The organism is Paenibacillus sp. FSL P4-0184 (assembly GCF_038004625.1).
Taxonomy (GTDB): Bacteria; Bacillota; Bacilli; order Paenibacillales; family Paenibacillaceae; genus Paenibacillus_AQ.
In genome coordinates, this window is the sequence record NZ_JBBORN010000001.1 from 2099556 (window position 1) to 2157226 (window position 57671).

The 57671-nt window shown below is 44.4% G+C and carries 46 protein-coding genes, 1 tRNA gene and 5 rRNA genes (2 of these 52 cut by a window edge); 30 read left to right on the forward strand and 22 right to left on the reverse strand.

Translation table 11 applies throughout. The features are described 5' to 3' along the window. The 14 genes from MKY52_RS09055 to gyrA all read right to left on the reverse strand — a co-directional run. Nucleotides 1–2284, reverse strand: a 23S ribosomal RNA gene (locus tag MKY52_RS09055) (it extends 645 nt beyond the left edge of the window). A gap of 233 nt (nt 2285–2517) precedes the next feature. Next, nucleotides 2518–4075 (reverse strand): 16S ribosomal RNA (locus MKY52_RS09060). The 16S and 23S rRNA genes sit together here, the layout of an rRNA operon. 468 nt (nt 4076–4543) lie before the next feature. Further along, on the reverse strand, nt 4544–5695 hold the full coding sequence (locus MKY52_RS09065) for an amidohydrolase family protein (RefSeq protein ID WP_341050985.1): 1152 nt from the start codon (nt 5693–5695) through the stop codon (nt 4544–4546). A gap of 2 nt (nt 5696–5697) precedes the next feature. Continuing rightward, a complete protein-coding gene (locus MKY52_RS09070; RefSeq protein ID WP_341050986.1) occupies nt 5698–6756 on the reverse strand; it encodes a pyridoxal-phosphate-dependent aminotransferase family protein in 1059 nt (352 codons plus the stop codon). Further along, complete coding sequence (locus MKY52_RS09075; protein ID WP_076287055.1) at nt 6753–7526, reverse strand: ABC transporter ATP-binding protein; 774 nt, start codon at nt 7524–7526, stop codon at nt 6753–6755. Before MKY52_RS09075 ends, MKY52_RS09070 begins: the two co-directional genes overlap by 4 nt. After that, nucleotides 7517–8284 carry an ABC transporter ATP-binding protein gene (locus tag MKY52_RS09080; RefSeq protein WP_256716449.1) on the reverse strand — a complete coding sequence of 256 codons (768 nt, stop codon included), beginning with the start codon at nt 8282–8284 and terminating at the stop codon, nt 7517–7519. The genes MKY52_RS09075 and MKY52_RS09080 overlap by 10 nt, the downstream gene beginning before the upstream one ends. Continuing rightward, complete coding sequence (locus MKY52_RS09085) at nt 8281–9147, reverse strand: ABC transporter permease (RefSeq protein WP_341050988.1); 867 nt, start codon at nt 9145–9147, stop codon at nt 8281–8283. The genes MKY52_RS09080 and MKY52_RS09085 overlap by 4 nt, the downstream gene beginning before the upstream one ends. Beyond that, nucleotides 9144–10133 (reverse strand): ABC transporter permease, encoded by a 990-nt coding sequence (locus tag MKY52_RS09090; protein ID WP_042183789.1) that lies wholly within the window; start codon nt 10131–10133, stop codon nt 9144–9146. The genes MKY52_RS09085 and MKY52_RS09090 overlap by 4 nt, the downstream gene beginning before the upstream one ends. Beyond that, nucleotides 10130–11752 (reverse strand): ABC transporter substrate-binding protein, encoded by a 1623-nt coding sequence (locus MKY52_RS09095; RefSeq protein ID WP_341050989.1) that lies wholly within the window; start codon nt 11750–11752, stop codon nt 10130–10132. Before MKY52_RS09095 ends, MKY52_RS09090 begins: the two co-directional genes overlap by 4 nt. A 154-nt stretch (nt 11753–11906) precedes the next feature. Further along, a 5S ribosomal RNA gene (gene rrf, locus MKY52_RS09100) occupies nt 11907–12023 on the reverse strand. 128 nt (nt 12024–12151) lie between these two features. After that, a 23S ribosomal RNA gene (locus MKY52_RS09105) occupies nt 12152–15080 on the reverse strand. A gap of 242 nt (nt 15081–15322) precedes the next feature. Continuing rightward, a 16S ribosomal RNA gene (locus tag MKY52_RS09110) occupies nt 15323–16880 on the reverse strand. Between the two features lie 429 nt (nt 16881–17309). Further along, the gene (locus tag MKY52_RS09115; RefSeq protein ID WP_341050990.1) at nt 17310–18407 is read right to left on the reverse strand and encodes an HD-GYP domain-containing protein; all 1098 of its coding nucleotides are present in this window, start codon (nt 18405–18407) and stop codon (nt 17310–17312) included. 268 nt (nt 18408–18675) lie between these two features. After that, the gene (gene gyrA, locus MKY52_RS09120; protein WP_042183783.1) at nt 18676–21216 is read right to left on the reverse strand and encodes a DNA gyrase subunit A; all 2541 of its coding nucleotides are present in this window, start codon (nt 21214–21216) and stop codon (nt 18676–18678) included. A 355-nt stretch (nt 21217–21571) separates the two neighbouring features. On the opposite strand from gyrA, the gene MKY52_RS09125 reads away from it, so the two are divergent. Beyond that, nucleotides 21572–22447: a YheC/YheD family protein gene (locus MKY52_RS09125; protein WP_341050991.1), complete on the forward strand. Its 876-nt coding sequence runs from the start codon at nt 21572–21574 to the stop codon at nt 22445–22447. Between the two features lie 180 nt (nt 22448–22627). Here the strand turns inward: MKY52_RS09125 and gyrB are convergent, their stop codons facing one another. From gyrB to dnaA, 6 genes are all read right to left on the reverse strand, one after another. Continuing rightward, on the reverse strand, nt 22628–24538 hold the full coding sequence (gyrB, locus tag MKY52_RS09130; protein WP_042183779.1) for a DNA topoisomerase (ATP-hydrolyzing) subunit B: 1911 nt from the start codon (nt 24536–24538) through the stop codon (nt 22628–22630). A 47-nt stretch (nt 24539–24585) separates the two neighbouring features. Next, nucleotides 24586–24834, reverse strand: a complete 249-nt coding sequence (remB, locus tag MKY52_RS09135; RefSeq protein ID WP_036677731.1) for an extracellular matrix regulator RemB — start codon at nt 24832–24834, stop codon at nt 24586–24588. Between the two features lie 16 nt (nt 24835–24850). After that, nucleotides 24851–25969, reverse strand: a complete 1119-nt coding sequence (gene recF / locus MKY52_RS09140) for a DNA replication/repair protein RecF (RefSeq protein ID WP_042123050.1) — start codon at nt 25967–25969, stop codon at nt 24851–24853. A gap of 20 nt (nt 25970–25989) precedes the next feature. Further along, nucleotides 25990–26220 (reverse strand): S4 domain-containing protein YaaA, encoded by a 231-nt coding sequence (gene yaaA, locus MKY52_RS09145; protein ID WP_042123047.1) that lies wholly within the window; start codon nt 26218–26220, stop codon nt 25990–25992. 48 nt (nt 26221–26268) lie between these two features. Continuing rightward, nucleotides 26269–27411, reverse strand: a complete 1143-nt coding sequence (gene dnaN, locus MKY52_RS09150) for a DNA polymerase III subunit beta (RefSeq protein WP_341050992.1) — start codon at nt 27409–27411, stop codon at nt 26269–26271. A gap of 197 nt (nt 27412–27608) precedes the next feature. Further along, on the reverse strand, nt 27609–28955 hold the full coding sequence (dnaA, locus tag MKY52_RS09155; RefSeq protein ID WP_042183777.1) for a chromosomal replication initiator protein DnaA: 1347 nt from the start codon (nt 28953–28955) through the stop codon (nt 27609–27611). Nucleotides 28956–29628: 673 nt separating this feature from the next. Here dnaA and rpmH point away from each other — a divergent pair. The 12 genes from rpmH to MKY52_RS09215 all read left to right on the forward strand — a co-directional run bounded on the left by rpmH (nt 29629) and on the right by MKY52_RS09215 (nt 41054). Next, nucleotides 29629–29763, forward strand: a complete 135-nt coding sequence (gene rpmH, locus MKY52_RS09160; protein WP_039295761.1) for a 50S ribosomal protein L34 — start codon at nt 29629–29631, stop codon at nt 29761–29763. A 291-nt stretch (nt 29764–30054) separates the two neighbouring features. Beyond that, entirely contained in the window at nt 30055–30405 is a 351-nt protein-coding gene (gene rnpA, locus MKY52_RS09165) for a ribonuclease P protein component (RefSeq protein WP_042193070.1), read from the forward strand. A gap of 86 nt (nt 30406–30491) precedes the next feature. After that, a complete protein-coding gene (locus MKY52_RS09170) occupies nt 30492–31358 on the forward strand; it encodes a YidC/Oxa1 family membrane protein insertase (RefSeq protein WP_042193068.1) in 867 nt (288 codons plus the stop codon). Further along, entirely contained in the window at nt 31355–32089 is a 735-nt protein-coding gene (gene jag, locus MKY52_RS09175; protein WP_042193066.1) for an RNA-binding cell elongation regulator Jag/EloR, read from the forward strand. The genes MKY52_RS09170 and jag overlap by 4 nt, the downstream gene beginning before the upstream one ends. Before the next feature lie 110 nt (nt 32090–32199). Then, nucleotides 32200–33576: a tRNA uridine-5-carboxymethylaminomethyl(34) synthesis GTPase MnmE gene (gene mnmE / locus MKY52_RS09180; RefSeq protein WP_341050993.1), complete on the forward strand. Its 1377-nt coding sequence runs from the start codon at nt 32200–32202 to the stop codon at nt 33574–33576. A gap of 38 nt (nt 33577–33614) precedes the next feature. Beyond that, nucleotides 33615–35501, forward strand: coding sequence for a tRNA uridine-5-carboxymethylaminomethyl(34) synthesis enzyme MnmG (gene mnmG, locus MKY52_RS09185; RefSeq protein WP_042193060.1), 1887 nt, complete (start codon nt 33615–33617; stop codon nt 35499–35501). A 3-nt stretch (nt 35502–35504) separates the two neighbouring features. Beyond that, a complete protein-coding gene (gene rsmG / locus MKY52_RS09190) occupies nt 35505–36230 on the forward strand; it encodes a 16S rRNA (guanine(527)-N(7))-methyltransferase RsmG (RefSeq protein ID WP_341050995.1) in 726 nt (241 codons plus the stop codon). A gap of 410 nt (nt 36231–36640) precedes the next feature. Further along, nucleotides 36641–37456 carry a nucleoid occlusion protein gene (gene noc / locus MKY52_RS09195; protein ID WP_076285062.1) on the forward strand — a complete coding sequence of 272 codons (816 nt, stop codon included), beginning with the start codon at nt 36641–36643 and terminating at the stop codon, nt 37454–37456. 209 nt (nt 37457–37665) lie between these two features. Continuing rightward, on the forward strand, nt 37666–38427 hold the full coding sequence (locus MKY52_RS09200; RefSeq protein ID WP_042131728.1) for a ParA family protein: 762 nt from the start codon (nt 37666–37668) through the stop codon (nt 38425–38427). Next, nucleotides 38420–39262, forward strand: a complete 843-nt coding sequence (locus MKY52_RS09205; protein WP_149644927.1) for a ParB/RepB/Spo0J family partition protein — start codon at nt 38420–38422, stop codon at nt 39260–39262. Before MKY52_RS09200 ends, MKY52_RS09205 begins: the two co-directional genes overlap by 8 nt. Before the next feature lie 110 nt (nt 39263–39372). Continuing rightward, nucleotides 39373–40533 (forward strand): aminotransferase class V-fold PLP-dependent enzyme, encoded by a 1161-nt coding sequence (locus MKY52_RS09210; RefSeq protein ID WP_341050997.1) that lies wholly within the window; start codon nt 39373–39375, stop codon nt 40531–40533. Nucleotides 40534–40553: 20 nt separating this feature from the next. Beyond that, nucleotides 40554–41054, forward strand: coding sequence for a DUF4446 family protein (locus tag MKY52_RS09215; RefSeq protein WP_341050999.1), 501 nt, complete (start codon nt 40554–40556; stop codon nt 41052–41054). Here MKY52_RS09215 and yyaC read toward each other — a convergent pair. Then, complete coding sequence (gene yyaC / locus MKY52_RS09220) at nt 41029–41634, reverse strand: spore protease YyaC (protein WP_042131724.1); 606 nt, start codon at nt 41632–41634, stop codon at nt 41029–41031. The two genes, MKY52_RS09215 and yyaC, sit on opposite strands and share 26 nt — an antisense overlap. A 118-nt stretch (nt 41635–41752) precedes the next feature. Here yyaC and MKY52_RS09225 point away from each other — a divergent pair, with 118 nt between their 5' ends. The 4 genes from MKY52_RS09225 to MKY52_RS09240 all read left to right on the forward strand — a co-directional run bounded on the left by MKY52_RS09225 (nt 41753) and on the right by MKY52_RS09240 (nt 43394). Beyond that, a complete protein-coding gene (locus MKY52_RS09225) occupies nt 41753–42004 on the forward strand; it encodes a DUF3343 domain-containing protein (protein WP_042193047.1) in 252 nt (83 codons plus the stop codon). A gap of 15 nt (nt 42005–42019) precedes the next feature. Continuing rightward, nucleotides 42020–43048 carry a mechanosensitive ion channel family protein gene (locus MKY52_RS09230; protein ID WP_341051000.1) on the forward strand — a complete coding sequence of 343 codons (1029 nt, stop codon included), beginning with the start codon at nt 42020–42022 and terminating at the stop codon, nt 43046–43048. Beyond that, nucleotides 43048–43260 carry a DUF951 domain-containing protein gene (locus MKY52_RS09235; RefSeq protein WP_042193044.1) on the forward strand — a complete coding sequence of 71 codons (213 nt, stop codon included), beginning with the start codon at nt 43048–43050 and terminating at the stop codon, nt 43258–43260. Before MKY52_RS09230 ends, MKY52_RS09235 begins: the two co-directional genes overlap by 1 nt. Nucleotides 43261–43303: 43 nt before the next feature. After that, nucleotides 43304–43394, forward strand: a tRNA-Ser gene (locus MKY52_RS09240). Between the two features lie 381 nt (nt 43395–43775). Here MKY52_RS09240 and MKY52_RS09245 read toward each other — a convergent pair. Next, the gene (locus tag MKY52_RS09245) at nt 43776–43973 is read right to left on the reverse strand and encodes a YjzC family protein (protein ID WP_042131720.1); all 198 of its coding nucleotides are present in this window, start codon (nt 43971–43973) and stop codon (nt 43776–43778) included. A gap of 215 nt (nt 43974–44188) precedes the next feature. On the opposite strand from MKY52_RS09245, the gene rpsF reads away from it, so the two are divergent. The 13 genes from rpsF to dnaB all read left to right on the forward strand — a co-directional run. After that, nucleotides 44189–44473 (forward strand): 30S ribosomal protein S6, encoded by a 285-nt coding sequence (gene rpsF / locus MKY52_RS09250; protein WP_036677776.1) that lies wholly within the window; start codon nt 44189–44191, stop codon nt 44471–44473. Between the two features lie 48 nt (nt 44474–44521). Next, nucleotides 44522–45028 (forward strand): single-stranded DNA-binding protein, encoded by a 507-nt coding sequence (gene ssb / locus MKY52_RS09255; RefSeq protein ID WP_036677780.1) that lies wholly within the window; start codon nt 44522–44524, stop codon nt 45026–45028. A gap of 21 nt (nt 45029–45049) precedes the next feature. Continuing rightward, entirely contained in the window at nt 45050–45322 is a 273-nt protein-coding gene (gene rpsR, locus MKY52_RS09260) for a 30S ribosomal protein S18 (RefSeq protein ID WP_036651767.1), read from the forward strand. Between the two features lie 551 nt (nt 45323–45873). Continuing rightward, nucleotides 45874–47823 carry an endonuclease MutS2 gene (locus tag MKY52_RS09265; RefSeq protein WP_341051002.1) on the forward strand — a complete coding sequence of 650 codons (1950 nt, stop codon included), beginning with the start codon at nt 45874–45876 and terminating at the stop codon, nt 47821–47823. Between the two features lie 194 nt (nt 47824–48017). Beyond that, nucleotides 48018–49748: an oligopeptide ABC transporter substrate-binding protein gene (opp4A, locus tag MKY52_RS09270; RefSeq protein WP_341051004.1), complete on the forward strand. Its 1731-nt coding sequence runs from the start codon at nt 48018–48020 to the stop codon at nt 49746–49748. Nucleotides 49749–49822: 74 nt separating this feature from the next. Then, the gene (locus MKY52_RS09275) at nt 49823–50767 is read left to right on the forward strand and encodes a D-alanyl-D-alanine carboxypeptidase family protein (RefSeq protein WP_341051006.1); all 945 of its coding nucleotides are present in this window, start codon (nt 49823–49825) and stop codon (nt 50765–50767) included. A 316-nt stretch (nt 50768–51083) separates the two neighbouring features. After that, nucleotides 51084–52124 carry an LCP family protein gene (locus MKY52_RS09280; RefSeq protein WP_179085792.1) on the forward strand — a complete coding sequence of 347 codons (1041 nt, stop codon included), beginning with the start codon at nt 51084–51086 and terminating at the stop codon, nt 52122–52124. Nucleotides 52125–52317: 193 nt separating this feature from the next. Continuing rightward, nucleotides 52318–52743: a CBS domain-containing protein gene (locus tag MKY52_RS09285; protein ID WP_042193039.1), complete on the forward strand. Its 426-nt coding sequence runs from the start codon at nt 52318–52320 to the stop codon at nt 52741–52743. A 213-nt stretch (nt 52744–52956) separates the two neighbouring features. Further along, nucleotides 52957–53259 carry a MazG-like family protein gene (locus MKY52_RS09290; RefSeq protein WP_170880353.1) on the forward strand — a complete coding sequence of 101 codons (303 nt, stop codon included), beginning with the start codon at nt 52957–52959 and terminating at the stop codon, nt 53257–53259. Nucleotides 53260–53265: 6 nt separating this feature from the next. Further along, nucleotides 53266–54183 carry a DUF2232 domain-containing protein gene (locus MKY52_RS09295; protein ID WP_076298104.1) on the forward strand — a complete coding sequence of 306 codons (918 nt, stop codon included), beginning with the start codon at nt 53266–53268 and terminating at the stop codon, nt 54181–54183. 11 nt (nt 54184–54194) lie between these two features. Further along, a complete protein-coding gene (locus MKY52_RS09300) occupies nt 54195–56201 on the forward strand; it encodes a DHH family phosphoesterase (protein WP_042193037.1) in 2007 nt (668 codons plus the stop codon). Then, nucleotides 56198–56644: a 50S ribosomal protein L9 gene (rplI, locus tag MKY52_RS09305; protein ID WP_042193036.1), complete on the forward strand. Its 447-nt coding sequence runs from the start codon at nt 56198–56200 to the stop codon at nt 56642–56644. The genes MKY52_RS09300 and rplI overlap by 4 nt, the downstream gene beginning before the upstream one ends. A gap of 1 nt (nt 56645) precedes the next feature. After that, a protein-coding gene (dnaB, locus tag MKY52_RS09310) for a replicative DNA helicase (RefSeq protein WP_042131710.1) crosses the window boundary here: on the forward strand, nt 56646–57671 show its 5' portion. The gene runs 342 nt beyond the window's last position; 1026 of the gene's 1368 nt are visible here — the first part of the coding sequence; it begins with the start codon at nt 56646–56648; its stop codon lies beyond the right edge, outside the window.

Sequence of the window (57671 nt, forward strand, 5' to 3'; positions counted from 1 at the left end):
CAAACTGCCCGCCTGACACGGTCCCCGTACCCGGTAAGGGTACTAGGTTAGAACCTAGATACGATCAGGGTGGTATCCCAACGGCGCCTCCACCGAAGCTTGCGCTCCGATTTCTACGGCTCCCACCTATCCTGTACAGATCGTACCCAAATTCAATATCAAGCTGCAGTAAAGCTCCATGGGGTCTTTCCGTCTTGTCGCGGGTAACCTGCATCTTCACAGGTATTAAAATTTCACCGGATCTCTCGTTGAGACAGCGCCCAAGTCGTTACGCCATTCGTGCGGGTCAGAATTTACCTGACAAGGAATTTCGCTACCTTAGGACCGTTATAGTTACGGCCGCCGTTTACTGGGGCTTCGGTTCATAGCTTCGGGTTACCCCTAACCACTCCCCTTAACCTTCCAGCACCGGGCAGGCGTCAGCCCGTATACTTCGCCTTGCGGCTTCGCACAGACCTGTGTTTTTGCTAAACAGTCGCTTGGGCCTTTTCACTGCGGCCCCCTCGTGCTATTCACACTACCGGGGCACCCCTTCTCCCGAAGTTACGGGGTCATTTTGCCGAGTTCCTTAACGAGAGTTCTTCCGCGCGCCTTAGAATTCTCTTCTCGCCTACCTGTGTCGGTTTGCGGTACGGGCACCTTCTCCTGGCTAGAGGCTTTTCTTGGCAGTGTGAGATCATGACCTTCGCTACTGTAATTTTCGCTCCCCATCACAGCCCAGCCTTAACGATGTGCGGATTTGCCTACACATCAGCCTCACTGCTTAGACGGACATATCCATCAGTCCGCGTCACTACCCTCCTGCGTCACCCCATCGCTCATAGCGGATTACGGTGGTACAGTAATTTCAAACTGTTGTCCTTCGACTACGCCTTTCGGCCTCGCCTTAGGTCCCGACTTACCCTGAGCGGACGAGCCTTCCTCAGGAAACCTTGGGCTTTCGGCGGATCAGATTCTCACTGATCTTTTCGTTACTCATACCGGCATTCTCACTTGTATGCTGTCCAGCGCTCCTTACGGTACACCTTCAACCCACATACAACGCTCCCCTACCCCAGATACATACGTATCTAGCCATAGCTTCGGTGGTGTGTTTAGCCCCGTTACATTTTCGGCGCAGAGTCACTCGACCAGTGAGCTATTACGCACTCTTTCAATGGTGGCTGCTTCTAAGCCAACATCCTGGTTGTCTGTGCAACTCCACATCCTTTCCCACTTAACACACACTTGGGGACCTTAGCTGATGGTCTGGGCTGTTTCCCTTTTGACAATGGATCTTAGCACTCACTGTCTGACTCCCGGCAATAAGTATATGGCATTCGGAGTTTGACTGAGCTTGGTAATCCTTGCGGACCCCGCACCCAATCAGTGCTCTACCTCCACTACTCTTATACCGAGGCTAGCCCTAAAGCTATTTCGGGGAGAACCAGCTATCTCCGAGTTCGATTGGAATTTCTCCGCTACCCCCACCTCATCCCCGCATTTTTCAACATGCGTGGGTTCGGGCCTCCAGTGCGTGTTACCGCACCTTCACCCTGGACAGGGGTAGATCACACGGTTTCGGGTCTACGTCCACATACTCAATCGCCCTATTCAGACTCGCTTTCGCTGCGGCTCCGTCTTCTCGACTTAACCTTGCATGTTAAACGTAACTCGCCGGTTCATTCTACAAAAGGCACGCCATCACCCATAGATAGGGCTCTGACTTTTTGTAAGCACACGGTTTCAGGTTCTATTTCACTCCCCTTCCGGGGTGCTTTTCACCTTTCCCTCACGGTACTGTTTCACTATCGGTCGCCAGGTAGTATTTAGCCTTAGCAGATGGTCCTGCTGGATTCATACGGGGTTTCACGTGCCCCGCACTACTCGGGATCCGTCTCGGAGAGAACACAGTTTAGGTTACAGGGCTTTTACCTCTATCGCGGGCCTTTCCAGACCTCTTCACCTACCATATTCCTTTGTAACTCCATGTGAGACGTCCCACAACCCCTAAGAGCAAGCTCTTAGGTTTAGGCTGTTCCGCGTTCGCTCGCCGCTACTGACGGAATCACTATTGTTTTCTCTTCCTCAGGGTACTTAGATGTTTCAGTTCCCCTGGTCTGCCTCTACATCTCCTATGTGTTCAGAGATGAGTAACTGCGAATTACCACAGCTGGGTTTCCCCATTCGGACACCCCCGGATCAAAGCTTGCTTACAGCTCCCCGAGGCAGTTTCGTTGTTCGCCACGTCCTTCGTCGGCTCCTGGCGCCTAGGCATCCTCCGTGTGCTCTTATTAGCTTAACCTTGATTTTTCCTAAGAAAAATCTCACTAATAACATTTACTTGTTTACACAAGTTGCTAAAAGATGTTCTAAAACGCAAATTCGTTTCGGTATCCAGTTTTCAAGGATCAAGTTAAAGATGAGAGCTTAAACTCTCAAAACTGATCAACGAGTGAGCAACAGGCCTAAACCTGAGATTTTGGAAGTTTAACTTCCGATTTGAATGTCTTCATTGCAGAAGACGATTCTCCATAGAAAGGAGGTGATCCAGCCGCACCTTCCGATACGGCTACCTTGTTACGACTTCACCCCAATCATCTACCCCACCTTCGGCGGCTGGCTCCCTTGCGGGTTACCCCACCGACTTCGGGTGTTGTAAACTCTCGTGGTGTGACGGGCGGTGTGTACAAGACCCGGGAACGTATTCACCGCGGCATGCTGATCCGCGATTACTAGCAATTCCGACTTCATGCAGGCGAGTTGCAGCCTGCAATCCGAACTGAGACCGGCTTTGATGGGATTGGCTTCACCTCGCGGTTTCGCTTCCCGTTGTACCGGCCATTGTAGTACGTGTGTAGCCCAGGTCATAAGGGGCATGATGATTTGACGTCATCCCCACCTTCCTCCGGTTTGTCACCGGCAGTCACTCTAGAGTGCCCAACATTACTTGCTGGCAACTAAAGTTAAGGGTTGCGCTCGTTGCGGGACTTAACCCAACATCTCACGACACGAGCTGACGACAACCATGCACCACCTGTCTCCTCTGTCCCGAAGGCCGCCACTATCTCTAGTGGATTCAGAGGGATGTCAAGACCTGGTAAGGTTCTTCGCGTTGCTTCGAATTAAACCACATACTCCACTGCTTGTGCGGGTCCCCGTCAATTCCTTTGAGTTTCAGTCTTGCGACCGTACTCCCCAGGCGGAGTGCTTACTGTGTTAACTTCGGCACCAAGGGTATCGAAACCCCTAACACCTAGCACTCATCGTTTACGGCGTGGACTACCAGGGTATCTAATCCTGTTTGCTCCCCACGCTTTCGCGCCTCAGCGTCAGTTACAGCCCAGAAAGTCGCCTTCGCCACTGGTGTTCCTCCACATATCTACGCATTTCACCGCTACACGTGGAATTCCACTTTCCTCTTCTGTACTCAAGTCACCCAGTTTCCAGTGCGACCTCAGGTTGAGCCCAAGGTTTAAACACCAGACTTAAATGACCGCCTGCGCGCGCTTTACGCCCAATAATTCCGGACAACGCTTGCCCCCTACGTATTACCGCGGCTGCTGGCACGTAGTTAGCCGGGGCTTTCTTCTCAGGTACCGTCACTCCGGTAGCAGTTACTCTACCGGACGTTCTTCCCTGGCAACAGAGCTTTACGATCCGAAAACCTTCATCACTCACGCGGCGTTGCTCCGTCAGACTTTCGTCCATTGCGGAAGATTCCCTACTGCTGCCTCCCGTAGGAGTCTGGGCCGTGTCTCAGTCCCAGTGTGGCCGTTCACCCTCTCAGGTCGGCTACGCATCGTCGCCTTGGTGGGCCGTTACCCCACCAACTAGCTAATGCGCCGCAGGCCCATCCCTCAGTGACAGATTGCTCCGTCTTTCATTCTTCCTTCAGGAGAAAAAAGAAATTATCCGGTATTAGCTACCGTTTCCGGTAGTTATCCCAGTCTAAGGGGCAGGTTGCCTACGTGTTACTCACCCGTCCGCCGCTAAGTTACTTTGAAAGCAAGCTTTCAAAGTAACTCCGCTCGACTTGCATGTATTAGGCACGCCGCCAGCGTTCGTCCTGAGCCAGGATCAAACTCTCCAATTAGTATTGAAAAGAGCGATATGCTCATTTTGAAACATCTGACGAGAAAATTAATTCTCACGATGAAATTTCAAAAGCGTAAAATACGCTGTGAAACTCATCAGTTTTGGATTTCACTTTCGTGATTTCCTACTCACTCGTTGTTCAGTTTTCAAAGATCAAGTTCTCGTTGGCGCCGTTTAATGTCTCAGCAGCAACTCTTATACTATATCATATTCAGCCGTTTAATGTCAAGCTCTTTTTTTAACTTCTTTTTCGAGCTCGGCATGTGTGTTTCTCGGCCAGAAATAGAATATATCATGTATAGAGATTCATTGCAACACTTTTTTTTGAAAGATTTAAAAACCATAAATCATGCATTAATGAATACACTCTATCTTTATATACTGTTGCCTTATATACATTCCATAATATAAAAGAAAAACAACTGAAAAAGATATCAGTTGTTTTCAGAAGATAGCTTAGACGAATCTAAATTAATTCCGCTTCCTTCGCTCCAGTAATTACGGAAACGATACTGTTTCGAAGTATCTCTGCATTATACGCCTGGTATGGATCGACATTGAAAACAACAGCATCTGCAATAAAACCTTCTGCAATCTGCCCCAGCTCGTTACCGCTCCCTAGAATGTCAGCAGCGCTTTTAGTAGCAGACTGCCACGCTTCTCTGCGAGTTAAGCCATAATCAATCAACGTATCCAGCTCTTGAAGGTTATAACCATGTAATGAGGGTGTAGCATAATCTGTACCGAATCCAATACGAACACCTTCTCTTTTTGCATAATTAATGGCTTTAGAATGAGATTCAGCAGCGCGGGCAGCTCGTTCGCAAATGATCGGGTTCAACGCTAGAACGCCTTTCGGATCTGCGGCAATGCGATAGATGGATGTAGTAGGTACAAAAGCTACCTCCGAATTAGCAAGTCTCCCTGCCTGATCTTCAGTTAGAAATATCCCATGCTCTATAGATTCCACCCCGGCCTGAATGGACCAGTCTATCGTCACTCCACCCCAGGTATGAACCAGTACCTTCTTATCATGAGCATGTGCATTACGAACAATGAATGCGAACTCTTCTTCGGAAAAGATCGGATCTACGACTTTTTCGGTGGGCGCCCCAAGACCGCCTGTGGCCATGATTTTTACCCAGCCCGCTCCTGTAGCAAAGATTTGCGCCATCCGTTGTTCCAAATGCTTAATTCCACGGGCATCTGCTGCTCCAAGCATATCGCTGCTGGTATGCACTCTTAAAGGCTGCTGATACTGCTGAACAAGATGCTGCACTGTGCTTGGCACAATTCCGCCTGCATCCCGTACAGTCGTTACACCCGTCCTTAGAGTAGCCTCAAACGCTTGCGCCTGCATGGCTTCGATCTGCTGGGAGTCGCGCTTCAATTGGTCCTCATGATCAAAGTCTGTCCAAGCAAGATGGGTATGGAGATCAATTATACCAGGACTTATCCATAGTTCTGTGCCTGTAGGAGTTGAATTATTTTGTTGCGGCTCCGCTTCAGTAATAGATGAAAAATAGCCATCCTTGATCACAACATCAAATCGTTTACCTTCGATGCCTGCTATATGAATATCCTTGAATGTATGCAGCTCTGGATGCTTATGGATCATCTTCATTCCCCCCAAGCCAGCCGAACAGCATGTAATGCCTGATCAGGGTCTTGTTTCAATAACTCAGTAAGCGTTGATATGGCTTCCTCCACACTTTTCCGAGCAGCATTTGTTCCGAAATGATTGATCCGCAAAAGATGGCCAAATAATTCTCCGTCTCCTGGAGCCACAATGCCTATAGGTTTTTCGATCTGCAAATCTTGCTTTCCAGCAATCCGAACCGTTGTAGTCAGTGTAGAATAATGTCTGCTGTCCTTTTGCCAAGGCTCAAGCCCCAAGGATTCTATACCAGCTAATGTAGCAGCTGCAGCCCTTTCATGACGCTGAATGATTTGCTCCAATCCCTCTTCTTCAATTCGTGTCAAGGCCAGGATCAAAGCTCTAGCCTCTAATGTCGGAATATTTGGAGCAACTCGTAGTGGCGTGGCGCCATTCAGCGAAGGTTTGAGATCCAGCAAGGACAGAATGGAGTTACGCGGTGCATTTTTATTTGACTCAAGAAATTGCCAGCCACGTGGTGAAATACTGACGGCGCTAACACCATTAGGTCCAGCCAAGGCTTTTTGTGCGCCTATCACAGCAAAATCAACTCCCCATTCATCGACCAGTAACGCCTCTCCCCCAACCGCAGAAACTGAGTCCGTCACAGTAATGAGATTGAACTTCTTTGCAATCTTAAATATTTCTTTAGCCGGATTAGAACCACCTGTAACTACTTCAGCCTGAACAAAGGAAAGGGCACAAGGGCTAAACTCTTTAATTGCGGAAGCAACTTGGTCGCCAGTGACCACTTCATCAAAAGGAACCTTTACTTCAATAACCGTTGCTCCTCCCCGTTCAAGCCACTTTCCAAATAGACTTCCATAGGGACCTGTTACTATATTTACAATGGTTCGACCAGGTGCCGCTATTCCTGCAGCCACTGCCTCGATCCCCAGAATTGCCTCAGCTGGGATGATAACTGGTGGATGCTCAGTAAACAAGATTGTAGAAATCAATTGTGTAAGCTTATTGTACTCAGCCACTGAAAGTGGCACATGAACATTATGTTCTGGGCTCATAAGAAACCTCCTGATGTACTTGATTTTGGCATTTTCGGAACCGCCGACAACAGCTCGTAACTGTATTCATGTTTAGGACGGATGAAGAATTGATCCTTCGGGCTCTGCTCCACGAGCTTTCCTTGCCGCATAACTGCTACTGTATCACTAATTGCATTGATAACTCCTAGATCATGGGAGATAAAAAGCATGGTGAGATTAAGCTCAGCTTTCAGCGTATTGAACAGTTCGAGCACACTAAGCTGTACTGATACATCCAACGCGCTTGTAGGTTCATCCGCAATCAGGATGTTTGGTTCAACGCTTAATGCGCGAGCGATCGCTATCCGTTGCCGCTGACCACCAGAAAATTCATGCGGGAATTTATCTAAAGCCTTTTGCTCCAAATGAACCTGGTTCAAAAGCTCTTTACATCTTTGCTCAACGTCTGTACGTCCCACAATTTTATGAAACAATAAGGGCTCGGAAAGAATTTGCCTAATCGAATGCTTTGGATTCAGCGATGCATCAGGATTTTGGAAGATCATCTGGATTATTTTACGCTGCTCACGGCTTCTTTTCTTTTTTAATTCTTGGGTACCTAACAGGATCTTCCCCTCATGCGGAGCAATCAGTCCAGCAATTACTCGCGCCAGTGTAGATTTCCCTGAGCCAGATTCTCCAACTAGTCCAAGAGTGGTGTGCTGCTCAAGATTCAGATTGATACAATCCAGTGCAGTAAATCCGCCATAGTGAACAGTTAAATCTTTTATTTGCAAGGCTAGTTCCATGAGTCTCTACTCCCTTCAAGCTCTGGCAAAGGAAGCACCGAATCAATCAGCATCTGTGTGTAAGGGTCGGATGGATTTTGCAAAATATCAAGGGTAGCGCCATGCTCAACAATCTGCCCTTGTTTCATTACACATAGGCGTGAGCACAAGTTGGCTGCAATCGCGAGATTATGCGTTACAAAAACCATGGCAAATCCCAACTCCTGCTGGAGGTTCGTGATCGTTTCAATAATTTGTCGTTGAACCGTGACGTCCAGCGCCGTTGTCGGCTCATCACAGAGAAGAATACCTGGCTTGCACGCCAGTGCCAAAGCGATGACTACCCGTTGACACTGACCGCCTGACAGCTGACTCGGATATCGATCCTTTTTCTTTAATGAATCAGGGAGACCAAGTCTTTCGAGTAGCTCCAGCGCAATCATTCGTGAAGCCTTTCGACTAACTTTCTGTCTGTAATACACGACTTCAGCCAGCTGATTGACAACCATACAGAGTGGATCAAGCGCACCTCTCGGGTCTTGAAACACCATCGCACTGCTTACGTCACTCTTAATGGTGCCACCTGTCTGTTCAACACCATTTGGAAGTAGTCCCAGAATTGCACGCAGCGTAAGCGATTTTCCTGAACCCGACTCACCTACTAATCCTAGACTCTCCCCTTTGCTCAGCGAAAAGCTAACATTGTTGACTAATCTCTCTTTTGACTTCGCTGCCAGCGATAGTGCGTTTATTTCTAAAATGGGTTCTTTAGACATCATTTTTTCCTCCATATGTCTGCCAAACCATCACCTAGGAGCGACAAAGCTATTCCGGTATACACCACTGCAAATCCTGGGACAGCTGAGAGCCACCAAGCTGTAGTGATGAATGGCTGTCCATCCGAGATCATAGTTCCCCAGTCTGGAGTTGGCGGTGTAATACCGATCCCAAGATACCCCAGTGTAACAATGGCAACAAGCAATCCAATCATGTCTGTCATAAGAACGACCACGGCTTGCGGAAGCACATTGGGCAGCAGATGACGCAAAATAATTTTCACTCCGGGTAGCCCTAAGGTTTGAGCGGATGCCACCCATTCCTGATTGCGAAAAGATGCGCTAAGACCTCTCACTACACGGGCAAAAACAATCCAACCTACAAGGATAAAAGTAATATAAATGCCTCGTTCTCCTGCTCCACTGGCAAAAGCAACGATAATGACGATTAGATAAAAAGGAAAAGCGATCAACGTATCTGACAGCAGCGTAATAACTGTATCAATCCATTTGCCGTAATATCCTGCTAGCATTCCTAGGAACACACCTATGCAAAAGGGAATGATTTCTGCCAAGACCATGATTTTTAAATCAGTCCTCGCTGCATAAATCAATCTAGTAAACAGATCACGTCCCAGCTGATCGGTTCCTAGCCAGTGTTCAGGCGACGGAGGCTGCAGAAAGGCGCTCAAATTTTGCTCGGAGGGATCATAGGGACTTATAAACGGTATGAACACAGTCAAGAGAATAAGAGCTGCAAACATAATCAATCCCACTAGAAGTGAAGGGGTATTCCATATTCGTTTTAAGCCGCTAGTCATTTTACCAGCCTCATACAATCGTGGTTCTAGTCTTATCGTTTTCATTGTTTTCCCTTCGTTCTGGGATCAAGCCACCAAGAAATGATTTCAATCAAGAGACTGATGATCACAACAGCTAGCGCACAGTAAAGTGCTATTCCTTGAATAACCGGAAAGTCCCGTTTCGAAATTGAAGTGAATAACAAGCTGCCAATTCCCTTTATTCCAAACACCTGTTCAACGACCAATGTGCCGCCGATTAGATAAGAAATATTCACACCCATCAGCATCAATGTTGGAAGAGCCGAATTGCGCAGCACATGTTTAAATAAAATAACCCTGCTTGGTATTCCGGCAGCCTTAAGTGTAACTACAAAATCCGATTCTAACACTTCAAGCATCTGTGCTCTTAACGAACGGACCAGCGTAGGAATCTGTGAGAAAGCAACGGTGATTGCCGGAAGGGCAAGACTGTGCAAAGTTCCAATCCACCCTTCACTTACTCCCCCAACGGGGAACCAGCCAAGCCGGACACTAAAGAGCAAAATTAAAAGTAAGCCAACCCAGAAGATTGGCATACCCAAAGTTATTGTAGGAAAAATACGTATTAAATGATCCAGCAGTTTATCCTTATGCGTAGCTGCTACTGTAGCAAGCAGAAGTGATACGAAAATCGCCAACACACACGCCATTACTATGAGCAACAAAGTGACAGGGGCTCTCTGCATAATCAACTCTCTTGTTGATGTACCCATAACAATGGAGTTTCCAGTATCCCCCTGAGTAAATAGTGTCTTCAGAAATCGCATGAACTGCTCCCATAAAGGGAGGTCCAGCCCAAGAGTATGATGCATACTCTTGAGCGCCTCAGGGGTACTGTATTCTCCCAATATCATTTTAGCTGGATCTCCAGGCACAATTCGGATGATGAAAAAGACTGCTATCATTACGCAGCAGATCACTGCCAGCGCCTTTATAAGTGATATCACAAGCCAGTTGTAAGAGTCCTTGCTTCCTCTAGGTTGATTTAACACCTGCTTAAGATTCGTCATTGGCTGAGGCGGACATCTTCGAAACGGGCGCTACCGTTAGGTAGAACAACAAGGCCATCGACTGAAGAACGAATACCTTTCAAAACATCTGGATAATAAAGCGGAATATACGGCACTTCATCAGCAAGTGTTTGCAGCAGCTTAGTATAGATTTGTGCGCGAGCATCGCCGTCCGCTGTTTTTTGGCCCTCATATAGCAGCTTCGTTACTTCATCATTCGTATAATGCGTCCAATATGATTTGCTGAAGCCTTCCGGATCAGTTTGAAAAGCAATAATCGAGTTCGCTTCAGGGGAGTCGGCTTGACCGCTGTTGAGCATTGCGGCGAAATCATATGCAAAAAACCGTTCACGGAAAGTAGCAAGCTCAATCGACTCAATTTCAATTGTAATCCCGATCGTTTGACCCGCTGCCTGAATAATTTGCGCCTCTTGCGCTCTTGTACTATTGCCGGAGGCTACAAGTAATTTGGTAGTGAATCCATTAGGGAAGGCAGATTTAGCAAGCTCTTCCTTCGCTGCCTCGACATTGAAGTTCAGAGCCTTGATTGTATCATTGGAGTTATAAGGAATTGTTGTTGGCAGCAATGAGTTTGCTGTTTGCGCATAACCAAAGGTTAAAGCCTTGGTTAAGCCTTCACGATCAAGCGCCAGAGCCAGAGCACGGCGAACATGCACATCCGAGAAATGTTCATCCAGTGTATTAAAGAACAATTGCTCTGTCACCCAACTACCGTTAGTAATTACTTTTGTGTCAGCTCCATCTTTGATCTCATTGGCATTTTGCAGTGCTAAAGATTCAATAGCGTTAACTTCCCCAGCCTTCAGCTGGTTGATTGCTTGGCTATCGTCCTCAATCAACTTATAAACTAGCTTATCAATATATGGTTTACCTTCTTGCCAGTAGAATTTGTTCTTAGTGAAGGTCAGATCACCCGCTGTATCCCATGATTCAACCACAAAGGGTCCCGTTCCGATAGGCTTCTTAAAGAATTCTTCTTCAGAAACTCCACCAAAATTGTTAGGCAAGATACCATTTGAGAAATTGGATAGCTCTGAGATAAATGGTGTATAAGGCTCTTTAAGTGTAATAACAAGCGTTTTGTTATCCTGCGCCTTAATTGTGCCGACCTTTGCCGATATTGCCAGCGGGCCGCCAACCTTCAAGTGCCGCTCAAGGGAGAATACAGCATCTTCTGCAGTCACATCCGTACCGTTTGAAAACTTTAAGCCGTCGCGAAGTTTAAAAGTATACGTCAGGCCATCCTCACTGATACTATGTGACTTCGCAAGCCAATCTACAATTTCGCCCTTGCTGTCAAAAGCAACTAACGATTCAAATACTTTGTCGATAGCAAAAGCATTGTTGGACGTAATCTGATTATGCAAATCCAATGAGGTTACAGAAGCAGGGCGTCCATAGACGAAGGTTCCTCCTACTGCAGGCTCAGCTATTTGAGGACTCTGAGTTGCTGTTGCTGGACTCGCACTTTCCTGCGCATCTTTATTTGAAGCAGCCTTATTATTAGATCCCGAGCATCCTGCAATTACCATCAATAGCAAAACTGCTATTGCCCCCAACAGAATCGGTTTCTTAATAGATACACTAAAGTACGACATAATTCTCTCCCCCTATAATTCTTATATGTTTAGTATGAATTGTATTATGGGTTAAACACTGTAGTCTGTCAAACATAATTTAATTTGCAACAATCCTTAAATAAATATACACAACAAAAAGACCACTGTCGATTACTCAACAGTGGTCTTGCGTGCTTGGCAACGTCCTACTCTCCCAGGACCCTTCGGTCCAAGTACCATCGGCGCTGGAGGGCTTAACGGTCGTGTTCGGGATGGGTACGCGTGGAACCCCTCCGCTATCGCCACCAAACATGCGTCTGTGAAACAGACGCTGCCGCGTGAAATTTCGTTCATCACCAGAAGTGAGAATGAATTTCTTAGCGTGTTACAGGCTTGATGCCTGAAAACTGAATCCGAATTGAATTTGCGTTCTAAGTATAGGATAAGCCCTCGACCGATTAGTATTGGTCAGCTCCATGCATTACTGCACTTCCACCTCCAACCTATCTACCTCGTCGTCTTCAAGGGGTCTTACTAATTGGGAAATCTCATCTTGAGGGGGGCTTCACGCTTAGATGCTTTCAGCGCTTATCCCGTCCGTACGTAGCTACCCAGCCATGCTTCTGGCGAAACAACTGGTGCACCAGCGGTACGTCCATCCCGGTCCTCTCGTACTAAGGACAGCTCCTCTCAAATTTCCTGCGCCCACGACAGATAGGGACCGAACTGTCTCACGACGTTCTGAACCCAGCTCGCGTACCGCTTTAATGGGCGAACAGCCCAACCCTTGGGACCTACTTCAGCCCCAGGATGCGATGAGCCGACATCGAGGTGCCAAACCTCCCCGTCGATGTGGACTCTTGGGGGAGATAAGCCTGTTATCCCCAGGGTAGCTTTTATCCGTTGAGCGATGGCCCTTCCATGCGGTACCACCGGATCACTAAGTCCGACTTTCGTCCCTGCTCGACTTGTAGGTCTCGCAGTCAAGCTCCCTTATGCCTTTGCACTCTTCGAATGATTTCCAACCATTCTGAGGGAACCTTGGAACGCCTCCGTTACTCTTTAGGAGGCGACCGCCCCAGTCAAACTGCCCGCCTGACACGGTCCCCGTACCCGGTAAGGGTACTAGGTTAGAACCTAGATACGATCAGGGTGGTATCCCAACGGCGCCTCCACCGAAGCTTGCGCTCCGATTTCTACGGCTCCCACCTATCCTGTACAGATCGTACCCAAATTCAATATCAAGCTGCAGTAAAGCTCCATGGGGTCTTTCCGTCTTGTCGCGGGTAACCTGCATCTTCACAGGTATTAAAATTTCACCGGATCTCTCGTTGAGACAGCGCCCAAGTCGTTACGCCATTCGTGCGGGTCAGAATTTACCTGACAAGGAATTTCGCTACCTTAGGACCGTTATAGTTACGGCCGCCGTTTACTGGGGCTTCGGTTCATAGCTTCGGGTTACCCCTAACCACTCCCCTTAACCTTCCAGCACCGGGCAGGCGTCAGCCCGTATACTTCGCCTTGCGGCTTCGCACAGACCTGTGTTTTTGCTAAACAGTCGCTTGGGCCTTTTCACTGCGGCCCCCTCGTGCTATTCACACTACCGGGGCACCCCTTCTCCCGAAGTTACGGGGTCATTTTGCCGAGTTCCTTAACGAGAGTTCTTCCGCGCGCCTTAGAATTCTCTTCTCGCCTACCTGTGTCGGTTTGCGGTACGGGCACCTTCTCCTGGCTAGAGGCTTTTCTTGGCAGTGTGAGATCATGACCTTCGCTACTGTAATTTTCGCTCCCCATCACAGCCCAGCCTTAACGATGTGCGGATTTGCCTACACATCAGCCTCACTGCTTAGACGGACATATCCATCAGTCCGCGTCACTACCCTCCTGCGTCACCCCATCGCTCATAGCGGATTACGGTGGTACAGTAATTTCAAACTGTTGTCCTTCGACTACGCCTTTCGGCCTCGCCTTAGGTCCCGACTTACCCTGAGCGGACGAGCCTTCCTCAGGAAACCTTGGGCTTTCGGCGGATCAGATTCTCACTGATCTTTTCGTTACTCATACCGGCATTCTCACTTGTATGCTGTCCAGCGCTCCTTACGGTACACCTTCAACCCACATACAACGCTCCCCTACCCCAGATACATACGTATCTAGCCATAGCTTCGGTGGTGTGTTTAGCCCCGTTACATTTTCGGCGCAGAGTCACTCGACCAGTGAGCTATTACGCACTCTTTCAATGGTGGCTGCTTCTAAGCCAACATCCTGGTTGTCTGTGCAACTCCACATCCTTTCCCACTTAACACACACTTGGGGACCTTAGCTGATGGTCTGGGCTGTTTCCCTTTTGACAATGGATCTTAGCACTCACTGTCTGACTCCCGGCAATAAGTATATGGCATTCGGAGTTTGACTGAGCTTGGTAATCCTTGCGGACCCCGCACCCAATCAGTGCTCTACCTCCACTACTCTTATACCGAGGCTAGCCCTAAAGCTATTTCGGGGAGAACCAGCTATCTCCGAGTTCGATTGGAATTTCTCCGCTACCCCCACCTCATCCCCGCATTTTTCAACATGCGTGGGTTCGGGCCTCCAGTGCGTGTTACCGCACCTTCACCCTGGACAGGGGTAGATCACACGGTTTCGGGTCTACGTCCACATACTCAATCGCCCTATTCAGACTCGCTTTCGCTGCGGCTCCGTCTTCTCGACTTAACCTTGCATGTTAAACGTAACTCGCCGGTTCATTCTACAAAAGGCACGCCATCACCCATAGATAGGGCTCTGACTTTTTGTAAGCACACGGTTTCAGGTTCTATTTCACTCCCCTTCCGGGGTGCTTTTCACCTTTCCCTCACGGTACTGTTTCACTATCGGTCGCCAGGTAGTATTTAGCCTTAGCAGATGGTCCTGCTGGATTCATACGGGGTTTCACGTGCCCCGCACTACTCGGGATCCGTCTCGGAGAGAACACAGTTTAGGTTACAGGGCTTTTACCTCTATCGCGGGCCTTTCCAGACCTCTTCACCTACCATATTCCTTTGTAACTCCATGTGAGACGTCCCACAACCCCTAAGAGCAAGCTCTTAGGTTTAGGCTGTTCCGCGTTCGCTCGCCGCTACTGACGGAATCACTATTGTTTTCTCTTCCTCAGGGTACTTAGATGTTTCAGTTCCCCTGGTCTGCCTCTACATCTCCTATGTGTTCAGAGATGAGTAACTGCGAATTACCACAGCTGGGTTTCCCCATTCGGACACCCCCGGATCAAAGCTTGCTTACAGCTCCCCGAGGCAGTTTCGTTGTTCGCCACGTCCTTCGTCGGCTCCTGGCGCCTAGGCATCCTCCGTGTGCTCTTATTAGCTTAACCTTCGCTCCGATGTTTCGCTTGTTCGCACAATTGAAAATCTTCGCTTCCAGCTAATAACTAACGTACTTGTTTACACAAGTTTTAGCTAAAAGATGTTCTAAAACGCAAATTCGTTTCGGTATCCAGTTTTCAAGGATCAAGTCTTACTGAGAGCTTAAACTCTCAAAACTGAGCAACGAGTGAGTTGTGGAAGCTTAGCTTCCGATTTGAATGTCTTCATTGCAGAAGACGATTCTCCATAGAAAGGAGGTGATCCAGCCGCACCTTCCGATACGGCTACCTTGTTACGACTTCACCCCAATCATCTACCCCACCTTCGGCGGCTGGCTCCCTTGCGGGTTACCCCACCGACTTCGGGTGTTGTAAACTCTCGTGGTGTGACGGGCGGTGTGTACAAGACCCGGGAACGTATTCACCGCGGCATGCTGATCCGCGATTACTAGCAATTCCGACTTCATGCAGGCGAGTTGCAGCCTGCAATCCGAACTGAGACCGGCTTTGATGGGATTGGCTTCACCTCGCGGCTTCGCTTCCCGTTGTACCGGCCATTGTAGTACGTGTGTAGCCCAGGTCATAAGGGGCATGATGATTTGACGTCATCCCCACCTTCCTCCGGTTTGTCACCGGCAGTCACTCTAGAGTGCCCAGCCTTACCTGCTGGCAACTAAAGTTAAGGGTTGCGCTCGTTGCGGGACTTAACCCAACATCTCACGACACGAGCTGACGACAACCATGCACCACCTGTCTCCTCTGTCCCGAAGGCCGCCACTATCTCTAGTGGATTCAGAGGGATGTCAAGACCTGGTAAGGTTCTTCGCGTTGCTTCGAATTAAACCACATACTCCACTGCTTGTGCGGGTCCCCGTCAATTCCTTTGAGTTTCAGTCTTGCGACCGTACTCCCCAGGCGGAGTGCTTACTGTGTTAACTTCGGCACCAAGGGTATCGAAACCCCTAACACCTAGCACTCATCGTTTACGGCGTGGACTACCAGGGTATCTAATCCTGTTTGCTCCCCACGCTTTCGCGCCTCAGCGTCAGTTACAGCCCAGAAAGTCGCCTTCGCCACTGGTGTTCCTCCACATATCTACGCATTTCACCGCTACACGTGGAATTCCACTTTCCTCTTCTGTACTCAAGTCACCCAGTTTCCAGTGCGACCTCAGGTTGAGCCCAAGGTTTAAACACCAGACTTAAATGACCGCCTGCGCGCGCTTTACGCCCAATAATTCCGGACAACGCTTGCCCCCTACGTATTACCGCGGCTGCTGGCACGTAGTTAGCCGGGGCTTTCTTCTCAGGTACCGTCACTCCGGTAGCAGTTACTCTACCGGACGTTCTTCCCTGGCAACAGAGCTTTACGATCCGAAAACCTTCATCACTCACGCGGCGTTGCTCCGTCAGACTTTCGTCCATTGCGGAAGATTCCCTACTGCTGCCTCCCGTAGGAGTCTGGGCCGTGTCTCAGTCCCAGTGTGGCCGTTCACCCTCTCAGGTCGGCTACGCATCGTCGCCTTGGTGGGCCGTTACCCCACCAACTAGCTAATGCGCCGCAGGCCCATCCCTCAGTGACAGATTGCTCCGTCTTTCATTCTTCCTTCAGGAGAAAAAAGAAATTATCCGGTATTAGCTACCGTTTCCGGTAGTTATCCCAGTCTAAGGGGCAGGTTGCCTACGTGTTACTCACCCGTCCGCCGCTAAGTTACTTTGAAAGCAAGCTTTCAAAGTAACTCCGCTCGACTTGCATGTATTAGGCACGCCGCCAGCGTTCGTCCTGAGCCAGGATCAAACTCTCCAATTAGTATTGAAAAGAGCGATATGCTCATTTTGAAACATCTGACGAGAAAATTAATTCTCACGATGAAATTTCAAAAGCGTAAAATACGCTGTGAAACTCATCAGTTTTGGATTTCACTTTCGTGATTTCCTACTCACTCGTTGTTCAGTTTTCAAAGATCAAGTTCTCGTTGGCGCCGTTTAATGTCTCAGCAGCAACTCTTATACTATATCATATTCAGCCGTTTAATGTCAAGCTCTTTTTTAACTTCTTTTTCGAGCTCGGCATGTATGTTTCTCGGCCAGAAATAGAATATATCATGTATAGAGATTCATTGCAACACTTTTTTAATATAATCTATAAATAAGAGACTGTGCTATCAATTACCCTTAATATATTGGTATATACCTGTTAGCACAGTCTCAGTTATGGAGTCTCTTAATACTTCCTTCTCTAAGCAATGATCTCCTGAATATACAATTCTCGCTCCAACATTAGGTTCACAATCGTACCCTCTACCTTAATCATAGGACGTGTTGGATTAGCACGGTCAGTAAATATGATCTCTCCATGACGTCCATCGCTCAGACGTATTCTGGTTCCATTAAACAAATCGGTACTCTTCTGTATAAAGGTCTGTACAACGACTGGGTCGAGCTTACCGAAGCTTTCTGTCATTATCTGCTCTAACACTAAATAAGGAGACTGTGCTTTTCTATAGGCCCTTTCTAGAGTCATTGCATGGAATATATCTGCTACCGCAACTACTTTAGCGTAAAAATGAATCTGGCTACCTTCTAGCTTAAGTGGGTATCCAGACCCGTCAACCTTCTCATGATGCTGCAATGCCGTTAGTCTTACCCCTTCATTAATTGCTGTAACATTACGCAATAATTGATAGCCATATGTAGTATGTCTGCGAACCTCTTCTATTTCAGCACTATTAAGTGACTCCGGCTTATGTAAAAGAGAACTATCTACTTTTGCGTTTCCGATGTCATGTAGCAATCCGGCAAAAGCGATCTGCATCCAATCCTTTTGCGGATACCCGCACCATTGAGCAATCTTATATGATGTTAACGCGGACAGCACGGCATTGTGATAGTTGTAATCCTCGTCTTTTAGCGTACGTGGAGAAAACTTCAACACATGATAATCCTTCAAATGACTAATTAGTAACTCTAATTGACTCCGCAACTCAAAAATAGGAAGTGAGGCTGCCGTTACCGAACGATAGCTGGTCCTAATAAGTGCGATCATTTTTTCATATTCATCATGTAGTGGGGAATTGTTCTTGATCAGCATCGATTCATTTATAATCGCTCCAGCTTTAAGTGCTGTCTGCTTGGCGTTTTTTTTGACAGCATCAGAGTTGGCCTCTCCCTGAACACCTTCGATCTCTACTTGCCCAACCAAAAAAGCTTCTAAAATTTCTAGATCACGGGGGAGTAGTATTTTTCCCTTAGTGAACAAAATCCCCCCCAAAGGTGTAATTACATCTTTGGTTATCTTTGAGCCCGCTTTAACTTCTCCAGCCAATACACTTGGCATATACTCAGCCCCTTAATTTCTATAACAATAAGCTCAGGATTACCGAAATCTAATATGACAGATAATTTCTGAGAAAATAGTACTTTATATACTGATTTATACTCTATCGGCTAATTATAGTACGGATAAAAGGAAGCGACTAGTGAAATGAAAACTATTCTTATAAAAATTCTCATTAAATTTCATTAAATAACTTGCTATTAATTAATCACAGCAAAAAGAGCAAGGGTCTCTGTAATAGAAGCCCTTGCTCTTTATTGAATATAACCTACTCTAAGTTATCTTCTTGATCCTCAGCGATTGTTTCCGGTTGATCAATATCACCAGATTCATCTACTGTTACTTGTTCCTCGAGGCCTTCCATATCTTCAGACAATTCGTCCTCTTCGTTCTTATCTGCTCTGCACAGAGTAGCCACAGCATCATCCTCGCGGATGTTAATTAGCTTAACCCCTTGCGCATAACGACCCATAGTAGAGATTCCATCCATGCTGGTACGAATCAAGGTACCGCTTGTAGTAATGATCATTAAGTCTTCATCGTTCTTAACGACTTTTAGACCAACTACAGGGCCATTCTTCTCAGTGAGATTAATGGTCTTAATTCCTTTACCACCACGAGTCTGGGAACGATAGTCACCGGCTGGTGTCCGTTTACCGTAACCCTTGCTAGTAACAATCAGAACCTCAAGCTCCTTATCGACACAATCCATACCGATGACATGGTCATTACTATCAAGCGTAATGCCCTTCACGCCTGTCGCGCTACGACCCATAGAACGAACATCATTCTCTGAGAACGTAATCGACATTCCGCGAGCTGTACCGATAATAAGATTTTGCTGTCCATCTGTCAGCTTAACCTCAATTAGAGAATCCTCTTCACGAAGGTTAATAGCGATAAGTCCGCCTTTGCGGATGTTATTGTAATCCTCAAGTGGCGTCTTCTTCACGATACCTTCGCGGGTAGCAAAGAACAAGTACTTGTCACTATCGGTCTCTTCCACTTGGATTACGGCACTAATCTTCTCACCTTGTTCAATTTGAATCAGGTTGATGATTGGTGTCCCACGTGCAGTACGTCCCAGCTCTGGGATCTCATAAGCTTTAATCCGGTACACCTTACCCTTATCGGTAAAGAACATCAGATAGTTATGAGAGTTACTCACGAAGAGATGCTCCACAAAGTCCTGATCCTTGGTGTCCATCCCCATGACTCCGCGCCCTCCACGCTTCTGACTGCGGTAGGTGCTGACAGGTAGACGTTTGATGTATCCCGTATGTGTAATAGTGATAACAACCTCTTCACGCGGAATAAGGTCTTCATCCAAGATACTTTCTTCACCAACGGTAATCTCTGTCCGGCGTTCATCAGAATATCTATCACGAATATCCTGCAGCTCGTTACTAATGATTTCCAGTACAAGATGCTCATTCGCCAAAATTTCACGGTACTCTGCAATTTTAGCTAGCAATTCGTTATATTCATTCTCGATCTTTTCTCTTTCCAGACCGGTCAGACGCTGCATCCGCATGTCGAGGATCGCTTGAGCCTGCTCTACACTGAGGCTAAAGGTGCTCATTAATCCCTCGCGGGCTATATCCGTTGTCCGAGAAGCGCGAATTAACGCAATCACTTCATCCAGATGATCCAGCGCAATACGCAGACCTTCTAAGATATGAGCGCGTGCTTCAGCTTTTTTAAGATCAAATATAGTACGACGACGAATAACTTCAATCTGGTGCTGCAAATAATGATAGAGCACATCACGCAGATTAAGAATTTTCGGCTCGTTGTTCACGATGGCCAGCATGTTAATACCAAATGTAGATTGCATAGAAGTATGTTTATATAGATTGTTCAACACAACATTTGGATTCACATCACGTCTCATCTCAACAACTACACGCATACCGTTACGGTCAGACTCATCTCGAAGATCCGTTATACCCTCGATCCGTTTCTCACGCACTAATTCTGCGATTTTCTCAACCAGTCTTGCCTTGTTCACCTGATACGGCAGCTCATGTACAATGATGCGAGCCTTACCGTTATTCTCTTCAATCGTTGCCTTTGCACGCATGGTCACTGAACCACGCCCCGTACGATAAGCCTGACGAATACCCTCACGACCCAAAATATATCCAGCCGTTGGGAAATCTGGGCCTTGGATATACTCCATCAATTCCATAGGGGTGATATCAGGATTCTTAATCATCGCCTGCACACCATCGATAACTTCACCTAGGTTATGCGGTGGAATATTAGTAGCCATACCTACAGCTATACCAGATACCCCATTAACGAGCAGGTTCGGATAGCGAGCTGGTAATACAACTGGCTCATTCTCTTCACCATCATAGTTGGGTGCGAAATCAACTGTTTCTTTGTTCAAATCACGAAGCATTTCGCCTGCAATCTTGGAAAGACGGGCTTCTGTATAACGCATCGCTGCAGCCATATCACCATCAATCGAACCAAAGTTCCCGTGACCGTCCACAAGCATATAGCGCATAGAGAAATCCTGAGCCATCCGTACCATTGTTTCATAGACGGCTGAGTCACCGTGAGGGTGGTACTTACCGATAACCTCACCGACGATTCTTGCCGATTTCTTATGAGGCTTATCCGCAGACATTCCAAGTTCCGACATCGCAAACAAAATGCGTCGGTGAACCGGCTTGAGTCCGTCCCGCACATCTGGCAAAGCCCGGCTAACAATGATGCTCATTGCGTAATCCATAAAGGATTCACGCATTTCCACGCCAATGTCCCGATCTTTGACTTGTGGGTTATTTTGTTCAGCCATGAGTTGCTGGACCTCCTTCAGTTAAAAAACCGCTACCCTTAATTATATTACTTTCACAAAAGTAGCACAATTAAACATGATAGCCTTTTATCTTCTAATATTGATTTCTTTTGCGCTGATTAGGGTATTCGCCCTTTCCGCAAATGTCTTTAGTACATAGACTGTAAAGACAAGAAACACGGTTTTATTATCCTAGTATCGTTCGATAAGGCATAACCCCATATCCTTATATTATACCATTGTTTAGGTAGCTTGTCCTGATTTTCAGCTGCCAAAGATTATGCTTCCACAGCAAGTTTTGTACAAGGGAATTCCAAAGAGCAAATGCTGCACAAAATTGTTAAGGAGGAAGATAATGAAGATTCAACGAGTCCCAAGTAAATGGGCTAAAACAAAAGTTATCCTTCAAAATCAATCTCTATCTCTATATGTGCCTGATACTCGTAAATATGATTTAAATGTTCTTAAAGAAATGCTTGCGTTATATGCCATGGTCTATATAAAACCTGATCGCGGAAGCTTTGGTATTGGTGTAATGAGAGTTGAGCAGCGTACGGTGATTTTAAGTCCTAGCCAGCAGAAGACTGAAATGACTGTCACCGCCAATAACGAGGAGAGAGAACAGCAAGAAGCGCAGGTCCTATATATTTTAAGATATGCAAAGACTGCAGAAGTTTTCTTCTCCCCCGAAGAGCTGCATGAGGCCTTACAGAAACGAATTCAGAACCGTACCTACCTCGTCCAAAAAGGAATTGATCTCCTGCGTCACCAAGATCGTCCCTTCGACCTTCGAGTTCTTGCCCAAAAGTCTCCATCAGGTGCATGGGAAACAACAGGAATGCTCGGAAGAGTAGCTGCCCCTCAGAAAATCGTCACCAATTATCATAGTGGAGGCAGTATTCTGTCAGTAAATACATTATTAAAAAATCATATGAACCCTTCTGAAACACTCTCCACGATTAATCAATTAAAATCTTTAGGGGTACAAATTGCAGGCCAATTGGAAACCACCTATCCAGGAATTAAAGAAATTGGTCTGGATATTGCCATGGATCAGCATATGGATATGTGGCTGCTTGAGGTCAACACGCTTCCATCCATTGTTGTATTCAAGTTATTTCCTGATAAATCTATCTATCGTAGAATACACCGCTATGCTGTAGCATACGGACGTGTAAAAGCTAGAAAATCCCCATATACTACCCGCAATAGGCATTATACTAAAGCCTAAAAATCAGCTCTGAAACCAAAAAAACCTCCAGCATTCTCATTCCGTTAGGAACAGAAGCCGGAGGTTTTATTAAAATATAAGAAAGTATAAGTTTTACACCATACTTTATGTCTTATATTTCTCGCTTAAACGCTTATCGTCCTTATAAGGACGATAAGCGTTTATGCTTGAATGTAATTCTTACACATCAAGGTATCTGACGCTCTTCGCATGCTCATGGATAAAGTCACGTCTTGGTTCAACATTATCGCCCATCAGCGTATCAAAGATACTATCAGCAAGCATCGCATCTTCAATCGTTACTTGTAGCATCATACGAGCCTCAGGATCCATCGTCGTGTCCCACAGCTGGGTAGCATTCATTTCACCCAAACCTTTGTAGCGCTGAACATTGACCTTAACATTCTCTCCAAAAGAGGCGATAATCTCATCGCGTTCCTTCTCGCTACCTGCATAACGGATCACTTTGTTGCGTTCTATCTTGAACAATGGCGGTTGTGCGATATAGATATAACCTGCATCTACTAGCTTCCGCATGTAACGGTAGAAGAATGTTAACAACAGAGTTCTAATATGAGCTCCATCGACGTCGGCATCCGTCATAATAACGACTTTATGGTAACGAGCCTTCGATAAGTCAAAATCATCACTGATTCCTGTACCAAGAGCAGTAATAATAGCCCGGATCTCAGCGTTGGATAAAATACGGTCTAAGCGTGCCTTTTCTACGTTTAGAATCTTACCACGCAGCGGTAAAATCGCTTGAAAATGACGATCCCGGCCCTGCTTGGCCGATCCACCCGCAGAGTCACCTTCGACGATATACAGTTCGCTGATAGACGCATCCTTGGATGAACAGTCCGCAAGTTTACCAGGTAGTGCACTGACTTCAAGCGCACTCTTACGGCGGGTTAACTCACGAGCTTTACGAGCAGCTTCACGTGCACGTGAAGCTGAAAGCGACTTCTCAAGGACACGGCGTGATACTGCCGGATTCTCTTCCAGGAATTCCTGCAATTTCTCTCCGAACAGTGATTCTACTATTCCACGGACTTCACTATTTCCGAGCTTAGTCTTCGTTTGACCTTCGAACTGAGGCTCTGGAATTTTGACAGAAATAATGGCTGTCAATCCTTCACGCACGTCGTCGCCAGTCAGATTTGAATTACCATCCTTCAGCACACCCGCTTTACGGGCGTAATCGTTGATAATACGTGTTAAAGCACTTTTGAAGCCGGATTCATGCGTTCCGCCCTCATGGGTATTAATATTATTCGCAAAAGAGTAGATGTTCTCTGTATACGAATCATTATATTGGAGAGCTACTTCAACCTGAATCATATCCCGTGAGCCTTCCACGTAGATTGGTTCCTCGTGCAGCGCTTCTTTTTTCTCATTCAGATATTTCACATATTCAACGATACCACCCTCATATTTGAACACGTTGGTGACATCGGTCCGCTCATCATGCAGTGAAAGCTCAATTCCTTTGTTAAGAAAAGCTAGCTCCCGAATACGAGTAAGCAGTGTCGCATATTCAAAGACCGTGGTTTCAGTAAAGATTTCAGGGTCCGGATGAAAAGTTGTAGTCGTACCTGTCTCTTCCGTATCTCCAACAACTTTGATCTCATACTGTGGTGCACCACGTCTGTATTCCTGCTGATAAATATGCCCATCACGCTTAACATTAACAACAACCTTCTCAGACAAGGCATTTACTACGGAGATACCCACACCGTGTAAGCCGCCTGATACTTTATATCCGCCGCCGCCGAATTTACCGCCTGCATGCAGTACTGTCATTACAACTTCAAGCGTCGACTTTTTAAGTTTTTCATTTTCACCTACAGGTATGCCACGTCCATTATCGATAACAGTAATCCCGTTATCCTCATGAATAATCACTTGAATCCGGTCACAATAACCTGCTAGGGCTTCATCGATACTATTATCTACGACCTCCCACACCAAGTGATGGAGACCTTTAGAACTAGTGGAACCAATATACATGCCCGGACGTTTCCGGACAGCTTCTAGCCCTTCCAGTACCTGAATCTGGCTCTCATCATATGTCGGTTGATTCATTGACATGCCTTCACCTACTTCTTTCAGATTATCTCTTTGTTACTAAACGCAAGTTATATTTCGAGCAAAATTTTGGCTCTTTTTTTGAGAGTGGAGGAGGAAATGGGGGAGTAATACACGATATTTTTAGTTACGACAATAGATTTTGCTTCCTCTTCACCAATCCGCTCAAGCTTCTTGTCCTGCTCAGAGTGAATGACGAATTGCTTAGACACCTTGGAAGATTTCTCAATCGAAATATCAAATATTGCAATTAACTCCGAAGAGCGAATAATCTTCTCCCCGCCCAAATGAATATACATGATCTTCCTCCGCTCTTTATAACTCCACTTTTCCATCATGAACATGATATAGGCTGGCGCCCTTTAATTTATCGGCATTCAGACCCTCAATCCCGGTAGCGGTAATGAATGTCTGTACCTTGCTTTGAAAGGTTTCAATAAGCTGGGTCTGTCGGTAAGGATCAAGCTCGGATAAAACATCATCAAGAAGCAGCACAGGATATTCTCCGATTTCTTCATGGATCAGCTCGATTTCCGCCAGCTTGAGCGATAAAGCCGTTGTACGCTGCTGTCCCTGAGAACCGTAGACCTGAGCTTCCCTTCCGTTGATAAAAAAGGACAGGTCATCCCGATGGGGACCCGTCAGCGTCATGCCGCGCCTGATTTCTTGTTCTCTCGTTTGTGATAACTTTAACATAAAATTGTCTAATAAGACAGCTTCATCTTCCTCATCCCGATCGCCGAAAGAGGGGACATAGAGCAATTTCAGTTCTTCTCCGCCGTTCGTAATCCCCCGGTGTATGCTTTCAGCCCATATTTGCAGCTTCTTTATGAATTGTTTCCTTTTTTTTACGATTTTAACACCGTGCTCCACAAGTTGAGCATCCCAGATTTCCAAAAGGTCTTTTCCCGCTGCCTCTTTCCCCCACAACTGCTTCAGCAAATTGCCCCTTTGTAAGAGAATCTTTTGATACTGCTGGAGGTGAAATAGATAACTGGGCTGGACTTGGCCAATCTCCATATCGAGAAAACGCCGTCTGATGCCAGGTGTGCCTTTCACTATCTCTAAATCTTCCGGTGCAAACATGACCACATTGAGTGATCCCACAAACTCACTAAGACGTCGTTGTTCTAGACCGTTAATCTTAGCTTTTTTACCTTTGGCAGATAGGGTGAGCTCTAGCTTGAGATCGCCGTACTTACGTTCTACCTCGGCAATGATCTGAGCAGCGTCTCCAGGGGCATCGAATGAGATAAGTTCGCGATCCTTCGAGGTGCGGTGGCTTTTGGTCATCGCCAGGACGAACAATGCCTCCATGAGGTTTGTTTTGCCTTGGGCGTTCTGACCCAGAATCAGATTCACATCGCCCAAGCTCTCCAGACGCAGCAGCCCGTAATTCCGATAATGCTGCAGACCGATATTTTTAACAAACACGAAATGGTTCCTCCCCTAGCCTACTCCTCTTTGACTCCTCCGCCTTCAACCTGAAATGTGCCGTTATCCTGCACTTCAATTTGATCACCCGGATAAAGTTTTCTTCCGCGCCGTTCCTCTACTTCTCCGTTAACAAGTACATGTCCTTCTTGCAGCAAAGCTTTAGCCATTCCACCTGTGGATACACAATCAGAAAGTTTCAGGAATTGATCCAGCTTAATATATCCACTGTGGATAAGTATTTTTTTCATGGTTTTTATCCTTTCAGCCACTTATCCACATGTTCATGAATGTTGGCATTAATTTGTTGTACGGTAAGGCAAAATAATATACAAGCTATTGGTTTGATCGAGCGGCTTCAAAATGATCGGACTCATCATTCCTGTAAATGCTATTACAAGCTGCTCACTCTCAATAACTTTTAGGACATCGAGCATATATTTGGAGTTGAAAGATATTTTGAGCGGTTCACCTTTGAAATCAATGACTTCAAGTTCTTCACGAACTTTACCAAGCTCAGAAGAGCTAGAAGAAATTTCAATACCACCTTGCTCGAGCGTCTGCATGCGCACAATATTGGTTTTTTCTTCGCGGGACAGCAAATAAGCGCGATCAATCGATTCGCTTAATTTTTTTGTGTCCAAAGTTAGTTCTGTTTTGTAGGTTGTTGGAATAATTCTAGAAGTATCCGGATAAATTCCATCAAGGATCCGTGAATAGAACAGTACTTTGTCGATTTTAAAGAGAACTTGATTGTCCGCAACCACAATATCAACGAGCATATTTTGATCAGGAATAATTTTGCTTAGCTCATTAAGGGTTTTACCGGCGATTACGATATTTGCAAATTGGACATTCTCCGTACCTTCTAGTCTTGCTGCTCTTGTAGCTAAGCGGTGACGGTCTGTCGCTGTAAACTTAAACTCATTATCAGCCAGATTCCACAGTATACCTGTTAAAATCGGAGTTGTCTCTTGGGTAGAAATAGAAAAAGCGGTTTGTTTAATCATATTTTTCAGCAAATCACCTGGCAGGGAGATAGTATCGTTCTCCTCAATACTCGGTAGCACCGGGAATTCTTCAGGGTCTAAACCTACGATCTGAATCTCAGTGGATCCAGAAGAAATATACGTTTGGAATCCTTCTTTAACTTCCATGTGAATCTCTTTGGAGGGCAGCTTCTTAATAATTTCGACGAAAAATTTAGCGGGAAGAACAACACTTCCTGGCTGATCTATCTTCACGATCGTATGGCTGTCATTCTCTGCTGGAATAAACGATTGAATCGAAATATCGGTGTCGCTTGCAGTTAATGTGACGCCTTGATGGCTAACTTCCACCTTAATACCGGTCAGAATAGGGATGGTTGTTCTACTGGAGATAGCTTTGGATACGTGTTGAATGGATTCGTTGAGTTCATTTTTAAGAATGCTTATTTTCATGATTTCACTCCTAGCTGAAAAATTGGGAATTTCGTTGTATTGGTATCTCTTTATTACGCGTCTTTACATGATGAATTATTATAGTTATTTAATAGTATTAGTAGTAGGGGCGTCTAATATGTGGATAACCCTATCAAATAGCATAAAATTAAGCCTACCCACATGTGTATAGATTGTGTATAGGCTCTTTGTTCCTCTTAGGAAGGATTTTTAATTTTCTCCGCAAGATTATTTACCACTTTGTACAACTCCTGATCGACCTTTAATGACTGTGTAATTTTGTCATGCGCATGAATTACGGTCGTATGGTCACGTCCTCCGAATGCCTCACCAATCTTAGGGAGCGAATAATCGGTTAGTTCACGGGAGAGATACATTGCGATTTGACGTGGAAAAGCTACGGCTTTCGTACGTTTTCGCGCTTTGAAGTCTTCAAGGCGTAAATTGTAGTATTCACCGACTTTTTGCTGAATATCAGCGATGGTAATCATCTTAGGCCGGCTGGAAGGAATAATATCCTTGAGTGCTTCAGCTGCCAAATGAGTAGTTACATCCTGGTTAGTTAGCGAAGAGTAAGCAACAACCCGGATTAATGCACCCTCCAGCTCACGAATATTGGTGTCAATCTGGTTAGCAATATACATCATGGCCTCATTAGGGATATCAAGGTTCTCTGCCTTCGCCTTTTTGCGCAAAATCGCAATTCGGGTTTCTAGATCGGGTGGTTGAATATCCGTAATCAAGCCCCACTCGAACCGGGAACGTAGCCGTTCTTCCAGTGTGGGAATTTCCTTTGGCGGTCGGTCGCTGGAGATGATAATTTGCTTGCGTTCTTCGTGGAGCGCATTGAACGTATGAAAAAACTCCTCCTGCGTGGACTCTTTTCCAGCGAGGAATTGAATATCGTCAATAAGCAAAATGTCAACGTTACGATACTTATTGCGGAAGCTTTCACCGCGGTTATCACGAATTGAATTGATAAATTCATTCGTGAATTTCTCTGATGAGATGTAAATAACCTTGTTATTCGGGTTATGTTCTAGAACATAGTGCCCAATGGCATGCATTAAATGGGTTTTGCCCAGACCTACACCACCATATAAAAACAAGGGATTGTATGCTTTGGCCGGCGCTTCGGCTACTGCCAGTGAGGCTGCATGCGCAAAACGGTTGCCGGAGCCGATTACAAAAGTGTCAAAAGTGTACTTGGGATTGAGTAGATGCGTTTGCGCTTCTTCTCGTGATACTACGGGAGTGGGAGCGGATTGTTGAACTACAAGCTCAGGCGGCTTGCTTTCTTCAATCACGAATTTTACATCCACTTGTTTCCCAGTGACTTCGTAGACCGTTGCTCCTACTAGTTTGGTGTAGCGACTTTCCAGCCATTCTACTGCGAACGTTGTAGGTGCCGAGATAATGAGAACCTGGGAGTTGAAGGTTATCGCTTTAGTAGCCTTAAACCAGGTATCAAAGCTCGGCTTGCTTAATTTGGTTTGAATAATCGATAAAATTTGCTGCCATAATTCGGAAGTATGGCTGTCCACAGACTGTCACTCCTTTAAATCTTCCAAATGTGGCATCAGCCATGAAGTGGAAATGTCGAAGAAAATAGGTTGGTGCTGATATTTATCCCCAGTAGGCAATATGAAGAGACAAAAAAATATGGATAAATTTGATTTGTTCACAACTTTATCCACAGCTTGTTGATAATTAAGAGAACAAACAAATCTATTCACATTCAAAAGTAATACCATCATAGCAAAACGCCCCTTATTTTTCAATGAGCAGGGCTATTTTATCCACAAATTCAAGCACTTGTGTACAATTATTAGGAACACCACTACATATTGTTGATAATTTGTTTACGGTTCGACACTTTACGCCAAAGCTTCGATAATTTTATACACAGGTTGTGCTCATCTGTGAGTAGTCGACTTTATTTTTTGATCACAGGTGGATAACTGTCATATCTTGTGGATTACTTTTTTTCTAATGGGAGTTGTGGATAAGCGGCTTGAATTAGAGGGAGGGTCTGGAGCCAGCAGTAGGTTGACTTTTGCGCATAAAATATGTTTAAATATATAAAGGTGTTTTCTGTAAGGATATGTCTCGATAATTAAATGATGATTCATGTAGATACTGTCCCTACTATAAGGACGGCTTAGACCGTTTCTGCTTATATGACAGTAATTAAGTTCCTGTAAGGGAGGTGCAATTATGAGACCGACATTTAGACCAAATGTGAGCAAACGCAAGAAGGTTCACGGTTTCCGTAAAAGAATGAGCACGAAAAACGGCCGTAAAGTGCTGGCAGCTCGCCGCTTGAAAGGCAGAAAAGTTTTGAGTGCGTAAGTTAGGCCACTAAGGGACCACTCCGGTGGTCTTTTTTTACTGCTTTTTATTATTATTTGCTCTGCAAACGACTAGGATCTCGCTTAATGCGCTAGCTACACTTTGCGGGGCTATTTAACGTATATACAGAATTATTTTGTGAGAAGTTGAGAATATTTTTCTTTCTATAATATAGAAGGGAAATTTCAGCGTTGTAGTCGCGGTCGTTTATGGCGACATCCAAATGACTATACTATTAGAAGAAAAAAATTCGGAACGATACTTTTAACCGGATTTATGAAGGAGATTCCCGTGCACAAAAAGTTACGATTACGAAACCGTGCCGACTTCAGTCGTGTATATCGCCATGGGAAGTCATTTGCGAATCATCAATTTGTAGTGTATTGGTTTAGCAAAAAAGAGGTAGAGCGATTTAGAGTTGGGGTATCGGTCAGTAAAAAGGTTGGAAACGCGGTTGTCCGTAACCGAATGAGAAGATTGGTGAAGGAAATCGTTCGTCATCATGAGCCTGAAATTGCAGGTGGACTCGATATGGTGTTTATCGTAAGAAAAGGAGCGCTTTCCATGGAATACGCAGAGCTCGAAAAAAGCGTGCTGCATGTACTGCGCAAAGCCAAGCTACTCAAGGCTTCCCGCAAATAAAGGACGCATAAGAGGCTTGTTTATTTGTATTCATAATTATGGTATGATTTACGGTGGAATGGAATGTTCAAGAGAGGGGTTTTGAAGTGTCTCTAATGAAGACTAGACGGGGAAAATGGTTTCTCCTCATCACAGTGATGGTGTTGTCGTTAGCTGTTCTGTCGGGATGCGCTCCGTCAGCTGCTGTTACGCACACTACGGAGGATTTAAAGAATGGAGGCTTCTGGCAAAGTAATGTTGTGTATTATTTCGCCATTGCCTTGGACAAGTTTGCTGATTGGTTTAACGGAGAATATGGTTTAGCCGTACTTGTGATGGTTATTATTGTCCGCACGTTGATTCTTCCGCTTACGATTAAACAGGTGAAGAGCTCGCGGGCAATGCAAGCCATTCAACCGGAACTCCAAAAGATCCAGAAAAAATATAAAGACACACCTGAAAAGGTGCAGCAAGAAACGATGCGTTTGTTCCAAGAGAATAAGGTTAATCCAATGGCGGGTTGTTTACCGCTGATCGTACAAATGCCTATCTTTATCGCTCTCTACAACTCGATCTACTATAATCCACATCTACGGGAGCACTCCTTCTTATGGCTGGAGCTAGGTAAGCCGGATCATCTGTTTATCTTACCAGTGCTTGCAGCATTAACAACATTTATACAAACTAGAATGATGACTAAAATGAACCCGATGCAACAACAAGGGCCGATGCAGTTCATGATGATGATCTATCCAGTTCTGATTTTCGTTATGTCCTACAACTTCCCAGCAGCATTGCCGCTATACTGGGTTTACAGTAACATTTACACTATTGTTCAGAACTATTTCTTATATCGCAACAACGATAAACATAAATTGGCAATCGCAAGTGCTGTGAAAAGTACAGATGACTCAACTGCTGTGAAGAGCAAAGGCGGCAGTAAAGCATCGAAGGGAGCCAAAAAGTCAAAATGAGCAAAGTCGTCGCAACAGGGAAAACCATTGAAGAAGCTGTAGAACGGGGACTAACCCAGCTTGGAGTTCAAAAGGACCGGGTAACGGTCAACGTACTTGAGCAGCCATCAAGAGGATTCCTGGGATTGATCGGTGCGAAAGGTGCCAAGGTTGAGTTAACCTTGATAGCCGAAGCCGCACCGGCATCAGCGGCGAGTGCTCCGTCACTGCCTCAGCAGTCAACAAGAGAGAGCAAACAGGAGGCTAACGGCGGTGTGCCACGCCAAGATTCCGGACAACCGGTGGAGGAAGCTTACCAAGAAGCCGTTCATTTCATTGTGGATGTCGCTAAGAGCATGGGGCTCGAAGTGGAAGTCGAAATCGTCCACACTAAGGAATCCACGATTCTGCAGATATCAGGTCCAGATTTGGGACTGTTGATTGGTAGAAGAGGACAAACTCTCGATGCTCTGCAGTATTTGGCTAATATCGTAGCTAATCGTTACTCCGACAGTTTTATACGGCTTGTGCTAGATGCGGAGAACTTCCGTGAGCGGCGTAAAAAAACTCTCGAAGAGCTGGCTGATCGTTTAGCAAGTCGTGTCATTCGGACTCGTAAAGAGGTAGTACTGGAACCGATGTCGCCTCAGGAGCGGAAAATTATTCACTCCAGATTACAGGATCATCGGCAAGTGAATACCCTTAGTAAGGGCGAAGAGCCAAATCGCCGCGTCGTTATAACTTTGAAGTAAAGACTATATGATGCAATGACTCCTTGACCAATGTAAGGGGTCATTGCTTTTTTAACAATATAAGACCGTTTATGATCAAAAAAAATATAGGTTTTGGGGTGAAAAACAGCATGCTTAGTGACACCATTGCTGCCGTATCGACGGCATTAGGCGAGGGAGGAATTGCTATTATTCGGGTAAGTGGCCCTCAGGCTATTTCCCAAGTGGCGCCTTTGTTTCGTAGCCGAGTTCCGTTAACTGAAGCGGAATCGCATACCGTTCATTATGGGCATATCGTTAGTCCGGATAACGGAGAGAAGATGGAAGAAGTACTTGTAACCGTAATGAAAGGCCCACGTTCTTTTACGACCGAGGATGTAGTAGAGATCAGTGCTCATGGTGGTGTAATTTCTGTAAGAAGGGTGATGGATTTACTTCTTCAGCAGGAGATAAGGTTAGCCGAGCCGGGTGAGTTCACCAAGCGTGCTTTCTTGGGCGGACGTATTGATTTATCACAGGCTGAGGCGGTTATTGATCTCATTCGCTCGAAGTCGGATCGTGCGTTTTCTGTGGCTTTAAAGCAGGTCAGTGGATCCTTGTCGGATCGAATTCATGCTTTGCGCCATACACTTATTGAGATGCTGGCTCATATCGAAGTGAATATAGATTATCCAGAGCATGATGTAGAATCCATGACAGCTGAATTTATTAAAGATAAAAGCAGTGAAGTGATGGAAGGAATCACAAAGCTTCTTAAGACTTCTAATGAAGGAAAAATTCTTCGTGAGGGGATAACGACAGCTATAGTTGGTCGCCCCAATGTTGGTAAATCTTCTTTATTAAACGCGTTAGCACGTGATAACAAAGCGATAGTAACAGATATTCCTGGAACAACACGTGATGTCATCGAAGAATATATAACGATAAACAACATTCCGCTTAAGCTGCTTGATACGGCGGGAATTCGTGAAACGATGGATGTAGTGGAGAAGATTGGCGTAGAACGTTCCAAGGCGGCAGTTAGTGATGCGGATCTGATTCTACTTGTGCTAAATGCTAACGAAGAGCTGCATGAGGACGAATTGGCATTGATGGAACAAATCCACGGTAGACAATGCCTAGTGATCATGAATAAAATGGACTTACCGGCCAAACTGGATAAGGATAAGTTGCTCTCGTTCTTTGAGGAGTCCAACATCGTACCGATGTCTGTTCTGGAAGAGGAAGGTCTAGACAAACTTGAAGATGCCATTTCGACACTCTTTTTTGGTGGAAAGCTGGAATCGGGTGACTTGACATATGTAAGTAATGTGAGACATATTGCACTGCTTAAAAAAGCCTATAAATCACTACAGGATGCATACGATGCGGCCGAACAGTATATTCCAATTGATATGATTCAAATCGATGTACGGCTAGCATGGGAACAACTCGGTGAAATTATTGGCGATACGGCAGCGGACTCGTTGTTAGATCAAATATTCTCACAATTTTGTTTAGGAAAATAGGTTTTACATTTTAATATAACATTAGGGGGAAACAGGACATGAGTTATGATGGAGGCAACTATGACGTAATCGTCATTGGCGCCGGTCATGCCGGTTGCGAAGCAGCTCTAGCGTCAGCACGAATGGGCTGCAGCACGTTGATGATCACAATTAACCTGGATATGGTTGCATTCATGCCCTGCAATCCGTCCATAGGCGGACCTGCCAAAGGACATGTGGTGCGTGAGATTGATGCGCTAGGCGGAGAAATGGGCCGTAATATAGATAAGACTTTTATTCAGCTTCGTATGCTTAACACAGGGAAGGGACCTGCGGTGCATGCATTGCGTGCACAAGCAGATAAGTTCTTGTACCAACATACAATGAAGGAAACGATGGAGAAAACGCCTAATTTGACGCTTCGTCAAGGGATGGTTGAGCGTTTAATCGTTGAGGATGGACGTTGTGCGGGTGTAGTTACGAAGACAGGAACGGAATACCATAGTAAGACTGTTATCCTGACTACAGGTACTTACCTGCGTGGTAAAGTGATCATGGGTGAACTGACATATGAGAGTGGACCTAACAATCAGCAGCCATCAGTGAAGCTGTCTGAGAATTTGCGGGAGCTTGGTTTTGAATTGGTACGTTTTAAGACAGGTACACCACCACGTGTACATCGCGATACGATCGATTTCTCGAAGACAGAAATTCAACCCGGCGACGATGAGCCTAAATTCTTTTCGTTTGAAACGAAATCATCCAACAATGAACAGCTTCCTTGTTGGTTAACTTATACCTCTGAGGTTACTCATCAGATTATTAATGACAACCTTCATCGTGCGCCGATGTTCACGGGTATTATTGAAGGAACAGGTCCACGCTATTGCCCATCTATTGAAGATAAAGTAGTAAGATTTAGTGATAAATCTAAGCATCAGATCTTTTTAGAGCCAGAAGGAAAAAATACATCGGAATACTATGTACAAGGTCTGTCGACTAGTCTTCCTGAGGATGTACAGCTGGCGATTCTGCGTTCCATCCCTGGTATGGAAAAGGTAGAGATGATGCGTAACGGCTATGCTATTGAATATGATGCAATGGTTCCTACACAGCTATGGCCATCTCTTGAAACTAAACGTCTACCAGGTCTTTTCACTGCTGGACAAATCAATGGCACTTCCGGTTATGAAGAAGCAGCTGGACAAGGTGTAATGGCTGGAATTAATGCAGCGCGCAAAGTGCAAGACAAAGAACCCGTAATCTTAGATCGTTCACAGGGATACATTGGTGTACTCATTGATGATCTGGTGACTAAAGGCACTAATGAACCTTACCGTCTGCTTACTTCACGTGCAGAATATCGTTTGTTGCTTCGTCATGACAATGCAGATCTAAGACTTACACCTATCGGTTACGACATTGGTTTGATTACGCAGGAACGTTTCGATAACTTCACGGATAAAAAAGAACGGGTGGAGCGTGAAATTGTTCGTCTGCAAGAGACAAAGGTTAAACCTGTTGAGGTAAACCATGTACTAGCGCAATATGAATCGGCACCTATTGTAGACGGCAGTAATTTGCTTGTTTTGATGCGGCGTCCAGAGCTTGTATATAGCTTCGTAGATCAAGTCTCGCCATCACCGGAAATGCTGGATGCAGAAATGAAGGAGCAAGTGGAAATCCAAATCAAATATGCCGGATATATTGAAAAACAGCTCCAACATGTGGAGCGCTTGCAAAAGATGGAGAAGAAGAAAATTCCAGATGACATTAATTATAATGAAATCCATGGATTAGCGATGGAAGCGCGGCAGAAGCTGACTAAGATCCGTCCAATCTCTATCGGGCAGGCCTCTCGGATTGCGGGAGTCACACCTGCCGACATTTCTATTCTCCTCGTATATCTCGAGCATTACAACCGGGTAACCGCGGCGAAAGGATAATCTATGGATAATACGGAAGTTCAATTCACTCAGCTTTTACAAGAAAGAGGCATTACACTTACAGCAGAACAATTGGAGCAATTCGATCTTTACTATAAGGAACTCGTATCCTGGAATGAAAAAATGAATCTCACTGGAATAACAGAGCGTGAGCAGGTTTACACGAAACATTTTTATGATTCGATCTCTCTAGCCTTTTTCCTTAATATCAATGAGATAAACAATTTGGCAGATATCGGTTCGGGAGCCGGGTTTCCAGGCATTCCGCTTAAGATTTGTTTTCCACATTTGAAACTTACGATCATTGATTCATTAAGTAAAAGAATCTCTTTTCTGAAGCATGTCTGTACTACGTTGAAATTAACTGATGTGCAATTGATTCATGGTCGAGCGGAGGATATTGCCCGGCAATTCAAGCATCGTGACGCCTATGATTTGGTGACTGCGCGTGCAGTGGCAAGATTATCCTTGTTGAATGAGTTTTGTCTTCCTTTCACACGTAAGGATGGAGTTTTTGCTGCCATGAAGGGAAGCGATCCATCAGAAGAATTAAGTGAGGCGAAGTACAGCTTAAAAGAGCTTCGTGCTCAACTTGGTAAAGTAGAGTCGTTCAGCTTGCCTGTGGAAGAGTCGGCGCGACATATTGTCATTATTCATAAGACAGGTGCTACTCCTGCTAAGTACCCACGAAAAGCGGGAATTCCTGCCAAAACACCACTTATCAAATAATGTTTCACGTGAAACATTATAGATTGACAAATATATTTAAGGTCATCTTCTTTTTAGAGGATGACCTTTTTTGAGTGGAATTGCGATAATGATCTTAAATGAACGTTAATTAAAAGATAAACTAAATTGATATGTTTATTAAGCGGCTATCATTATGAAAATGCAGGAAAAATAGGTCTTTACGGAGAATATGATTATGTAGAGAAAAGTGATAGAATAGCATAGTAGACTTTTAATTTTGTATATAACTCCTTCTCTGTACTCTTGTTCGAAAGAAGGAGAGATTATGATGCCTGATAGCTGCAGGCTATTTCATAATATCAGAATGTTTTTTATTGCTGTACGATACGCTTTCCGAGAAGAAGGTCAAGAAGATCGTACTATAACGAAATTAGGTGGTTATGAACGGAATGAAAGAACAATTTACCAAGCTATTTGGATTTACCGAGCGGAGCAGCGGAGAAGAGATTAAACAAATACCAGTTCATGAGGTCATTAGCAGTCCTTACCAACCACGGACGATATTCGATGACGACAAGATCGATGAGTTGTGCCAGACGATTAAAACTCATGGGGTCATTCAACCCATAGTTGTACGCATGCGAGATTCCGTGTACGAGATCATTGCAGGTGAACGACGCTGGCGTGCGGTCAAAAAGCTTGGTTTAGAGACGATTCCAGCCATTGTTCGTGAATTCAATGATTCACAGGCCGCATCTATTGCGCTTATAGAAAACTTACAGCGTGAGGGCTTGACCTCTATTGAAGAAGCTGTTGCTTATCAAAAGTTAATTGATCTTCATCAATTGACACAAGAAAGCTTAGCACAACGACTAGGTAAAAGTCAGTCTACCATAGCTAATAAAATTCGCTTACTTAATTTACCTGAAGAGGTTAAGACGGCGTTAATGGAGCGTCAGATTTCTGAAAGACATGCACGTTCATTATTATCACTTGATAGTGTGGAGATGCAACTGAAAGTGTTGGCAGAAATCATTTCAAAAGGCTTAAATGTTAAACAAACAGAAGCTCGTATTGCTTTCTACAAACAAGTCTCACAAACTAAAAAATCAAAGCGGGTCTCCTATACCAAGGATGTTCGTCTAGCTCTTAATACAATTCGTCAATCTATTGATATGGTGTCAGGCTCAGGGATGGAAATCAAAACGTCAGAAAATGACCGTGGTGACCATTACGAGATTGTAATCCAAATCCCCAAAAGATAAATTGTTTCAAAAGCTAAAGGCGGCCTTGAGGTGATTGGCCGCCTTTGGTGTGGCTAGAATCGGGATGTGTTGGCCAGGCCTGTAATTTAAAGTTCCAGTATATAATAGTTGTCTATATTCTTCATAAAGTGTGACGCTATATCAGCGTCAGGAACATTTGTACTTGCGATCTACGAGAAGATTCTTCCTAACTATTCGAGGTGAAATAAGTGTCCAAGATTATTGCCATAGCAAATCAAAAAGGCGGTGTCGGTAAAACAACAACCTCCGTGAACCTAGGTGCCGGTATGGCTACATTAGGAAAAAGAGTGCTTCTAGTTGATATCGATCCTCAAGGTAACACTACTAGCGGCGTTGGCGTCAACAAGGCGGACGTGGCGAATTGTATATATGACATTCTTATAAATGAGGTAAATCCTCTAGAAACCATACTGGAAACTCAAAATGAAGGACTGCATATCATTCCAGCGACCATTCAATTAGCGGGTGCGGAAATCGAGTTAGTATCGACGATTTCCAGAGAGCTAAAGCTAAAAAAGGCGCTGAATGCGGTTAAAAACAATTATGATTATATTATCATCGATTGTCCTCCTTCACTTGGCATTTTAACAATCAATTCCCTTACTGCAGCGGATTCGGTAATCATCCCGATCCAGTGTGAATATTATGCGCTTGAGGGTCTGAGTCAGCTCTTAAACACCGTTCGTCTGGTGCAAAAAAATCTCAACCCGCATCTGAAGATAGAGGGAGTATTATTGACTATGCTTGATGCCCGGACCAATCTGGGAATTCAAGTGATAGAAGAGGTTAAAAAGTATTTCCAAGAAAAAGTATATAGAACGATTATCCCTCGGAATGTCCGGTTAAGTGAAGCGCCGTCACATGGGCAATCCATTATTACTTATGATCCTCGCTCTAAAGGAGCGGAAGTGTATTTAGAGTTGGCAAAGGAAGTGATTTCTTATGAGTAAACGATTAGGAAAAGGTCTGGATGCGCTAATTCCATCTTTATCAATTAATGAAGATGATAAGGTAGTTGAGATCCCTTTAGCTCAACTTCGGGCTAATCCATATCAACCGCGCAAAGATTTTAATGAAGAGGCCATTCAAGAACTAGCAGAATCTATCAGACAACATGGCGTGATTCAGCCGATCATTGTTCGTAGCGTATTGAAGGGGTATGAGATCATTGCCGGCGAACGCAGATTCCGTGCCTCTCAATATTGTGGCAAAGCTACAATTCCAGCAGTCGTTAGAAATCTTAGTGATCAGCAAGTCATGGAGATTGCATTAATCGAGAACTTGCAACGTGAGAACCTTAATGCAATGGAAATTGCAGTGGCTTACCAAGGCTTAATGGATCAGTTTTCACTCACGCAGGAAGAACTCTCGCTTAAGGTAGGAAAGTCCAGATCTCATATCGCTAACTTCCTGAGATTGCTTTCTTTACCTGAAGAAGTAAAAGAATATGTTTCACGTGGAACAATGTCAATGGGGCACGCGCGGGCAATTGTTGCTTTAAAGGATCCAGAAGTAATTAAACAACTGGCCGAACAATGCGTGGAACAACAGTGGAGTGTAAGAGAGCTAGAAGAAACAGTAAAGAACTTGGACCGAAAACCTACTAATGGAGTTAAAGTCAAAGTTATTAAACGTGATCCCTATATTGATAATGTAGAGGAAGTATTACGCGAACGTTTTAAAACAACGGTGAAAATAAAACAGGGTAAGGAAAAAGGGAAGATTGAACTGAATTACTACAGTGCTCAGGATTTAGAAAGATTGTTGGAATTATTGGGTAACTAAATGGGTATCTATGCCAAGAACATATCCTGAGATATCCTTAATCGGATAATTAGGGGTATGTTTTTTTGAATAAGTTGATTAAAAAAGGGTAATAGACGAGGAGCGAGGTTATGGAAGTCTTCGTATATCTGGATCATGCAGCTACTTCGTGGCCGAAACCACCAGAGGTTGCAGCTGCGATGATGAATGCTCTGCAGTCAGGAGCAAATGCTGGTAGAGGTAATTACTCGCTAGCGATAGGAAGCGGTCGAGTGTTAGTAAAGACGCGGAGTGTGCTGGCGGGATTGTTCGGTGTATCTAATGCGCAAGATATAGCTTTTACCCAAAATACTACGATGAGTTTGAATATGGCGATCAGAGGGACGCTTAAAGCGGGAGATCACGTGATTTCAACGATGACAGAACACAATTCTGTGAGACGGCCGCTGGAATACTTGCGTAAGACACTAGGGATAAAAGTTGATTATCTAAAAGTGGATCGTGAAGGGCAATTGGATTTAAAAGAACTCAAAAATGCTTTCCAGCCGAATACCAAAATGGTGATCTGCAATCACAGCTCTAATTTACTAGGAAGTATACTCCCTATCGGTGATATTGGTGATATCGTTAAATCGCATGGTGCTGTGTTTCTAGTGGATGCAGCTCAAAGTGCAGGCTCAATTGATATTGATGTTAAAAAAATGAATATCGACTTATTGGCATTTCCGGGGCATAAAGGGCTACTTGGACCACAAGGAACCGGTGGGCTTTATATATCACCTGAATTGGATCTTGAACCCTTAATGCATGGAGGAACGGGGAGTCAATCTGAAAACAGTGAACAGCCCTCTGTCCGTCCAGATCGGTATGAAGCGGGGACGCAAAATACGGTAGGGATTGCCGGTTTACTAGCAGGTGTTCAAAAGGTACAATCTTTAGGGATAAGCATTATTCATGAAAAAGAATGGACATTAACCCAAAGACTTATGGAGGGGTTGTCCCACATTCCAGGCATTAGACTATTAGGGCCCTCACTAGGGGCGCCAAGAACCGGTATTGTATCGTTTGTAGTAGATGGAGAAGAGTCGGCGAATATTGCTTACCGTCTAGATCGTGATTATAAAATTGCGGTCAGAGCGGGTATGCATTGTACCCCTTTGGCACATAAGGCGGTTGACACGCTAGAGAGTGGTGCTGTTCGGGCGAGTGTAGGTGTAGATACGACAGAGCATAATATAAGCAGAATGCTGGCTGCTATGGATGAGTTATATGGCAATGCCCGCAGCAGATGAATAAAAAGGATGGTCCATTCATGTCTGAATTAAATCAATTAATTAGTGAGCAGTTGCAGTGGTTTGTGTTTGGTTTTACAGTAATTATGTTGGTGCTGATAATCACTGTGATCGCCCAGGGGGCTAAGCTGCGTGCTTTGCGGCGTAAATATGAGGCCATGATGGCTGGAAGCGGTGTGGAGGATCTGGAAGGCCTTCTAATTGATCTGAAGAACCAAAGCGACATGCTGGAAGAAGAACAACGTGAGCAAAAAACCGTATTAGAAGCAACTCAAACTAGAATGCGTGGCATGAAGTCCAATATTGCGCTGAAGCGTTATAATGCCTTTGGTGAACGTGGCAATGATCTGAGTTTCTCAGTCGCTATACTGGATGACAACAGTAGTGGTATTGTATTAACCAGTCTTCATAATCGTGAGAATTCTTACATTTACTCTAAACCTATGCAGAATGGCGAATCACAATATGTCCTATCACCTGAAGAAAAAGAAGTAGTCACTCTCGCGTTGCAGCGGACCTAGCATGAAGATTCCATTGCTTTAAGGCAGAATATAGACTCGTAGCTATAATATCAGATAATCGCATAACTAAACTTAATCGCGTGTTCTGTAATACAAAATACTCCATAAAGCCGCCGACATTAACGATTCCCGTCAAATGGATATCACCTACCGGCGGCAATTGTTTATTTACGCCAGCACCTGGTCTCAAAGGCCCTTCAACGACTTGGATGCATCCCACACTAGTAGAGTGACCTAAACAAGCATCTATACCGATGATAAAGGGGTTACTATATCTTTCGTTGATTAGAGATAGAGTTTCCTCAAGGTTAACGGCATGGACAGGCTCCTCAAGAGTTCCATATAAATGAAACAGCGGACTATGAAAACGTGACAATGCAGTGCCAACAAGAGGGCCAAGAGAGTCTCCTGTGGATCGGTCCGTACCTACACAAATGACGACAATCTGTGTTTCCGGGCGTGTACGTGCAAAGTGAAACAGTAGTCGGTGGGTAATAGCAGAATAGATATCGGGATCGGTATGTGATATTTTTAAACAGGACGTTTCTTGCGCTGATGTAGCTTTGGATGAAAAATTCATACCATCTTCCTTTCTGAAGCTGATTCTATTTGATGGTATCTAGTATATGGATAGAAGAGGGGTTTTATACTACAGCGGCAAGAGATAGGACGATAAACCTATGGGAGGCGTAACGTATATGCAGGAAGAGATGTTGATCGCGTTTGACTCTACCCAGCAGGCGCTTCGTGCTGAAATGCTGCTTGAGTATGCGGAAATTGAAATTGATATATTTCCAACCCCGAAAGAGATCACGGCAGGATGCGCGATATCGATTCAGTTTTATCAAAGTGCACTGGAAGAGGTACAAAGGATAGTAACGGAACAGAATATCGAAATACGCGGTATCTACGGAAAACACAACGAGAACTACATACTGATTGAGAGGTAGGGAGGACTATACAATATGAATAGGTGGATATTAGAGGCTACTACTCCCGGTGATGCTGTAAAAGATGCCTTGCGTTTTAAAGATAAGGTGTGGAATTGGTTTACCGATGCTGATATGTGGGCCGATGTCTTATTCTCAGGACTACGAATTCTTATTATTTTTCTCTTAACTAGGGTTATTATTAAGATTGTTTCTAATATTATTGATCGTTCGCTTGAACGTAAAACGGGTGGCAGAATTCTGTCTAACACACGAAGGTTTACTACGGTAGGGGAATTGATGAAAAATGTAGTAACGGTTATCTGTAATTTTGTGATGATCATGCTCGTTCTTTCAGAGTTCCACTTCGATTTAGCACCCTTGTTGGCCGGAGCAGGTGTACTTGGTCTGGCAGTAGGTTTTGGAGCACAAAGTCTGGTGAAGGATGTTATTACAGGGTTCTTTATTATTTTGGAGGATCAATTTGCGGTTGGTGATGTAATTCAGACAGGTACTTATAAAGGGACTGTAGAATTAATCGGATTGCGAACAACAAGACTGTTAAGTGCAACCGGAGAAGTATTTATTATCCCTAATGGACTAATTACGAATGTGACGAACTATTCTCTTTCCAATGCATTGGCTGTAGTTGATGTTCCTGTTAAAATGGAGCGAAGCTTGGAAGCCACGTTAGGATTAATTGGCGAGGCGCTAAAAGGAATAGAAGAACGTAACTCCAATGTGCTTGCTTACCCTAACGTGCTCGGAATACAGTCCATGAGTACCTCGGAATATGTGATTCGTATAGCTGCCAGCTGTGCTCCTAATGCAAGAGATGCAGCGGAAAGACAAATTCAGAACGACATAAAGCAGGCATTAGAGAAACAGAGCATGCTGGAACTAGCTCAAGCTGAAGAAGAAGCACGTAAGAAAGCAGAGGCAGAGGCGAAGGCTGAAATAGATCTTGCGAAAACAGAACATGCACTAGAAGTTACAGGGTCGGCAAACACTGGATCAAGACGGCAAATTGCAGCTACACAAGAAGGAGAAGAGGGGGAAGAATAGTGGAACGTAAAGTTTTTCAGCTTGGGGATATAGTGCAAATGAAGAAGCAGCATCCTTGTGGATCTAATGAGATGGAAATCATTCGCATGGGGATGGATATCCGAATTAAATGTACAGGCTGTCAGCATAGTGTTCTGATTCCCCGTGCTAAATTCGAGAAGAATATGAAGAAGGTACTGCGCTCTGCGGAGGAAAATACAGACAATAATTAAGCTTGCAAATGGCATGTCTGCATGATACAATTATTTTTGCTGCGGAGAGGTACCCAAGAGGCCCAAGGGGGCTGACTCGAAATCAGTTAGGCGTGTCAAAGCGTGCGTGGGTTCGAATCCCACCCTCTCCGCCACTTCAGCATATATAACATTTAATGATTCCTTCGTTCCTGTAACGGAGGTTTTTTTGTGTCTATAATAGCCGATATACAGGATAATATATAACGCAAAAAGAAGGGCCCTTTCGGGTCCTTCTTCAGGAGGCAGTACATCAATGATGTTGGAATTTCTCTGTTTATAGCGACTAAAGTGATTTAGGCGTTGCTGAGGCTAATGCTTTTTTAAGGCAATAACCCACTACTCTTCCCAGCTTACAATAGATGCTGAATCAGATCTCCTGTGATTGTGTTCGTCTACGACGGCCAACGGAACCACACCTCTCTTTTGTACTGCCTGAGTATAGTATGTGTAATGTCGTTTTTTTTATACACATTTATTTTTTAAATATGCTTGAATTAATGTACCCGTGCTTTTTCAACCTTTTTCCACTTTCGATTTTTGTTGGTGGTCTCAGGGAAGGTGTCCCCTTTTTCCATTTTAATGTGCTGTGGATTCGAAATCTCAGTATGGAAGCTTCGCGCTTCGCCTACCTCTGTGTACATGCCTGGATTGGGGGCCTTGTCGCCTTCTTCATATTCCGTTTTCTCACCCATCATTATTCCTCCTTTTTTAGTGTAGATGAATTCGTAATTATTGTGCGCAGGTAGTGATTTTTTCATGTAAAAAGAGGGGGAGGAGTTGTCCTGTATTAATATTGCTTGCACTCTGCTGTTCATTTTGGTATATTAATCAGGTGCGAGTCTATGTTTGTGCTCGTTCCTTGCTCCTGACGTGATTAGGGGCCTCAGACCATAAGGAGGTGAAAATTATGCGCAAATATGAAGTGATGTACATTATTCGTCCTGACATTGAACAAGAAGCCGTTCAAGCAGCAGTCGATAAATTCCAAGGCATCATCTCCAATGGCGGGGAAATTACAAAGCACGAAGTGCAAGGTAAACGCCGTCTTGCGTATGAGATCAAGAAATTCCGTGATGGCGTTTATGTTTTGGTTAACTTCAATGCAGAACCTGCAGTAGTTACTGAATTAGAACGTCTTATGAAGATTTCTGACGAAGTTATTCGTTATCTCATTACGAACGACGTTGCTTAAGATCTTGACAAGCTTTGTAATGAATCGCTCTAAAGGAGGGGACCAGAATTGTTGAACCGTATCATTTTGATCGGACGGTTGACCCGTGACCCGGAACTTCGTTATACTCCCGCTGGTGTTGCCGTAACGCAATTTACGCTAGCCGTAGATCGTAACTTTACGGGCCAGAACGGTGAACGTGAGGCAGACTTCATCCCGGTTGTAACCTGGAGACAGCTAGCAGAAACCTGTGCCAATTACTTGCGCAAAGGTCGTCTGACAGCAGTGGAAGGACGCATCCAAGTGCGGAATTATGAGAATAACGAAGGCAAACGTGTATACGTAACTGAAGTTATTGCTGATAATGTTCGTTTCCTGGAATCTTCACAGAGCCGTGAAGGTGGAAATACTTCAAGTGGTGCAAGTAGTATGCCTGAAGAGCCAGCATATGGTGGCGGTGGTAACGCTGGACGCGGAAATAACAACAATAATTTCTCGCGTAACAACAATACTCAAGATCCTTTTTCGGGCGATGGTAAACCGATTGATATATCGGATGATGATTTGCCATTTTAATTAGGAAGGACTGAAAAGAATATGGCTTTTAAACCAAGAGAAGGCGCTGACAACGACAAAAGACCGGCACGTCGTGGTGGACGCAACAAGCGTAAAAAAGTTTGCTTTTTCACTGTGAACAAGATTACTCACATTGATTATAAAGATACCGAACTTCTTAAGAAGTTCATCAGCGAACGTGGAAAGATTTTGCCACGTCGTGTAACAGGTACAAGTGCAAAATACCAACGCGCTCTTACCATTGCTGTAAAACGCTCGCGTCAAATCGCGTTGCTTCCTTACACAACGGAATAGGACGTTTTATAAAAGCAGTCGGGAAACCGGCTGCTTTTTTTGTATGCAGAAAAGGAAGCATTAATAGTAGGGTAAGCATGAAATCGAATTATTTGGGCGTTGAATCGTTTGACGTTGGAACTTTATTATGTTAAATTACAGCTATCCTATAACTAAAGGGGAAATTTTGATGTCGGTGACCGTTCTTAACTAGCAATTTCATAACACTTGATTAGGAAGGCTTTAGCAGGCTCGTCATGAGGCGATTACGTGCTCTATTTGAGTTCGTATTACGCAGCAGTCTGTTGTTCCTTACGGGTGGATGATTTAGTTAAGAACACACGAAGCGTCAAATGGCCTCTTTACGGCTGTTGTTCTCTTTGTAATTAACCGTGCTCTTATTGCACGGTTTTTTTGTTTTTCGGTACCTGTTCTCATTTCGGGGCCTTAGGACGATAGAGGGCATCAGTATAAAAAAGAAGGGCAAGGACTGCCATAGTGGCATTCTTTGCCCTTCTTTGCGTTATGGAGAATTAGGTCCAAACCAATAGAGATTTGAAGGAGGATTTGCTGTGAATTTACAAAGTCTAAACACGCTGGAATACGAAATCATTAAAACAGAGCTTGGGCGCCACGCAGTATCTTATGTAGGAAAAAAAGCTGTAGAAGAGCTTATGCCAATGACCTATTTGCCGACGATTCAAAGAGCAATGGAGGAAACTTCTGAAGCTAAAGAACTGCTGGAACGAGGATCGAGTGTACCCATTCCTTCATTAGAAGGCATTGAGTTGATCATGTCATTAATGGGGACTGGATATTTGTACAGTGAGCAAGATTTCACTGCGGTTGCTACATTTCTTAAGAGCTGTAGTCAACTGCGCAAATATATGGCCTCTAAAGAACAGAGTGCTCCACGGATTGCTGCATATGCATCTTCGTTGATGGAGTTAAATCACGTGAGGGAGGCTATTGATCGTTGTATCCGTTTTGGTGCGATTGATGATGGAGCAAGCAAGGGGTTAGAGCGAGTTCGTAAACGGATTGTAGTGGCTAAAGAACGTCTTCATAAAAAAATCGACGGAATTATGTCACGCCATCAATCGATTTTGCAGGAGAATATTTATAGTCAGCGAGGTGGGCGTTACGTTATCCCCGTAAAACGGGAATATCATAAACAAATAAAAGGATCGGTGCTTGATCAATCCACAAGTGGACAGACGGTGTTTATTGAACCAGACGAGATCGCTGCTCTCCAAATTGAGCTTGATTTACTTTTGGGTGAAGAGGCGCGAGAAGAAGCCGTAATCCTCAGCATGCTGACTAGCTTGGTAGAACAGGAACAGGCTGCCCTGCATCTTAATATTGAGGCTACGGGCACGTATGATTTTATTTTTGCTAAAGCTAAATATGCACGAACACTGGGGGCATCTTCTGTTACGCTGAATGCGAAAGGCTTTCTAAAGATGAATGGAGGCAGGCATCCCATGCTGAAGGGGATGATTCCGATCAATCTGGAGGTTGGTAAGGGGTATAAATCCCTCATCATTACAGGCCCAAATACAGGTGGTAAAACTGTGGTCCTTAAGACACTAGGGCTGCTGACGATCATGGCTCAATCGGGGCTGTTGATTCCGGTCGATGAGGGTAGCGAATTCACTATTTTTACGGATGTAATCAGTGTAATTGGCGACGGACAAAGTCTGGCACAATCACTCAGCACATTCTCGGCGCAAATGAAGAGTATTGAGGGAATGTTGAGAGATGCATCTAAGGGGGTGCTGCTGCTCATTGACGAGCTGGCGGCTGGTACGGATCCAGGGGAAGGCATTGCGCTCTCTATCGCGATTCTGGAAGAGCTGAGCCGTAAAGGGGCGAATATTATTGTTACTACACATTTTAATGAGCTAAAAGCCTTTGCAGCCGCAACGACGGGCTTTCAAAATGCGCGAATGGAATTTGATAAAGAAACGCTACAGCCGTTGTATCGATTGACGATTGGAGAAGCGGGGGAAAGTTACGCTCTGCAGATCGCTAAAAAGCTGGGGATACAGGATAACGTTATTAAGAGATCATGGGAAATCGTAGAGGCGCAGCAACAAAGGCTACAGAAAGGCAGTGGAGAGGCATGGGGAAATCTTTTCAGCAAAGATGGAGAACAGGAATATGCTGCACTTCCAGTAGAGGAACATGGCAATGCAGAAGAAGAGGCTGCTCCATCTGACCGCAGCAAGGAGAAGCTGATTCAATTTGAAATTGGAGATGCAGTTGTGGTAACGTCACTCGGCCGGACAGGGATCGTATATGAGAAGAGAGATCATTTAGGAATGGTTGGGGTGATGATCCAGAAGCAAAAAATGAAAATTAACCATAAGCGGTTGAAGCCCTATCTTTCAAAAGAAGAGCTATACCCGGAGGAATATGACTTTGATATTATTTTTGAGAGTAAGGATACACGTAAAAAGCGCAAGTTGATGCAGCGTAAACATGTTGAGGGTTTAACGATTACGCACAGAGATGAATAATAGATTCAATGAAGATCTGTCCACGAGACAGGTCTTTTTTTATAGATATAACGAAATAAGTGAATTTCAAGCAGGAGTAAAGGCCTAGGGCTTAGAAGTTATTGTAACCACCATAAAACTTTGTTACAGTAAAAATATTTATGTTCCATAACTTAAATGTAGATATACGTTCAACTAGAGAAGGGAAGAAACACATGAATAATAAGAAAATATGCAGGTTGTTGTTAACGCTGCTCGTGATGGCAACTCTATTGTCAGCATGTAGTAGAACAACTTCTAGCAGTAATCCATTATCTTCGCGCCATAATATAGTAGACGATAAGCCACAAGCTGGTGGAGTAGTTACCTACGGATTCTCCTCACCATTTACGGGTTTGTTTGAGCCTGCTTTTTATGAAGGTGAAGATGATTTTCATGTGCTGGAGTTTATTACTGAGCCGATGTTTCAGGTAAATGATGAACTAGTGACGGTTCCTAATATTGCCTCTTGGCAGGAATCTGATGATCATAAAGTATTTACCTTTAAAATTAAACCGGGAATCCGTTGGCATAACGGTGATGAATTAACGGTAGAGGATTGGAAATTCGCAATTGAAACTATTGCTAGTCCAGATTATACGGGCTCGCATTATTATAGTGTTGAAATGATTCAGGGTGCAGAGGCCTATCATGAGGGAGAAGCGAAGGGCATATCCGGATTGAAGGTTATAGATCCTTATACTTTGAAAATAACTGTAACTGCTGCACGGGTAAACACCATCGATAGTCTGTGGCCCTATCCGATGAATAAAAAATACTATACTGGAATTGCTGTTAAAGATATGCCTGAAAGTGACCAGATGCGAAAATCTCCTATAGGTATTGGCCCTTTTGAGGTTGAACATATTCAGCCTGGCCAGAGGGTAGAAATGAAACGTTTTGATCAATATTACAAGGGCAAAGCGCTATTGGATGGGATAGTGTATAAGGCATTTGACGATAAGGAAGTGGCTGAACGCTTTCAAACAGGAGAGATTGACATAGAGTCAGCCCCTCGGGATGCTTATGATGATCTAAAAGAACTGGATAATATTAACATCCTGCAAACTGCTGAGCTAGGCTATGAATATATAGGTTTTAAATTCGGGCATTGGGATACGGAAACCGAGACCATCGTAATGGATAATCCTAAATTTGAAGACAAAAGATTACGGCAAGCTATGTATTATGCTTTAGATCGTGAAGGGATCATCAAAGCATATTCCCACGGTCTAGCTGAGCCTGTAGAGACTCCTATATCTAGCACTAGCTGGGCGAAGATCCCTGATACTGAGATTAATGCTTATCTGTATAATCCTACAAAGGCCAAGGAACTGCTGGATGCTGCTGGGTTCTTGGATCTAGATGGTGACGGATTACGGGAAGACCCAAAGGGCCAGAAGCTGATGATCCATTTTGATTCTATGCTAGGCAGTCAAACAGCAGAGCTACGTACTAATGCCATTTTAAGAAATTGGCGTGATGTTGGACTCGATGTACAGCTAAACGGTGGAGCATTAAAGGAATTTCATGCTTTCTACGACGCAGTGGAAGCCGATGATCCGTCTATCGAACTATTTTACGGAGTATGGGGGCTAGCCAGTGATCCCGATCCAACAGGTCTATGGAGAGAAAATGATCTATGGAACTATCCCCGTTGGTCTTCCGAGCGGAATGAAGAGCTGATTCGTGAAGGCGTAAGTATGAAGGCATACGATATGGACTATCGTAAAGAAATATACTATGAGTGGCAGAAGCTGGTTAATGAAGAGGTACCTATGATCTTTTTTGCCGAACGAAAAGCGATAGTTCCAGTAAATAAGCGCCTACAGGGCGTTCGTGTGAATTCTATGAGTACGATTATAGATCCTTATAAATGGTGGATTAAGGAAGAGGACGAAAAATAAAATAATAATTTTTTGTGAAAAGTGAAATCAAATTGTAGTTTCATTCGTCATATATAGTATGGAGGATGACGACGATGAAGAGACGGATAGTAGTGGGGACAATCGCAGCTGTATTAGTCGTTGTCTTAATTGCGGTATGGAGGCCAACTGGGCTTGGTTTTAAACCGAATATTGACGCGGAATCAGCAGTGCTTCTAGATATGGATACCGGAGATATATGGGTGGATATTAATGGTGATGTACCCATGCCACCGGCCAGTGTATCTAAATTAATGACAGAAATGATTGTGCTGGATCAAATCTCCTCTGGAATGATTAGATGGGAGGATAGAGTCCCAATTAGTGCCTATGCAAGTAAAATGGGCGGCACAAGTCTCTCATTGAAGCGGGGAGAATTCTATACTATAAGAGAATTATTCGAAGGAGTCACTATTTATTCTGCCAACGATGCTACTGTTGCATTGGCTGAGTATATGGCTGGTTCAGAAGCCTCTTTTGTGCTCATGATGAACGACAAGGCACATAGTCTAGGCTTATCTTCTCGTACAATATTTACTAATGCAACGGGACTATCAGGTAAGGATCTTGGTTTCACTGATCCGAATATGCATATCAGCGGTGAGACTATGATGACAGCTCGTGATACCGCTAAATTGGCTGCCGCACTAATCTTTCATCATCCAGATATTCTTAATATTTCCAGCCGTACACAAATGCATTTGAAGAATAAGGGGCTATATGTAAGTAATAGCAATTTCATGTTGCCAGCTATGGGTGGCATTTACGCTTATGAGGGTACAGACGGTTTAAAGACTGGACATAATAACCGGGCAGGGTACTGTATTGCAGGCTCGGCTCAGCGGGATGGGCATAGGCTTATTGCAGTCGTTATGGGGGCAAAGACTTATGAGAGCCGATTTGAAGGGGCAGCAAAATTATTTGATTACGGATTTTTCCGTGGTTTACAATCCGGAGATCGGGTTAAACATATGATGAATCCGCTCAGAATTAGGAACTAAAGTCGGAGCGCCATACCAGTATTTATTACTTGGTTTGGTGCTTTTTCCCTATTCATGTCGTTATTTGTGGTTTCTTTTTATCCATTTAGTGATTACAATAGAAATATTGTTTTAGTGCACATTATTTTAGAACCGCAAAAAAACTTTTTTTCTATAATTTTGAATGACCTGAATTTCTTGAAAGGGGGGACAATAAGATAATGGAATAAGGGTCAGTTGATCGCCGTGAGAAATAAAGTCATGACTGCCTGATAAAGATTCAGGAAGCATTATATATATGGCAAGCAATTATTCTACAATAAAGAAGGAATCAAAAATGAAGGAATCAAAGATGAAAAAAATAAAGAAAAGATATATCGCCCTCATTGTTCTTGTTGTTATTATAGCGGGAGGCTTTCTGTTTCGTAATTCCCTGGCTGTATTAGCCTTCGACCTCTTTTTGTCTGATCGGGTTGAAACTAAGCTAAAGGAAGAATCTTACCAGCCGCTTAAGGATGATAATAAGGTTAAGCCAGAACCGGTTGTGTACAAGAGCGATCCGTTCTCAATTATGCTCTTAGGTACCGATCAACGTGATAATGAAACGGCACGTTCAGATACCATGATGTACGCTGTTGTTCGGCCTGAGGACTATAAGATCCTGCTCATTTCTATTCCGCGTGATACGTATACGGAAATTATAGGTCATAAGGATAATAAAAAGGATAAGATTACACATGCCTATGCTTTTGGGGGGCAACAGATGGCCAAGGATTCTCTAGAAGCTCTGCTTGGTCATGATATTCAATATTATGCGACAATAAATTTCCAAGGACTCAAGGATGCTGTAGATGCTATTGGAGGCGTTCCGCTGCCGATTAAGAAAGACATTGTGAACAAGGGTAAGGATCATGAAAAGTTTACAATTGAAGCTGGAAAGTCGCTTTATAACGGACAAGAAGCACTGAACTATACGCGTTATCGTGAGGATAGTGACTTTAACCGTACCAAACGCCAACAGGTTTTTATTGATGTTGTAGCGAATAAAATGTTATCGATCAGTCAAATTGGCAACATTCCGAAGTTGCTGGATATTATGGGAGATAATTTCAAAACCGATATAGAGCCTTCGATGATCATTAGTCTAGCCAAAAAATTTATGGGCGGAAAAGGCATGGATATCTCAAGCTTCACAGTTATGGGTGAAGGTAAACGTATGGATGGTGTTTACTATGATATCGTTGATGAAGAGGATTTGAGTGAAGCTAAGGCGATGATCGACAACTGGATGAGTGCAGCAACACCTGTAGATCAACTAATTGAGCCGGGAAAAGCAAGTAATGCACTGGAGCCTAAATCAACAGCAGTTACGCAATAATTCTAAAGTGGAGTTCAAACTCATATAATTAATTGCAGCAGCCATTCACATTCTTATGGCTGCTGCTTACTGTCTTCATGCTATAATGTATTGGAACGATTATTAAGCTGCCACGTATTAATAATTTTGCATGGTAGTAAAAGGAAGTTAAAGAACCGTAATTCCTTCGGAACTCTTTGAGGAGGATCAAGAGATGAATATTGCATTTTTTTTACTTCCGAAACAGGAAGTCGCTTGCGTAACGATCGATTCAACGCTACGCCAAACGTTGGAGAGGATGGAGTATCACCGTTATACGGCTGTCCCTATTCTGAACCGAAATGGAGAATACGCTGGTACGGTTACAGAGGGTGATCTGCTCTGGTATATGAAGGAATCCGAGGGCAAGGTTACTTTCGAGAACGCTTCAAAATTCTTGCTTAAAGATTTGCCGTTGAGGATGAATAACAGACCTGTCTCGATTGATGCGGATATGGAAGATCTGATTAATTTGGCTAAGGTACAGAACTTTGTTCCTGTAGTCGATGATATGAACCGGTTTATTGGCATCGTTCGCCGGAGTCAAGTCATAGAATATTGTGAGAAATTTGTATCAAAACAATCTCAAGAGTCATTATAGCCCAATTTATTCGCGGTAATAGAAGCAATCGGAACAAGGCCTGTATTTCCGGCGATAACGGAAAGCAGGTCTTTTTTAAAAATGTAAGAAGTACTAGTTCATCCCTTGTTGAAGCATACTTAAGGTGCGCGGGGCGCCCTTGTGTGACACGGAATTTTTTATGCTATAATGGAGAATAAAGCTTTTTGCCGGAGGTAGAGAGACGTGTCCAATGTGCCGAAGGATCTGGATGTCGCTAAACGCGCCAAGGTAATTGAATGGTTAAAAACAGAAGTGATTGACCAAGTTTCACGGTTATTTAAAGCGTTATGGGAAGGCAGTACTACCCGTGTGGGCGACAGCCTGGCTAGTTTGATTATGAGCTCTTATATTTTGGGCCGCAGACTAGGGATTCCCTATCGTCAATTAGATGACTTGCTACTCGAGAAGCTCAGAAAGCATAAGCAGGAAGGGCATCAACTGGAAGAATGGTATCAAGATATATCTGCTTTAGAAGAACATATGCGTAAGAGGTGAATACTGTTGAAATTTCGCTGGTCATCTGTGGCTTGGAGCGTAGTATATTTACTTTTGCTGCTTAGTTTAACGACTCCACTGCTCATCATCACTACCCTATTTATGATTGTTCCGGCAGTAGTGTTATTCACTACGCTGAACACCAAACAATTCGTTCTACACGTATTGCCGGTGTTGCTGATTGTTGGTCTGATTACACCTATTTATGTGCTGATCGCGGCGTATTTCTTAATACCTGCTCTGGTTATGGGACGTTGGTATAAAAGACATGCTTCAGCAGTATCTACCGTGATTGCAGGTACGGTTACGATTCTTGGAGAATTCCTGTTACTCTTATTACTCGGTACGGCGTTATTTAACTTTGATTTGTCTAACTATGTGAACGATGTGCTGCAGATGGTTAACTCGCCTCTGTCTGATCTTGGTACTGCTAATCCACTGTTTACTGATCTTGGATTTACGACTGAGGATGTAAACAAGCTAAGTCATATGACGGTTCAAATGATCCCAATGACTCTAATCGTAAGCTCTTTTATGATAGCTGTCATTACGCATTCTATTGTTCGTCCGATTCTGAACAGTATGAATTATGCAGTGCCTAAGATGAAGCCTGCTCGTGAATGGAGACTTTCGAGATCGTTTATTTGGTATTATTTGATTGGTGTGGTTCTTCAGCTCTTCTTCTCAGGATCAGAGAATAATTACATCCTCATGATTTCTGCCAATCTACTGCCGTTGCTACGAATTGGCTTTATGATTCAGGCGATTGGATTTTTCTTCTTCCTGGCGCATGAACGCAAATGGAACAAGATGGTTGCCATTCTGCTAGCAATACCGGTCATTTTGCTGCCGCCGCTACGCATTATCGGTATTATTGATCTTGCTTTCCCACTGCGGGAGTATGTGACGAAATCGAAACGATAGGGTGAGAGTTCATGCCTAAATTTCTGCAAAGACGCTGGCACGGCTATCATACCGTATGGGCGTTCATGCTGCTGTTGGCCCTTATTATAATTGTTAGTATTTATAACTGGGCTCTTGGGGTCGTTAGTCTGTTTCTGGCAGGTACATTATGCTTCTATATGCTGAAGACGGAAATTTCGTTCCGCCGTAATCTGGTGGAATATATTAATGGATTAACTTTTCGTATTAAGCGAGTGGAGGGAGAAGCAGTGAGTATGCTGCCCCTCGGAATCATTCTGTTTAGCGAAGATCGAACAGTAGAATGGAATAACCGCTATGCTGGTGATATTTTTGCGCGCAAGTCTTTAGTTGGGGAACCGCTACTGGAATTGCTGCCGGATATGCAGTCTTTTTTTACGACGAATGTATCGGGAAAAAGGGATGTTCACAAAGAAGGCGTATTGCATGACACTCGCCTTGAGCTCACTGTGGATGAACGATTTTACCAAGCTGTCATTATTCCAAGTGAACGTATTCTTTACATGTATGATATCACTGAGCTTGTGGTGCTACGTGAACGTTATGAGGATGAGAAGCTGGCGATTGGCATAGTGATGATGGATAATCTAGATGAATCTGCTCAAGGAATGGATGATCAACAGCGTACTTCTCTGATCGCTAAGGTAGCGAGTGAGATCACCGAATGGAGTAAACAGTTTGATGTTTATCTGCGTCGTCTGTCGTCTGAGCGTTATCTAATGCTACTTAATCATCGTAGTCTGCAAGCACTGGAAGAAAGTCGATTCGTTATTCTCGATGAGATTAGGGAAATGACAGCCGACCTTAAAGTGCCTATGACACTAAGTATTGGTATGGCATTTGGAGCGGACTCTGCAAGCGAGCTAGGTGCCTTAGCACAATCAAGTTTGGACATGGCGCTCGGCCGAGGTGGAGATCAGGCTGCTGTAAAAGCAGGCCAGAGGTTGTCTTTCTACGGTGGAAAGAGTAATGCTGCGGAGAAGCGTACACGAGTGCGGGCACGAGTCATTGCGCATGCGCTGCGTGATTTAATGCAGGAGAGCGACCGTGTGCTGATCCTCGGCCACCGCACACCAGATATCGATGCTGTTGGTGCTGCGATTGGCCTTCTAAGAGCCGCACAGATGTATAATGTAGAGGCTAGCATTGTGATGGAGACTCCTAATCCTTCCATAACGAACATGATGGAGCAGATTCGTAAAGATGATGAATTGTTTAAGTCGTTCATCACAACGGAGCAGTCTTTACAAGTGATGACGGAGCATACACTGCTTATTGTTGTAGATACCCATAAGGCATCTATGACAATGGAACCGCGGCTTGTGCAATATGCGAGTAGAATTGTGGTGGTGGATCATCACCGTAGAGGCGAAGAGTTCATCAACGATGCTGTACTTGTCTATTTAGAGCCTTATGCTTCATCAACCTGTGAGCTGGTGACAGAGTTGCTTCAATATATCCATGAGAAGGTAAAGATTAGTCCATTGGATGCTACAATGCTCTTAGCGGGAATTACTGTAGATACGAAGCACTTTGCACTGCATACAGGCTCACGTACATTTGAAGCTGCAGGGTTTCTGCGCCGAAATGGTGCGGATACCGTTCTTATTCAGCGTATGCTGAAAGAGGATTTACAGGAGTATATTTCAAAAGCCGAAATTATCAAACATGCGCGTATGATTTATGATCAAATCGCCTTGGTCGTTACGGCACCAGGTATGAAGATTCCACAGCTACTTATCGCTCAGACTGCGGATACATTACTTGGGATGACGAACGTAGTCGCTTCATTTGTCATTAGTGAGCGACCAGATGGCCTGATAAGCATTAGTGCTCGATCACTTGGGCGTATGAATGTACAGGTCGTGATGGAAAAAATGGGCGGCGGTGGGCATCTATCGAACGCCGCGGTACAGCTAGAAGGAACATGTAAAGAAGCAGAAGCCAGACTGCTGCAAGTGCTGGCTGAAATCGAATCGAAAGAGGGTTTATTCGAATGAAGGTCATTTTCATAAAAGATGTTAAGGGTCAAGGTAAAAAAGGTCAGGTTAAAGAGGTATCCGAAGGTTATGCTTCGAACTTCCTATTACCACGTGGTTTAGTTCGTCCGGCAACGGAAGGCAATGTGAAGACGCTTGAGAATCAAGCAGCTGCTGAACAACGCCGTAAAGATAACGAAAAAGAAGAAGCTCAGCAACTGGGCAAGAAGATAGATGAGCTTACTCTTACTATGAAAGCAAAAGCAGGTGAAGGCGGCCGTCTATTCGGTGCAATCACGAGCAAACAAATTGCTGAAACGCTAGCTTCCACTCAAAGCATTTCCATCGATAAGCGCAAGATTGAGCTAGGAGAGCCGATTCGTCATTTGGGAGTATTTCAAGTAAGTATAAAACTACACACTGAAGTAAAGGCTACCCTTAAGGTTCAGGTAACGGAGGAGTAACATGGGTGGAGATCTCTTTTTCGATCGGGTTCCCCCGCAGAATCTTGAGGCGGAGCAAGCGGTAATTGGTGCTGTTCTGTTGCAGGATGAAGCGCTCATTACTGCAATGGAACGGGTGAATACCGAAGACTTCTACGATAAAGCGCATCAAATGATTTTTGAGGCGATGGTGCAGCTCGGAGAAGAGAGCCAGCCGATTGATCTTGTTACGCTTACTTCTAGACTGCAGGACAAGGGAGAGCTCGAAGATATTGGTGGTGTTAGCTACCTAGCTAAGCTGGCGCATGCTGTGCCTACTGCGGCTAACGTAGAATACTACGCACAGATTATTGAAGAAAAGGCTATGTTACGGCGTTTGATTCGTACAGCGACGCAAATCGTAAGCGAGGGTTACACCGGCGGCGAAGATGTAGCCGATATGCTGAGTGATGCAGAACGGCGAATTCTTGAAATCTCTAACCGGCGCAGCGGCAGTGGATTTATCGCAATCCGCGATGTTTTGATGGAAGTATTTGATAAGGTTGAACTCCTCCATCAGAATAAAGATAAGGGCGGCATGTCAGGTATTCCAACGGGATTTGTGGATTTAGACCATATGACTAATGGATTCCAGCGCAATGATTTGATTATTGTTGCAGCCCGTCCTTCTGTAGGTAAGACAGCATTCGCGCTAAATATTGCTCAGAATGTTGCAGTGCGTGCCAAAGAGACGGTTGCCATATTTAGTCTGGAAATGTCTGCGCCGCAGCTAGTACAGCGGATGATTTGTGCCGAAGCTAATCTGGATGCGAATACTATGCGTACCGGTGACTTCAAGAGTGATGATGATTGGTCGAAGCTGACTATGGGCATTCAGTCCCTATCGGAGGCGGAGATTTATATCGATGATACAGCAGGGATTACTGTAACGGATATTCGTGCGAAATGCCGGAGGCTAAAGAAGGAAAAGGGCCTGGGGATGATCGTCATTGACTACTTGCAGCTCATTCAGGGCCGCGGTAAAGGCGGGGAAAACCGTCAACAGGAA

Coding starts and splice junctions, on each gene's coding strand:
- MKY52_RS09275 (WP_341051006.1), top strand. CDS start 49,823: ATGAAGAGACGGATAGTAGTGGGGACAATCGCAGCTGTATTAGTCGTT.
- MKY52_RS09215 (WP_341050999.1), top strand. CDS start 40,554: ATGTCTGAATTAAATCAATTAATTAGTGAGCAGTTGCAGTGGTTTGTG.
- MKY52_RS09245 (WP_042131720.1), bottom strand. CDS start 43,973: ATGGGTGAGAAAACGGAATATGAAGAAGGCGACAAGGCCCCCAATCCA.
- MKY52_RS09095 (WP_341050989.1), bottom strand. CDS start 11,752: ATGTCGTACTTTAGTGTATCTATTAAGAAACCGATTCTGTTGGGGGCA.
- yaaA (WP_042123047.1), bottom strand. CDS start 26,220: ATGAAAAAAATACTTATCCACAGTGGATATATTAAGCTGGATCAATTC.
- noc (WP_076285062.1), top strand. CDS start 36,641: ATGAAAGAACAATTTACCAAGCTATTTGGATTTACCGAGCGGAGCAGC.
- MKY52_RS09125 (WP_341050991.1), top strand. CDS start 21,572: ATGAAGATTCAACGAGTCCCAAGTAAATGGGCTAAAACAAAAGTTATC.
- gyrB (WP_042183779.1), bottom strand. CDS start 24,538: ATGTCAATGAATCAACCGACATATGATGAGAGCCAGATTCAGGTACTG.
- rpsF (WP_036677776.1), top strand. CDS start 44,189: ATGCGCAAATATGAAGTGATGTACATTATTCGTCCTGACATTGAACAA.
- MKY52_RS09225 (WP_042193047.1), top strand. CDS start 41,753: ATGCAGGAAGAGATGTTGATCGCGTTTGACTCTACCCAGCAGGCGCTT.
- opp4A (WP_341051004.1), top strand. CDS start 48,018: ATGAATAATAAGAAAATATGCAGGTTGTTGTTAACGCTGCTCGTGATG.
- MKY52_RS09080 (WP_256716449.1), bottom strand. CDS start 8,284: ATGATGTCTAAAGAACCCATTTTAGAAATAAACGCACTATCGCTGGCA.
- mnmG (WP_042193060.1), top strand. CDS start 33,615: ATGAGTTATGATGGAGGCAACTATGACGTAATCGTCATTGGCGCCGGT.
- MKY52_RS09070 (WP_341050986.1), bottom strand. CDS start 6,756: ATGAGCCCAGAACATAATGTTCATGTGCCACTTTCAGTGGCTGAGTAC.
- MKY52_RS09075 (WP_076287055.1), bottom strand. CDS start 7,526: ATGGAACTAGCCTTGCAAATAAAAGATTTAACTGTTCACTATGGCGGA.
- MKY52_RS09205 (WP_149644927.1), top strand. CDS start 38,420: ATGAGTAAACGATTAGGAAAAGGTCTGGATGCGCTAATTCCATCTTTA.
- MKY52_RS09065 (WP_341050985.1), bottom strand. CDS start 5,695: ATGATCCATAAGCATCCAGAGCTGCATACATTCAAGGATATTCATATA.
- mnmE (WP_341050993.1), top strand. CDS start 32,200: ATGCTTAGTGACACCATTGCTGCCGTATCGACGGCATTAGGCGAGGGA.
- remB (WP_036677731.1), bottom strand. CDS start 24,834: ATGTATATTCATTTGGGCGGGGAGAAGATTATTCGCTCTTCGGAGTTA.
- MKY52_RS09300 (WP_042193037.1), top strand. CDS start 54,195: ATGCCTAAATTTCTGCAAAGACGCTGGCACGGCTATCATACCGTATGG.
- MKY52_RS09210 (WP_341050997.1), top strand. CDS start 39,373: ATGGAAGTCTTCGTATATCTGGATCATGCAGCTACTTCGTGGCCGAAA.
- MKY52_RS09285 (WP_042193039.1), top strand. CDS start 52,318: ATGAATATTGCATTTTTTTTACTTCCGAAACAGGAAGTCGCTTGCGTA.
- rplI (WP_042193036.1), top strand. CDS start 56,198: ATGAAGGTCATTTTCATAAAAGATGTTAAGGGTCAAGGTAAAAAAGGT.
- dnaN (WP_341050992.1), bottom strand. CDS start 27,411: ATGAAAATAAGCATTCTTAAAAATGAACTCAACGAATCCATTCAACAC.
- rpsR (WP_036651767.1), top strand. CDS start 45,050: ATGGCTTTTAAACCAAGAGAAGGCGCTGACAACGACAAAAGACCGGCA.
- jag (WP_042193066.1), top strand. CDS start 31,355: ATGAGCAAAGTCGTCGCAACAGGGAAAACCATTGAAGAAGCTGTAGAA.
- gyrA (WP_042183783.1), bottom strand. CDS start 21,216: ATGGCTGAACAAAATAACCCACAAGTCAAAGATCGGGACATTGGCGTG.
- MKY52_RS09090 (WP_042183789.1), bottom strand. CDS start 10,133: ATGACGAATCTTAAGCAGGTGTTAAATCAACCTAGAGGAAGCAAGGAC.
- rsmG (WP_341050995.1), top strand. CDS start 35,505: ATGGATAATACGGAAGTTCAATTCACTCAGCTTTTACAAGAAAGAGGC.
- MKY52_RS09085 (WP_341050988.1), bottom strand. CDS start 9,147: ATGAAAACGATAAGACTAGAACCACGATTGTATGAGGCTGGTAAAATG.
- MKY52_RS09230 (WP_341051000.1), top strand. CDS start 42,020: ATGAATAGGTGGATATTAGAGGCTACTACTCCCGGTGATGCTGTAAAA.
- rpmH (WP_039295761.1), top strand. CDS start 29,629: ATGAGACCGACATTTAGACCAAATGTGAGCAAACGCAAGAAGGTTCAC.
- MKY52_RS09115 (WP_341050990.1), bottom strand. CDS start 18,407: ATGCCAAGTGTATTGGCTGGAGAAGTTAAAGCGGGCTCAAAGATAACC.
- MKY52_RS09280 (WP_179085792.1), top strand. CDS start 51,084: ATGAAGGAATCAAAGATGAAAAAAATAAAGAAAAGATATATCGCCCTC.
- yyaC (WP_042131724.1), bottom strand. CDS start 41,634: ATGAATTTTTCATCCAAAGCTACATCAGCGCAAGAAACGTCCTGTTTA.